Source organism: Methanoculleus sediminis, assembly GCF_001017125.1.
GTDB classification, from domain to species: domain Archaea; phylum Halobacteriota; class Methanomicrobia; order Methanomicrobiales; family Methanoculleaceae; genus Methanoculleus; species Methanoculleus sediminis.
Map to the genome: position 1 here is coordinate 145121 of NZ_JXOJ01000003.1, position 41778 is coordinate 186898.

A 41778-nucleotide genomic window follows, 5' to 3' on the forward strand; every position below is an offset into this window, starting at 1 on the left:
CATCAGGAACAGAGTTCGAGCACCGCAAGGTGCGAAGTGCGATGTTCCATCAGGAACAGAGCTCGAGCACCGCAAGGTGCGAAGTCCGGTCTCCGAGTGCTGCCAACTCCTCGTTTCCGTATTGTACGAGGCCGCATTGCTCAGTCTCGGGTGCCGAAACGAGTGAAGTACTGTCTCCCGGGGACGTGGGCATCGCAGTCCCCAGGGGCGGCAGGTGTGGCGGAGGGCCGGAGCGGCGGGGTCGTCCGCGTTCTTAACGGTAGATGCTGCTCCGGTGTCCTGCCTCGACCACAATCCGGAGCCGCTACTCCTTAGTCAAGGACAGGAGTCGTCTCTTCAGCGCCGGCAGGTCATCTTCGACCACGTTCCAGACCGCGTCCCGGTCGATTCCAAAATAGTGGTGGATAAGGATGTTCCTCATCGCGATGATTGGAGATGAGTGGATCGCCCCGGACGCACAAAGCGATCCCGAACTTTATCCGATATCCTCTTATTTCCGTCTCAAAGTCCGGAACGTATTTGTTCTTCAATAAAAGCCTGCATTTCATCTTTTCCCGGCAATTTTAGCAGATACCTGGAGACGAAGAGATTGTTGTCCATGCCTGCCAGAGCGTATTCCACCAGCGCCTGATTTTTATGGGTGCAGAGCAGGATGCCCACCGGCGGGTTATCTCCTTCAGTCATCACGTTCTCTCTATACCAGCTCACATAGGTGTTAAGTTGGCCAATGTTTTCGTGACTGAAACCATCCAGTTTCATCTCCACCAGTACATGGCATTTGAGAATACGGTGGTAAAAAACCAGGTCCACAAAAAAATGCTCGCCGCCAATGAGTATGCGTTTCTGCCGGGCTTCGAAACAGAATCCGTGGCCTAACTCGAGAAGAAATGCTTCCAACCTCTTGAGGAGTTGACTTTCCAGATGTGATTCGCTCATTACTTCTTCAGGCTTGAGTCCCAGGAATTCGAAGATGTAGGGATCACGGATAGCCAGATTAGGCTTGGCCTGCTCTGCATTCTGCTGTGCCAGCTCTGAAAGTTTCTTTTTATCGGTCGAGAGCCCGGAGCGTTCATAATATAGACTGTTGATCTGACGTTTCAACTCGCGCACCGACCAATTACCGCGAATGCACTCGACTTCATAAAAAGCGCGCCTGGTTTCGTCCTCCAGATTGATGAGCTCCGCGAGATGGGTAAAGGAGAGTCTGGAGATCAATATCTTCCCTGCAATGCGGGATTGTGGAGTCGCTGACTCCACAATCAGAGATCTGCTATCCTGGAAGTCAATCCCCGATCCAGCGAAAAGTCTCTGCCGAACCGATGCATTCAGGAACTGCGTCAATTGTGGAGGCAGTGCCCCCACAATCTGTGGATAGGTGAGATAGAACCGCCGATATCGGTACAACTCCCGCGGTCGCAACGTGATATCCCCTGAGCCGTCAGGATTTCTGCAAGCCTGTCCATCAGCCTGTCTCCATAATCCGCACGATCAATGCCGGAACGCTCGTATTCCTCAATGTAGCAACCAATGAGCCAGTTTCTGAGCGTCAGGCTGATATTGACCGCACGACTGGCCTGAGTAACCAGTTCATCATGAAAGTGGTGGATAGACCCTACCAGTCCATCAAAATTGAACAGCTGTTCTTCTGCACTCATCTGTGGTGCCTCATAATCTTAGATCATCCCCTGCAGATGTTCGTTGAATCGCATGACGGAGAAGAGTCGCTCTTACGAATCCTCCCATCCCCTCATCTGCTCATATCTGTGTAGGATTACATAATTCATTTGATTAGCCAGCCCGGAGAACCGGATAAGATATTGGCAGGATCTCCTCGATCCGGTCGCGGTCGCTCAGGATATGGGTGGTGTCAGTGGTGACGAAGCATGTGAATGAGACAAAGCCGGGTATCCTTCACAGCGGCACGGCCTCCCGGCAGATGCGGTCCCTGATGTACCAGTGCAGTCCTCCCTCGGTCACCACGTCGACCTCGCGGCCGAGCAGGTCTTTTTAGTCCTGAGCGAGAGCGATCTGGTCGAGGAGACTCCTTCCCGGCTCGAACTCGACGAGGAGGTCGAGGTCGCTCTCCGGGGTTTCCTCGTCCCGGGCCACCGACCCGAAGACCCTGACCCTGCGGGCGCCGTGTCCGGCTGCGACTCTAAGGATCTCCTCCCGCCGCTCAAGCAGATCGGCACGCAGACTCAAGCCATCCCTCTCCTGTATCGATCTTATGGACCGGGGGATATAAGAGTTCTCCTGGAACCCGGTTGGACGGGAGGACCGCCCCTACTCCCGCCACCTCGGCAGCGTCGAGAGGTACCGGGCGACCATCTCCCCCGCCTTCTCGACGGGCATCCCGAGGTTCGCGGCCATCATCGGCGCGTACCGCTCGACCGCCTGCTCCCGCGTCAGATCGGGCTCCGTGAACCCCCCGTCCCGGTAGCAGTAGGTGCAGTACCGCGTGCTCCGCGACCCGTCCGCCTCCGTCCCGGCGTCCTCGTCCCGGGCAAGGGGCATCCCGCAGCTCTCGCAGAGGGGAATCTCCCTCCCCGCCCACCGCTTCAGACACGAGAGTTGCTCCTTCGCGAACCCCTCCGCCCTTTCGGGGGGGATCGCATACATCTGCGACATCATCCCCCCGCCGATCTTCGCCATCTCGTCGATGGTGATCCCGGGGTTCGTAAAGGCCCCGTCCCGGTAGCAGTAGGTGCAGTAGTCCTTCGAGGGTGCGCCGTCCGCTTCCGTCCCGAACTGCTCCTTCGCGCTCATCGGCATCCCGCAGCTCTGGCACGCACGTATTCCGTCCGTCTTCATACAATCTCCCTTTAGCGATGAAATGCTGTAAATAAGCAAACCGACCGCTCAGAATATAACTATTTGCAAAAAAACCTCGTTAAAAGATGCGGCCGAGCCCGTGCCGCTGCCGGCGGCCCGGCCGAAGAACGAGCCGCCGCCTACTCGTCGCGGTGCGGGAACCGGATCGTCATCCTGCCGCCTGCGCCGCGTTCGAGCACCGCGTCGCGCTGGAGCGCCCGGGCGTAGCCGGCGAGGTAGGGTTCGGCCACCCGGACGTCCGCGAAGGCTTCCCGGACCGCCGTCGCCGCGCCGTCGACGGCGATAGCCACGTCCCCGTCGCCGGCTTCCGTGGACTCGCAGGGGATCCCCCACGTCAGGAGGAGCCCCTCCATCAGGGTCGGGGGATCGAGCCGTTCCTCAGCGTGGGTGACAAGCTCCGTTCCGTTTTCTTCGCCGAGCCGCCTGGCGATGGCGGCGATCCGCTCCGTGAGCCCGGCCGGAGCGTCCGCGAGGAGCTTCTGCACGAGCGATCCGGTGACGTCGTGCCGTTGCAGCGACCGTGCCACCTTGATCAGCTGCCAGTCCCGGGCAAACGAAGTACCGGTACGCATAGTTACCCTCTCATGATACCGTACGCCATCACGCAGAGGCCGAGGACCACCACGATGTGGGAGAAGATCGCCGACCAGGCGATGATGAATTCATCGGGCGTGAAGACGCTCACAAGATCGGCGAACGTGATCCCCACGACCAGCGTAAACAGCCCGTAGATGAAGAGGAGCAGGGTAGGCTGCTTCACAATCCGGTAGGCGTTGAAGATGATGCCGATGAGGAGCACTCCGAGAAGGAGCGTCACGATCGCAAGCATCTGCTGTATGGTTTCTATCTGCAATCCGTTCATGTCTGTTCCTTGACCTTCCTCACCGAGATGATCGTCTGGATATCCCTCACTCCCGGAAGACCGGAGAGGGGGACGAGCACGCTCCGTTTCAACTCGGATATGTTCTGCACCCGGACCTTGATGAAGAAGTCCCCGGGTTCGAGCACCTCGTAGAGTTCAAGGATGCTCGGGAGACCCTGCATGAACTCTTCGACCTCCGATTTCCCGTCGGGGTGAACCCTGACGTTCAGAAAAGCGACCAGAGTATGCTCGAAACACTTCTGGTTGATGACGATCGTGAACCGCTCGAGGATGCCGGCGTTCTTCAGTTTCTCGATCCGTTTAAAGACCGTCGACGGTGCGATACCCAGCATTGAGCCGAGTTCTGCCATAGACATTCGCCCGTCTCTCTGCAGTTCCCGAAGGATCGCATCGTCGATCTCGTCCATTCAATACAGTAGTTACAAGTTTTTATTTATAAAAATTCCGCATTTGTATTTATAATATGAGTGTATTATTTTTCGTTTCTGTCGGATAATGAGGGGGGTAAGGGGGTTTTGCCGGAGTTCCGCCCGGTGATGAAACGCAAGTTTTCAAGAGAATTCTGGAATGAATGATCAAAATGGTGCAGGTCTTGGGAAATATTGTTTCACGACCTGTGAAAGATTGTTCCTCCCGGGTTGACTGCCCTGACCGGCCCGGGCCCTCCCGCTGCTTCCCGGATGGCCGTGTCGATGAACTTCCTTGCCGCGCGGAACCCCTCCTCCACAGGCATCCCCCGGGCAAGGCATGCCGCGAGCGCCGCCGAGAAGCAGCATCCCGACCCGTGCACCGGGTAGGGATAGCGCTCCCCGGAGAGCCGCATCTCCCCCTCCCGGTCGACCAGGAGGTCGGTCGCCGCGCCGCCCGCGAGGTGCCCGCCCTTCACCACCACGGCACGGGCGCCGAGATCGAGGATCCGCCGGCCGGCGTCGGCCATATCCTCGACGGTCCGAACCCGCATGCCGGCGAGCACCTCCGCCTCCGGGATATTCGGGGTGACGACCGCCGCCCGCGGGATGAGCAGTCCCACGAGATCGGCAACCGCGTCCTCCGCAAGAAGCCGGTGGCCCGACGTCGAGACCATCACCGGGTCGATGACGAGCGCGGCTCCTTCCGGCAGGGCCTCCGCGACCGTGCGGATGATCGGGGCGTTCCCGAGCATCCCGGTCTTCCAGGCCCCGATGAAGAAGTCGTCGGCGACCGCTTCCATCTGCGCCCGGACCGCGTCGGGGGGGAGCATCCAGGTCCCCCGCACCTCGCGGGTGTTCTGGGCCGTCACCGCCGTAACGACCGTCAGCCCAAAGACCCCGAGCGCCGTAAACGTCTTCAGGTCCGCCTGGATGCCCGCTCCCCCTCCCGAGTCGGAACCGGCGACGGAGCAGGCGGCGATCATCTCTCCACCCGTCATCCATCAGGTGTCGTCCGGGATCCGCTTGAATCTTTGCCTCTTGTTCGCCATTTCCTTTATCTCGTTCTGCACCGACCACTCTTACAATGGATGTAGAAGAGATCAGCCGCCGGCACCTCGCCGCCGGCACCCCTGACGACGAGATCGTGCGCCTTCTCTCCCGGGATATCCTCTCGATCAAGCATCACCGCGTAACCCCCGCCTATGCCGAAGCATTCGCCCGGGCGGTCCTTGCCGAAGCGAAGAACTCGACCGGGCTCTCCGGCGACCTCTTTACGTTCGAACCCTCCGGTTCGACCATGGGCGAGTTCGGCGTCGGCTCGCGGGGCTCCGGCGACTTCTTCGCCCACCGGCAGCTCGCCCGGATCATCGGCCGGACGGAGGCCGCGGTCGGCGTCGACGAGATGGACGACGCCGGCGCCGTCCGTGCCGGAGGGGACTACATCATCACCACCGTCGACGGGATGCACTCCCGCCTCTCCGACTTCCCCTTCCTCGCCGGGTTCCACGTCACCCGGGCGACGCTCCGTGACGTCTACGTCATGGGCGCAAAACCCGTCGCGCTCCTCTCCGATATCCACGTCGCCGACGACGGCGACGTCGCCAAAATATTCGACTACACGGCAGGCGTCTCCGCCGTCGGCGAGGCGATGGGCGTCCCGCTCGTCACCGGCTCCACCCTCCGCATCGGCGGGGACATGGTGCTCGGGACCCGGATGACCGGCTGCGTCGGCGCCGTCGGCGTCGCCCGGCACCTCACCGCCCGAAAACAGATCGCCCCCGGCGACGTCCTCCTCATGACCGAAGGGGCCGGCGGCGGGACGATCGCCACCGCCGCTATCTACTCCGGGTTCCCCGACGTCGTCGAGGAGACGATCAACCTCCACTTCCTCAAAGCCTGCGAGGCGCTGCTTGCGAGCGACGTTCTTAACGGCATCCACGCCATGACCGACGTCACGAACGGCGGCCTCCGGGGCGACGCCTACGAGATGGCCGAGACCGCCGGCTGCCGGATCGTCGTCGTCGAGGACGAACTCCGCACCCTCGTCCGGCCCAAGGTCCTCGAGATGCTCGACGCCCTCGAGATCGACTACCTCGGCGTATCGCTCGACGCCCTCCTGGTCGTCGCGCCGCCCGGGGCTGCGCCGGAGATCCGGCGGGTCGTCGAGTCCGCCGGCGTCGCGATGAAAGAGGTCGGCTACGTCGAGGAAGGAGCGCCCGAGTCCGTCCTCTCGGTAGGCGGCGAGATCCGGGACTTCACCCCCCGGTTCCGGGAGTCGGCATACACCCCGGTCAAGAAGGTCGTTGACGAAGACAAACGGGACTTCGAGGAGATGAAGGCCGGGGTCGAGCGGGCGGCGGAGGCGGCGCTTGAAAAGAAGCTCCGGATCCTCTCCCGGCTCCGGTCCTCGTGAGGAGAATGGTGTATTCTCTAACACAGCATCTTTGCGACTCTTGTCAGCGGCTTTTGCCCCACCCCGCCCATGCTCTGGTTTCCTGCAGGGGCATGCCGGTCGGTTGAGAGGGTGTTTGCCCGACGCTATCGGGGAGGGCATGACGGCCGTTCCCATAGTGAGGGCTTGCCCTGCCTGAGGTTTTTTTGACGATGCGGTCATCGGGGGCAAATTTATATCTCCAGCTCCCGATAGAAGATATTGAACAGCAATGCCCGTCACACAGGATCTGATCCGGGAGAAGCGGTCCAGGATTCTCGCAATAGCCAGGCGGCACGGTGCCAGGAATCTGCGGGTCTTCGGGTCGGTCGCCCGGGACGAGGCGGGCCCGGAGAGCGATCTCGACCTTCTGGTGGAGTTGGAGCAGGGCAGGAGCCTCCTCGACCATATCGCGCTCATCCAGGACCTGGAGGAGGCCCTTGGGTGCCGGGTGGACGTGGTGACGGAAACGGCGCTCAAGGAGCGGTACAAAAAGCGGATCCTCAAAGAGGCAGTACCGTTATGAGGGACGGGATCGACCGGCTCCTCGACATCCTGGAAGCAATCGAGGGGATTGAGCGGTATACGGTCCGGGGCAGAGATGCTTTTTTGCAAGATGAACTGGTGCAGGTCTGGATGGTGCATCACCTCCAGATCATCGGGGAAGCAGCCTCACGTCTCCCCTCGAACCTGCGAAACACTTCTCCCGGGGTTCCCTGGAAACAGGTAATCGGTCTTCGAAATATCCTGGTTCACGCATACTTCCGCGTGGACCCTGAGGAGGTCTGGGCGGTCGTGGACCACGATATCCCCGCAATCAGGGCGGAAGTCGTGGCGCTCCTCTCTTTGCTCGGCGGCACAGGAGACGCCGGGTAGAACGCCGCCCCTCCTCCGATATCCGTTGACAACGGAGGGGAACAGCCCCTTCCCGTCCCCCCCTTCACGTGCCTTCGGGGTTGACGACCCTCCCCATGAAGAGGATCGTGCCTGAATCCTTCTCAGTGATGAAGAAGACAAACGGGTGGTCCGCACGGAAGACGGGTGCCACACCTCCCCCCACCATAACGCCGGTCGCCGCCGCGGCCTCGGTGCCCTCCTCGTTCACGTCGATGAACGCCTTGTGGAAGATCCCGGTGATAGAGAGGTCGTTCGTGCCGTCTATCCCCGAGAGGTCGGCATCGTCGGTAAACGCCGTGGGCATCCCCATCGCCGCAAGAGTCGAGGGGAGGCTGTAGCCTGTCTCCAGCGTGAACTTCGGGAAGACGACCCTGACGTTCTGCGAGACCAGGGACTCCCGCAGGCCTGCAAGTCTCTCCGCGTCCAGGGCCTCCTCCGCAGCCGTCAGGTTGTCTTGTTTGGGGAGAAGGACGAGCATCGCGAGTTCGGTTTCGTTCCCGTGCGCGTACGGCATCTCGAGCACCTGAAGAGTATCGGTCTCCACGTACGGGTAGACGGCGTTCCCGTGCATCATCGGGACAGTCACCGTCGCGTTCGGTGCAACCCGGAACTCCTCATCCGTTGTCTCGTTCACGTTGAACTGTCCGGTCCAGGCGCCTTTGAAGTAGATCGCGTTCGTGATCACGAGCCGGGTGAGGTCGTCGATCGAGCCGGGCGGCAGGAGGTCGCGGATTTTATCCTCCGTCTGCTCTTCCACCCACCGGTTGATCGTCTCCCGCGACCCCTCGGAATCGTTGATGAAGTCGAGGTTCGTGACGTTTGCCCCGTACCAGCGGGTAGCCGTGTCGATGTACGCCGGGAGGAACGAATAGGTCTCCTCCGCCCAGAGGGCGTTTGCGGTGCGGAGGGTGTAGTTGCCGCTCCCCCGGTTCAGGGCGGCATTGAGGTCGGCAAATCCCTCCCGCCGGAGGGTCTCGTTTGTTGGGAGGTGCAGCACCGATTCGATCTCGTCGGCGGTCGCGCCGCGAGCGCCCTCGCAGGTGATCGCGAGGGCCGACGAGATGCTGTAGGGCGAGAAGAAGAGGTTATCTCCCGCATGCGCCGGGTCGTTAGCAAGCTGCTGGTAGAGGTCGAACGCGAACCGGTTGTTCCCGGCCGCCACGCTATCGTCGGCTACGGATTCACCGGAGACTGAAGTCGTGCTCAGAGGTACGGTCCCACAGACAGCCAGTCCCGCAACAATGAGCGCCAGAACCAGGATGCCTATTCCGGGGAGTATCATTCCTTTCATCGTTCTCTCCCATGGATGACATCGGGGCGACCGGAGATCCGCGAACCGGGTAACTTCCGGGCATCCACATGGAGTCTTTCTGCAGGAAGACGATAATATCGGCGAAAGCGTTCGATCCCGGTCGAACGGGTTCAAAAACTATATCAGTCGCGTGGCTTCCCCACCCGCAGGATTGGGAGACTGCGTCGCCGCACGCCTCTTCCGCCACCGGGCGCAGGCATACGTCACGAGGACTCCCCCGATAACCACAAGCGCGATCCCGGCAACGAGCAGCTCCACGGGAGGTCCCTCCGGGACCGGGACTCCCCCTCCCGCGAGCGGGGGCACCGGCACTTCCCGGATCGGCGCGGTCAGGAAGGCCGCGAGGGCACAGACCCCTCCGGCGAGGCTTGCCAGCCCCGCAGCCAGGAGGATCCAGATCCGGGCGCCGCCGTGCGGCTGCAGGAGGGCCTGCCCCTCCGGCGTGAGCGCGTAGTACACCCAGGCGTGCCCGTCGTCCCCGGCGGCAACGAAACCGGCGTCGGCAAGCCTCTGCAGGTGGTGATGGACCGTGGATTTTGCCAGGTTGAGGTTATCCGCGAGTTCCGTGATCGTCATCCTGCGTGTGGTTAAAGTCTTTAAAATATCAAGCCGGGTTTCGGATGCGAGAACCTCGAACGTATCCTTCGTCAGGACGATATCGACCGGCTCCATAGGGGAGTAGTTCGGAAAGACGGGATATAACTATTCCGTTATCCCCACATCGCAAAAAAGAAGCCTCCTCATGCGGCCGGGTCGAGTGAGAGCAGGGGACGGCCCGTGCGTCCCCTCACAGACGTGACCTAATCCTCCGGCTTCTTCCCCGCCGCACAGACGTTGTACGCCAGGTACGGCAGGTTCTCCTCGACGAACGGCTCCACCTTCCTCGCGAGGTTGAAGACCGGGTCGGCGAGATTTAAGTGCGCAAACGAGCACCGGCCGACCGATACGTCCGTAAATCCCGCCTCGCGGAAGAGCCCCGTGATCTCGGCGTTGGTGTAGTAATGTTCGCCGAAGTACCCGACGCCCACCTTCTTGAGACCGACCTTCTCCCCCATCTGGTAGACGAGCGGCACGATGCTCGTGAAGACCGTCCTTGATAAGGTGCAGACGGCGATCCGGCCGCCGGGCTTCAAGACCCGGTAGCACTCCCGGAGCATCCCCTCCGCGTCGGGGACGTAGCTGAAGGCGAGCAGGCTTGCAAGGGCGTCGAAGGTGGCGTCCTTGAACGGGAGGACGTCGGCCGTACCGACGCAGAACCCGCTCTCCGGGCACCGCTGCCTGCCGTGCCGGACCATCCCCGGGCTGATGTCGAGCCCGAAGGCCCGGCCCCCTTCCGTGACGTAACGCTGCACGAAGAGCCCGGTTCCGCACCCGACGTCGAGAAGGAACCCGCCCTTCGGGAGTTCGCTCATCACGTGTTCGGAGATGTGCCCGTGGTAATACTTCCCGCGGCTGCCGTCGTAGCGCTCGTCGTAGATATCTGCGACCTCGTCATAATGCTGCTGTACTTTCTTCACTGAACACCTCCCGGGCGATCCGGGCAAGCAGTGCATTGATCTGCACAAAATCATTTGCGTTGTGGGAGAGCCGGAGATCCGCGTCGGCGAGCGCGACGGCAAGGGCAGGATGGTTGTACTCGCGCCTGGCCACCTGCCGGAGTTCGCCGACGACCTCCCGCGCCGAGAGCCCGTACTCGATCATCAGCGACTCGGCGATCCGGCGGGCGGCATCGAAGTTGCCGTCCCGGAGGGCGACGAACGCCGACGCGGCGACGTTCGCGGTCTCGGAGCGCGAGACCTCCGCGAGGTCGAAGTCCTTCTCCGCTCTCGCGGCGATCTGCAGGTACATGATCGCGCGCCGCAGATCCCCCTGCGCGGCGTGGACGATCAGGTCGAGATCGTCGTCCGGGACCGCGGCGCCCTCCGCGGCGAGGATCTCCTCGAGCCGGGCCCGGACGAGCTCGCTCGCGATCGGGGCGAAGAAGAGCGGCAGGCAGCGCGACGCGATGGCGGGAATGATCGCCGAGGGGCGGACGGTGACGAAGATGAACCGGCAGGTGGCGCTGTATCGCTCCATCGTCCGGCGCAGGGCCTGCTGCGCCTCGAACGTCAGGCCGTGCGCGTCCTCAAAGACCATCAGCTTGAAGTCGGCGTCGAGCGGGCGCATCGAGGCGTACCACTTCACGATCTGCTTGAAGTTGACGATCAGGCTCCGGTCTTTGCGGTAGATCATGCTGAACCGCTCGTCCGTCTCGAGCGCGCTCCTCCCCCTTCCGAGAAGGTCGGTCGCGCTGAAGACGGTCGCGTTCGCCTTCCAGTTCTCGCCGTAGAGCCGTTTTGCCAGGCACTCGACGGCCGCGGTCTTCCCGGTGCCGTGCGGGCCGGAGATGAGCATGTGGGGCACGCTGCCGGAGTCCGCAAACGCCGTCAGATGACCAACGACCTCGTCCTGTCCGATGATATCGTCGCACCCTTTCGGGCGGTAGACCTCACTCCAGAGCATGGGCCAGTCTCTCTCTCATCTCATCTATTGCCGCCCGGAGAAGATAGGTATTGTCCAGTGAGGCGACCAGTCGTTCAGCCTCGCCGGCTTCAAGGGTGGAGCACGCCGCGGTGATCGCGGGGATGGCGCGCGTCACCTCGTCGACGATCGTCAGCGTCGCCGTGCGGGCGGTCCGGGAGAGCGGGTTCAAGTCGACGGTGATGACCGTCTTGCCCATCTCCCGGAGCGCGGCGCAGCGGTCCCCGTCCTCGAGCGGCACCAGCACCACGTCGGCGTCCCCGATGCCCTGCGGGAGGCAGAGCGCCCGGTCGTGGGAGAGCGGGACGATCCGCTCCGGCGTGCCCGTGAGGACACGGACGCCGTGCTCCGTAAGGAGCCGGGTGATCCGCTCGATTCGCTCTTCCGTCCGGTGGAAGAGGTTCACCTCGGCGTCGGCGCCGCTCGCCCGCTGGAGCGCCGCGATCTCCGCCGCCGCGAGCGCCGCCGTGTTGCCGTTCACCGATATCACCGCGTGACGGGCGGCAAGAAGCATCGCCGCGGCCGTCCGCTCGGCGAGGGCGGCGCTTTCGGTCGTCCTCTCGCCGATCAGGTAGTCGAACGCCTCCCCGCGCCCGTGGGCGGCGAGCCCCTCCGGTGCGACGATCCCCTCGCGGGCGCACCGGGCCAGCCGTTCGCGGGCGACGAGGGAGCGGTAGCGTGGATGGTCTTTCGGGATCATGGTTTCGCCTCGATCAGGTATGCGCCGCGGCGGGCGACGCGGAGGGTATAGGCCTCCCCGAACAAAGAGAGCACCTGCTCCGCCCCATCGCCGCAGGCAAAGACGCCGTTCCCGAGCATCGTCATGCTGGCGGGAACCCCTGCGGCGTCGCAGGCCTCGAGCACCCGGTGCACCTCCGGCACGATGAGCCCGCTCTTCTCGGCGAACACCCGCGAAAGCCGGCAGAAGTCGGCGAGGTCGCGGGGGCAGCGGTCCGGGTAGGCGTCGGCTATCCGCGCCATCGTCGCCGGCGACGAGAGGACCGAGGCGGTCGGGAGCGGGCCGAGGCTCACGGCGTAGAACGGCTCTTCCGGATAAATCCGGGTGATATCCGCGTGGATTCCCGGCCCCTTCCGGCAGACGACCCCGCCGGACATGCTCGCGGCGACGTCCCCGAGTCCGGTGCGGTGGAGAACCTCGGCCTCGTGCGCCCGTGCGGCCACCTCGTCCGGGGAGAGGCCGAGATCGAAGAGATGGTTCACGGCCGTGAGCGTCGCAAGAAGCGCCGCCGCCGAGAGGCCGAACCCGGCGCCGATGGGGAGCCGGCACTCCGTCGTGACGCGGGCCGTGACCCCCAGCCGGTCGAGGGCGTACTCGACCGGCGGCGACCCGGCGCTCGCGTGACCCTGCCGGACCACCCGGACGCCTGTTTCGCGGGCGGGTTCAACCGTCGAGCGCACCCCTTCGCTGATGACCACGCCGGCCCCGACGCTCCCGGTATCTTCCGGCCCGATTCCTTCGACGCGCCGGAAGTAGCCGGAGATGTGTCCGGGAGAGAAGGCTACAGCAGTTCGGACCATATCGCCCTGGCGACCTCCTCTTTGCTCCCGGAGACGTCGCGCGTCCCGCCGGCGGTCATGATCCGGAACGATCCTTCGGCCGCGCCCATCGCCGGCGGGGCGTTCACGACGACAACGCTCGCGCCCCCTTCAAGCATCGCTCTCGCCCGCTCCTCCTCGTCCCAGCCCAGTTTGAACGCCACCGTCACGGGGCGGCAGGCCGCCACAACCTCATCGATGACCTTCGGGAGGGGGTCGAGCCGGACGGTCAGCGGCGAACCGCTCGGGATCTTCCCCTCCCGGCGTTCGGGGGCAAAGTCCGATATCGCGGCCGCGCTGACGTAGATGTCGACTCCGACGTCCCGGCAGACCGAAAGAACCGCTTCACGCATCTCCCCGGCGTTCGTGGCGCGGATGTTTCGCACGCAGGGGATCGACCCCGCGTGCACCACCGTCACCTCGGCCCCGAGCCGGAAGGCCTCGAGCGCAAGTTCTCTCCCCATCCGCCCGGTCGACCGGGTGGTGAGAACCCGCACGTCGTCGAGGGGCTCCGCGCACGCCCCGCTCGTGATGAGGACGCGTCTCCCCGCGAGCGGCCGGCCCGAGACCGCACGCTCGGCGTGGAGGATGATCGTATCGGTGTCGGCGATCTTCGCCTTCCCCTCCTCGATCCGGGGATCGACGACGTCGATCCCCCAGGAGCGGAGCCGTCCGAGGTTCTCCGCGACCCCGGGGTGGCGGTACATGCTCTCGTGCATCGCCGGGACGACCACCACCGGCATCCCCCGCCCGAGCGCCGTCGTGGCGAAGGTCGTGGCCGGTGTATCGTCGATCCCGCAGGCGATCTTGCCGATGGTATTCGCCGTAGCGGGGGCAACCAGCAGGAGGTCGGCCTCCCCGCCCTCCCCGCAGTAGAGGACATGCTCCACCATGCCGGTAATCCGGGTGATCACCGGCCGCCCCGTCGCGTAGGTCAGGGCATCGGGGTGGACGATCCCGGCTGCCGCCTCCGTCATCACCGCCTGCACCGTCGCGCCCCGGCGGCGCAGGGCGTGGGCGAGTTTCACCGTCTCGACGGCCGCAATGCTCCCCGTCACGGCAAGCACCACCGTCTTTCCCGAAAGCGTCTTCACGATATCGTCACATCCTGCACCATATGCCACGCGTGCGGGCCGTATTTCTTCACCCGTCGGGAGGTCACCGTCGCCGAGAACCCGGCCTCTCCCACCCGTTCCCGGATCGTCTCGCTCATGTCCCCGATGCTGTGGACGTGGAGCACGCTCCCCTCCCGGACGTGGGCGAGGGCGTCGGCGAGCATCGAAAGCGCGTCGAAATGCCCCATCAGGACCCGGTCGTAGACCCCGGAGAGGAGGTCCCGGCAGTCGCCGAGTTCTCCCGTGGCCCGGTCTGCAACGTGGTTTGCCATAATGTTACGTTGCAGGTATTCAAAGGCTATTGGGTTGATCTCCATCGCGTGAACCCGTGCGCCGCTCATGGCCGCCGGTATGGTGAAGTAGCCGATCCCGGCGAACATATCGGCGATCCGCTCGCCGGGCCGGACGAGAGCGGCTATCCTCGCCTTCTCGTTGCGGTTTCCCTGCGCGAACATCACCCTCGTCGGGTCGAGGAAGAAGGTGTAGCCCTGCTCGCGGTGCCGCACCTCGCCGGCGGTGCCGTAGAGGATCTCTACCTCCGGGATGCGCATTGCGTCGATAAACCCCTTCACCCGGACGACGCCCCGGGGACGGCAGTGCTCCACGATCGCGGCGAGTTCCTCCTCTGTCAGTGCCTCACCGTGGAGAATCGCGACATCGCCGACCAGGTGGTAGCCGCGGCCGCGGTAGGTCTCCCGCTCGGGAAGGTTCGTATCGGCAGAATAGCCCTCCCTGACCGGAACCCAGGCGATGCCGCCCTCGACGTACGGCCGGCGGGAGGTGTCCACCCACTCCGCGTCCGCGATATCGGCGAGGGCGGCCGCCGGCACCTTCCGTGCACGCATGCCAGACTCACCCGACGATGACCAGCCGGTCCTGCTCCTCGTCGCGGAGCACCCGGATCGGCTCCCCCTCTACCGGGAACGTCCAGGGAACCGCATTGAGTTCCCGCGTCCGGTAGGTCTTCGGGTCCATCAGCCCCACGAGGCCCGGCTGCGTGAAGACGACGAGCGCGGACTCGGCCTCGCGCACGTTCCCGAGAAGGCGCTCGACCTCGCCCTCGGTGAGCGTCCGGGCAACGCCGGCCGCGAGATCGAAGACCCGGAGGCGCTGCCCGTCGATATCGCGCACCTCGAAGTAATTTCCATGGGACACCACCACGTCGCCTTTCTGGTAGAACGGCAGCCGGAGAGAGTAGGTGATCCGGTAGAGCGCTTTTCCGTCCTTCTCCCCGACCAGCTTCGGGTGGGTCGTGAACCGCCCGCCGAGCGCCCCCGTGATCGCCCTCGCGATCTCCTGGCCGAGGTGCTGCGTCCCGACCGTGACATCGACGCCGTCCTTCGTCTCCTCGAGTTCCGATATGAACGAGAACCGGTCGCCCGACTGCTGGAGCGACTCCTCGGTCTGTTGCGCAAGGCTCGTGGCGACCTCCCGCTCGTAGGCGTTGATCTTTCGGCCGGTCGCCCGCACCTGGACGATCCCCTCGTAGTAGCCTCCGGAGATGCGGCTGCACCGGTCGCAGGACTCCCTCTGCCAGCGGATCTCGGTACTGCAGGTCTCCCGGACCGGAACCCCGTACAGGCTCGCCTCCACCTCGACGGTGCAGGCCGTCCTGTTCGACGCTATCTCTTCGGCGCGGACGGCGACCCGGATATCCTTCGCGTCCTCGTGGATGCTCATCGCCGATACCGCCAGCTCGGTGACGTGATCCTCACGCGGCATCTGCAGGTCGGACCAGGTCTTGCCGCGCTTCTGCGACTCGCAGACCGGACAGTAGACGGCGGTCACGAACGGCTCGCAGGTCAGCAGCCGCACGTCCGCGGCCCGGCACTCCGGGCAGAGTCCCTCCTCGCTCGGCTTCCCGCAGCGGGGGCAGATGCTCGTCTGGATGGTCATGGGTCAGATCCTGAATATCTGGGCGTGGGGGACGTCGCCGATCATGATACAGTCCTTCTCGGCGATGAGCCCCATGGCGACGGCGAGGGCTACGACGCGCTTGCCGATAATATTGACGTTCTCCGCGCCCGCGAGGGCCCCCCGGACGTCCTCTTCGCCGGCACGCTCCGTGCCGTAAAAGCCTCCGGTGATGCAGACCTCGACGTCTCCGTGCATCAGGGTGGCGTCCATGAGATCAGCGTCGCAGGCAGCCACCACTTCACCGGCGCCCGGTATGCGGTGCACTTTCAGGTACATCACATACCGTTTGACGGGAGTCGTCAAAAAGGTGCGCAGTTCCGTTAAGGAAGCGCGATATCCACGCCGTAGGTGCGCGACGGCGTCTCTCGATGGATGCGCCAGGCGTCCTCTTCGGTGATGAGCCCCTCTTCCAGGTACCGGCGCGTGAACCGCGGCACCGACTTCGGCCCGATGACCGCGCCGGGCCGGGAGTTCTCGTCCATGTAGTCGCTCTCCATCGTGAACCGCCGGCCCGACCGGGCGAGCGCGGGGATATCCTCGTGCCGCGCGATGAACGAGGGCATCAGGGGTGTGTCGGGCGTCGCGAAGTGCTTGACGACCTTCTCAACCGGGATACCGGCCCGCCGTGCCATCTCAACGACGTCGGTGCACGGCCCGCTCTCGGCGTGGAGCTGGACGGCGCAGCCGCAGTCGGCCCCGAGTTCGAGGGCGTGGAAGAGGACTGCGTTCGAGGCGGCAAGCACCTCCGGCGCGACCTCGTAGTGGGGCCGCCCGCTCTTGAGGGCGACGGCCCGCCCCTCTTCGACGTAGCGGGCGGCGAGGTCGAGCCCGGCCGTCATCACGCCGGCGGCCGCTTCAAGGCTCATCCTCTCCGCGAGCCGGCCTATCTCCGCCGGGTGGACGCCGAGGACCGGGTAGACGACGAGTCCGGTCTCCCGGACCATCTCCGCCACCCGGAGCGTCGCTTCAAAGACCTCGCGGTAGTCTTCTCCGGTGGACGGCTCGACCGAAAGCGACCAGGAGGGTTTTGAGACCAGGAAGATGTGCGTCCCCCCGCTGCGGCGAAAGTCCTTCGCGGCCTCGATCCCCCGGCCGTTTACCGGGTCGATGTGGATATGGTCGTCAGTGATCGGTATCGCGGGTGGTTTCATGGAACTCGACGATCTCCATCATGGGGTAGTCGTCCTCGAGGCGCATCCGGGCGCGGCAGACGGCCGTCCCGACCTCGGTCGTGATAGCGGCATCGAACATCTTCCCGGCAAGTTCCGAGTAGCCGAACCGGTTCGAGACCATCATATCGCGGTTCAGCCGGACGGTGATGCCGGTCACGTAGGGCTGCAGCCCGACGGCCTGCTCGATGGCGGCCTCAACGGCCGCCGCGGTCTCGCGGGCGATGGGCGTCCCGACGAACTGATGGTAGAGGGCGCCGAGTTTGATCCCGGCTTCGAAGGCCGCTTTTTCGCGGTCGGTGATCATGGTTAGTAGGTTTGTGGGTATGGGAGTAAGAAGGTGCGCCCCGCGATGGGGGAGCGCTGGTAACTGGTCTTCACGTGAGTTGATTGCGCAGGATAGTGATACAGTCTCACGCGAAGCCGCGAAGAACGGGAAATCCAGTGTAGTTACCTGTAACTCCCTTCACACCTAACGTTGCTCGAACTTCGGTCCTTCGGTTCGTCGTTCTTCACACCTGACGGTGCTCAAGCTCGTTGCGCTCGCACTTCACGTGAGCCAGCGGGAGATGGAGAGATCCAGGAGAAGAGCGTGCAGCATGAACATGTCGTTGGTAACCACACGGCATTAGATCTGGATGCCGACTTCGGTGACGAAGATCTCCCTAACATCGTTGTCCTCGAACGCCTCGTCTCCGAAGGTCTCGATGTGAAACTGTATGGCGGATCTCACCTCGCGAAGCGCCTCTTTGCAGGTGTCCCCCTCCGCGACGACGATATCCTTCAGACCCAGGGGATAGGCGACATAGCTGTCCGGGTGTTTCTCGACGATGATTTTCAAGGTCTTCATGGGCTTATCTCTCCTGCATTTGATCGGAGTAGAGGCGATCGGTCTGATATTCAACTCGTCTGGCGATATACTTTAGCCCGGTTTCTTCGCCGGCGAAGGTTGTTGATTCATCTTCTGTTTTCGGTATTGATGGTGCTTCTTCCTGTGGCCGGACTCACGCTTCCCGGCTCCAGGCTTTCCAGAAGATCACACCCGGGATCAGCATGACGACGTAGCCCCCGGCGACGTAATAGGGATACTCCACGGCAACCCCGGAAACCTCCGGAGCCGCCAGCACGAGGAGTCAGAGGAGGAAACCCGAGGCCGAGGCCGCAAGCCCCGCTCTACCCGGAAGGAGTTCCGCTTCAGGCATCGTATCGCGGGTAAACAGGTGGTAGCCGAGGATGATGAAGAGCGGCAGCATTCCGGTGTTGAGCCAGATCTGTACCATCTGCGGGAATTCGACTATGAATGCTCCCATTGCGTTCGGTTCCGCGAAGAACGCGAAGAGGATCGCCATGAGCACGGCGACCCAGAGGTAATACAGGAACACGCCGAAGAGCGCGCCCAGAACGCCCGCGATCCTGTCCGGTTTTCTCTCTATTTCTGTGGTCATTCCATGTTACCTCCATCTCCGGTGTTCGGGCGGCGCGGTTTATCTCCTCTGTGATATCCGCCGATTAACAGGCGATCGACTGCGCTACCCGGATCAATTCGTCGCGGTCAAGCGACCCACGCACCTGATACGTAGCGTTTCCGGCCGTCCAGGCGATCAGCCGTTCCGATTCGGTTTCGTAGATCCGCCCCGGATATCCCCTGATATCAACGGGTTTTGGTTCTCTGTTAACGATCTGATCTGTTGCGTAGGGGTTGTACCCGTAGTTGCTCCAGGTGATTTCGAGCAGCGTCATATCGGTAGTCCACGATGCGTTCTGCATTGTGTCGTTACGCGCGTACCACAGGGTCTCGCCGCTCGTCGTGTAGTGGCCGTAAGTCTTGTTCCAGACAGTGGCTATCAGGAGGCCGTAGAGGGTATACTCCCCGGGGATGTATGACGGCGGGGAGAAACCCGTGTATTCGGTGGGGTCCTCCCATTCCTCGATCCTGATGAAGGCTGAATCACGGAGTGAGGGTGCATTATCGGGGGAAAGTTCGGTAGTGGCGTCCATTGTGGGTGACGGCGTAACCCCTGCGGGATCGGTGGCCACGGGCTCGATGCACCCCGCGGTGAGGAGAATAAACAAGAGAATTACCATGATGTAGTGAGGCTTCACGTGATTTTTCCTCCTGTAACCTCCCCGGAGGCAAACGAGGTTCAACCTTAAGCACATGGGATGCGAACCATTCTTTCGCCTTCGGGCAGTGGGGGGTTCACCCGGCCGTGGACGGGTGGGGTGAGCCTCCGCGGTTTTGCGAACACTGTTTTGGGCATCCGCACAAAGGGATGGACCTGGACCTATATAGCATTTCTCTCACAATCAGCTACACGTCTGGGGGCTGTTCATGAAAGCGAGGCGGTGGACCCTCCCTCCAGGGGTGGAGGAGACGGGCCGTCCTCACGGCGAGGCAGGCTATGCGGGTTATGATAGCCTTCGGCAGACAATCCGAATCGCCGGGACAGGTCATTAACATCCTGCCTGGAAGCCTATCACCTGCCACCTGCGATGTGCCGTACGGGTTATCTGCAACCGACCGCCGAGCCCGTTCTTCCGAACTCCGTATGCCGCATCCTGATCACATAACATACTCGACAGAGTATACTAAGTAATCAATCGACTACTTTTTATAATCAATCAGCGACACTCTTCCTGCATGCTTGAAGCTCTCATATCCTCAGAGACGAGAGTGAAGGTACTCACGCTGTTCCTCTTAAACCCCGATAAGGAGTATTACATCCGCCAGGTCGAGAGGCTGGTCGGGAAGAACTACGCCCTTGTCCGGAAGGAACTCGCGCACCTTGAAGAGTTCGGCCTGTTGAGTTCGGAGACAAAAGGGAATCAGACATACTACACCGTCGACCAGACATTTTTCCTCTACCCCGAGTTGCAGAGACTGGTCCTTAAGACGGAAGGCGTCGCCCGGGTTCTCAAAGAGCAACTTGACGAACTCGGCGATCTCGAGTGCATATTCATCTACGGTTCGTTCGCCTCCGGAACGGCAGGCGCAAAGAGCGACATTGATCTCTTCATCGTCGGGGAGGTCGATGAGAGCCGCCTGATCCCTCTGATAAACGAGAGCGAGAGAACCCTGCAAAGGGAGATCAATTATACGCTGGTGAAGAGAGAAGAATTACGGGAACGCATCGACAGGGCCGATCCGTTCGTCACCAATGTTCTGAGCAGACCAAAAGTCATGATCCTGGGTGAGGGTTGCTGTGGTGAAACGTCTGGAGATGGAAGGGAAGATTGAGAAGATACCCATCGATCAGAGCACCGTCAGGGAAGCGATCGGTATTGCGGAACGGGATCTCCATGCCGCCGAGATGAACCTTGAGATCAGCAACGAATGGGCGTATAACATCTCCTACAACGCCGCCCTCTCGGCGGGAAGGGCACTGATCTTCTCCAGGGGTTATCGGCCGAAGGGTGGTGAAGGGCACGTTTCAGTAAAGGAGTTCCTGAAGTTCTACCTCACCCCGGATGAGGTTGCCGCCTTTGACCGGATGCGGAGGAAACGGCATGCGGCCACGTATGATCACAGTTCTGTCGTCACCCGTACCGATGCAGAAGGCGCCCTTGCCGCGGCAAGATTTCTGGTGAGCAAGATAAAAAAGATCCTTACGGATGATGGTTTTGTCTCCTAACTCCAGAAAAATTCGGCGTGTCCCCCCGAAGACAGGGTAGCCGCGACTTCCCGCCCCTCCCGCATGGTGATACCTACTCGAAAGCCGTGCCGGGAATCTAACGTGAGAGACCCGGTCTGCCCTCCGCGAGAAAATGGGCAGCCCTCTCCCCTCACCCGATCAACTTCACCAGCCCGTGCCGGGGCTCGAGCACCTCGCCGCCCCGTTTCAGCTGCTCGAGGGTGTGCTCGATCTTGTCGCGGGAGAATCCCTGCTGCAGCAGGATCTCGATAACCTCGTCGACCCGTGCCTGGCCGCCGGAGTCGCCGGAGACGTTCCGGATAGCCTCCTTGACCGACCGGATGATGTCGCGCTGCGACTTCGTGACCCCGGTCACGAGCTTGTCGATGTCGAAGCTCCCGGTCTCGGCGTCGTAGGCGACCTGCCGGAGACAGGCATCCACGATCTTCAGGATCCGGTCGGTATCCTCCGTATCGACGGTGTTCGAGAGCCGCATCCGTGCGCTCGCCTCCGCAAGCCGCACCAGCGCCTCGAGCTGCCGGGCGGTCACCGGGACGGGCTTGTTCCCGCTCGCGAGGTTCCGCAGGCGCATATAGTAGGCGATCAGCGCCTCCTTCGCCCCGTCGGAGAGGATGGGGAAGCAGGTCCGCTTCGCATAGGCGATGTACTTCCGTAAGAGTGTCGGGTCGATGTCGGGGATGACCGGCGCAAGCTCCCGCTCGATGTACTTGTCATCGACGTCGGGCAGCGGTTCGTACTCGTGCTGCTTGATCAGTTCGCCCACGCTGTGAGTCTTGATGATATGCTGCGCAATCGCCCCGTCGCGCTGTGCCTCCGGCTGGTCGGTCATCACGAAGATGAGGTCGAAACGGGAGAGGAGCGACGGCGGCATGTTGATCTGCTCGCCGATCGGGACGAACTGGTCGAACCGCCCGAGTTTCGGGTTCGCCGCGCCGAGGAGGGCGCACCGGGACTTCAGGGTCGCGGTGATGCCGGCTTTTGCGACCGAGATCGAGTTGCCGCACCAGACCGGGATGCCGCTTCGCCGGACGTAGAGGATGTGATTCGGGACCTCGAGGCAGTAGATCGTGCCCTTATACGGCCGCTTCTCGATATGCTGCTTTCCATTTGTGTTGATGTTCGGCTCGTTCTGGCCGTCGCGGATGAACGTCACCTGGAAGATGTCGTGGGTCACGGTCGATGTCCCGCCCCGGGGGTTGGATACGACCTCCCCGGCCTCCCGCAATCGATAGGTGTTCCCCGACCAGCCCTTCTTCAGCAGGAGCTCGGTGACGTCGTCGGCCAGTCTCCTCGACGAGGTGGTGTATATCGAGACCCCGGTCGTCTTGTTGACGTAACCGTCCCCGAGCATGAGCGCATCGAGGAGTATCCCGATCTGCTCCGGGGGGAGGCTCTTCGCGTAGTCGGGGACGTGCTTCTCGTGGCACTTGCCGAACGGTGCGAGGTGCTCCGCGAGTTGCTTTGCGTTGATCGAGAAGTTCTTGCCGTCATAGGAGAAGCGGAACGGCAGTCGTTCGAGGCACTGCCGGATCGTTTCGGCAGACTCCGGGTTCGTCTGCGATATGATCACGCGGTAGGGAACCCCCGTCTGGTGGTGCCGCTGAACCGACCCCTCGGAGAGGAAGTAGCCCAGGAACTCAAGCCAGTCGTCCATCCCGACCGTGATGGGCTCGGTGAGTTTCCCTTCGGCGTTCTGGTTCGCGAACTTGACGACGGGCGGTATCCAATGGGTCTCGTGTCGCTCCCCTGTCCATGCGGCGTTCTTCTTGAACCGCATCCGCTTGTGGATGGGGAGTTCGTCCATGCGGATGAGCCGGAACCCTTCCCACTCGTCGGCACGCCGGTTCAGGTTGACGTACATCCGGTGGTTCGGCGTGACCGCGAGGTCGACCTGCCGCGACTTGACATAGTACATCTCTCCGTCATACTCCGATGCCACGAAGTTGGACGGGGGTGCGTACTCGAGCCTGCCGTCGGCAGAGAGCGTCGCGACACGGTCATCCGCGGTCACGTCGCGGAAGAGCTTCCACCCGCTCTCCGTGAGGACCTCGGTCTCGTCGTCGTAGCACTGCTGCTCCATCGCCTCGTGCAGCGCGCTCCGGTCCTCCTTCTGCATCTTGTCCATCTCGTCGACGGCGGCGATCCCCATATCCGCGAGGACCAGCGCACCGGCCTCGAGCGTCCAGCGCCCGTCGCCGAACTCGTCCTTGACCGCCGTCGCCGTCAGACCGGCGGAGGTCGACGACTTGCCGCTCGTGTAGATCCCGCGGGGCGAGAGCTTCACGACATACCGGAGGATCTGACTCTTTGCGATACCCGGGTCGCCGACCAGCAGGACGTGGACGTCGCCGCGGAGGCGGGAGCCGTCCGGCATATCCTTCGCGATGCCGCCGAAGAGCTGGAGCGCGATCGCCTCCTTCACGTCGTCCGTGCCGAAGATCGTCGGCGCGATCGACCGGGCGATCTTCTTGTAGACCATGGGGTCGCGGGCGAGCGTCATGATCTTCGCCTCGTCGTCCTCGGAGATCGAGACCTCCTCGAACTCCTTCTCGGCGACCTCGATTGAGTTGCACTCGAGATAGATGTCGAAGAGCGTGCTCTTCTGGCCGTAGTTCACCCTCTGCACCGACCGCAGGATGCCGTTCACCACCACCCGGTCGCCCGGGGAGACCATGCCGGTCAGGTCGTCGGTGACGTCGATATCGAGCGTCTGGGGCTGCTCGCCGCCCCGGAGGCCTTCCGGGGACTCCTGGATCCGGAGTTTCTGGGCGTCGACGAACCGGCACCGGTTCATCACCAGATCGAGACGGGTCTTCCTCTCGCAGTTCGGGCAGAAATCGGGCTCGTCGAACCGCCCGTAGCCCTGGGGAACCGGGTCGGTGTTCTTGTTGCAGGTGCGGCACCGGAAGACCGCGCTGACGATCCTGGGGCGCACCTCGGTGGTCTTTCGGAGGATCCCCTCGATGCTGACGAAGGTGTTGATCTGGTCGGCCCGGATGTCGCGGACGTTCGTCTTCTGCGGCAGGTTCGTGAACCGGATGTTGATCAGGTCGGGTTCCTGGCCGTCCTTCAGCTTGAGGAGTTTGTTCTGGACGATCGCGTCCCGGATATCCGCGAGAACCTTTCCCGGACTTCTCAGAAGCTCGAACGCCAGTTTGTTGTTTAAGATCTTCCGGTAATCGATAAGGAGCGAACGGTTGTGGGGGTACTCGCGGGAGAGCTCGGCAAGCTCGCGCTTGTACTGCTTCTTCAGGAACTTCGTCCACTCACCGACGTTATCGGTGACTTCGACGGTTATCTCTTCGGTCACGGTAGAATCCTCAGCGGTGCCGCTCTGCGGCGAGGACGAACCGTGCAAGCAGCGCCTCCATCTGGATATCGCTGCTCGCCCCTTCCGAGAGGCGGAAATCGGTCTCGCCGAGAGCGTCGATCAGTCTCACTTTGAGCGTCCGGTCGATGTCGCGCTGGACCAGTGCCCGGTAGCACTGGTTGATCAGCTCGTTCGGGGCGATGCCCCGGACGCGGGTCAGTTCGATGAGCGCCTGCTCCGCCTCGTCGAACCTCCCCGCTATCGAGAGGTCGAGGAGTTCGTCGATCTCCTCCGGGCGGGCGGTCGCGGTGATCTCGTAGATCGTCTTCTCGTCGATATCCGCCCGGAGGATGGCGGCGCCCTGCAGGGCGTTGATCGCCTTCCTCATATCCCCCGAGGCGACGTAGACGATGGCGTCGAGCGCACCCTCCGTGACCGTGAGACCCTCGGCCGCGGCAATCCTCCGGGTCTCCTCGATGACGGCCTCCCGGTCAAGCGGCCTGAACCGGTAGATGGCGCACCGGCTCTGGATGGGGTCGATGATCTTCGAGGAGTAGTTGCACGAGAGGATGAACCGGCAGGTCCGGGCGTAGGTCTCCATCGTCCGCCGGAGAGCCGCCTGCGCGTCCGTCGTCAGCGCGTCCGCTTCGTCGAGGAAGAGGATCTTGAACGTCGCCCCGGCAAGCGGCGACGTCCGGGCGAACTCCTTGATCTGGTTTCTGACGACATCGATGCCGCGCTCGTCGGAAGCGTTCATCTCCCGGAAGTTCATCTGCCAGGAGTCGCCGAAGAACTCCCGGGCGAGCGCCACGGCGGCGGTGGTCTTCCCGATCCCCGCGCTGCCCGTAAAGAGGAGGTGCGGCAGGTTGCCGGTCTTCACGTAGGACTGGAGGCGCACCACGATGTCCTTCTGTCCGACCATCTCGTCGAGTCTTCTGGGCCGATACTTCTCTATCCAGATGGTGTGGTTGCCGTCCATTTGCATAGGTGTTGGTGCTCGTCCATCGTAAAAGGATCGTCATCCGTTCCGGTGATCCTTTTTAGAGGGGTCAACTACCCCGGCCTAAAGGCCGGGGCTTGAGACTCTATCATGTCGATAGTTCTCGTCCGGGTGGTTGACTGCACCCCTGCACCTCCAAGGTATACCTGTAGGTGCGTGCTCTGGACTCGATGTTCCGAGCACCGATAAGATCGGCATGGAGGGAGTGCCCGCAGCATTCGCAGACAAACGACCTTCCATTCCGATTATTCTTGCTGATATGGTTGCATCGAGGGCAGGTCTGGGAGGTATAGGCAGGATCGACATAGACCGTCGATATACCCTTCTCCCGCGCCTTATACTCGATGAAGGACTGAAGTTCAAAGAACGCCCAGGAATGATGGGCGTATCTCCGCTTCTTGGGGGCATCTGGCCGATCCCTGATCCCGGACAGATCCTCCAACCCGATCACATCGACCCTGTTCTGAACGGCAAAAGAAACGATCTCCTTCGAGACGCGGTGGTTCATATCAGTCATCAACCGTCTCTCCCGGCCGGAGAGGTGCTTCAGCATTTTCTTTGCCGACCGGGTGCCCTTTGACTGCAACCGTTTCCGCATAGTAGAATAGATGTTGCGGAGATCCTTGGCTTTCCCGCCACAGAAGAACCGACACTTTTTGTCGGTCGTCGAGGCAACCGCAAGGAAGTTCTGCCCCACATCCACTCCCATAAAGGTCGAAGACTCCGCGACCTCACGGGTCTCTGTCTCCCTCTCGCAACAGAGGTGGAAGTAGTATGTCCCGTCCTTGTGTTTCACCAGTTTCGACGCGCCAAACTTCCAGGTTCCGTCGAGATACCGCTCCATGTGGGGGTACCGGAAGAACCGGTACTTCTTTCTCCCTTCGAGGGTCGTAAGACCGATCTTGTCTCCATCAAGGGAGAAGTCTCGCCCAAAGGAGAAGGTCATGGAGGTGGGGGCGTAGGTGATCTGCTGCCACCCGGTCTTTTTCGCCCGAACCTGTGCCTGGAGTGTCCGGTAGGTTCCCGTGACCTGCCGGACGACATTGCAGGACATCTGGGACTTGAGACCGATCTGTCCCCGAAGAGCGGGATAGACAATCTTCTGGAGGGCAGCAGAACCCTTGGGTTTCCCGAAGTTGTACACGATCGCAGAGACGTAGTTCATCCCCTCGGTGTAGGTCCGTACCGTCCGGTCGAGAAGATCGGGGTCGGAACAGTCCATCTTGAGGATGACGGTCTTTGTGGTGAGCACAGGTATCTATTTCACTCAAAAGTGTATAAAGTTAGATCAGTGAATCGCAATTCCCGCTCGGCCTGAAGATCGGGAACTCCTTGCGGAATCAGCTGAAGACGAAAAGATAGGTACAGGGTTTCACGTAAATGCCGGGCCGGGAGATCCGGCCGGATCTCCCTTCCCGGCATATCCGCACCCCCTTCCTCGAACGGACGGATTTATGGAACCTGCAGAACGGGTATTTGCGCAGGACTTTGCCGCCGCGCGGCACACGGCGGACTCCGGCGACGGCCGGAACGGCTCGTACGTGGTGACGCCGGGGGCCGCCTGGTGCCGCCGCCTCTTCATCGTCGGCGCCCTTACCGAGAAGAGGGGGAGCGGCGACGTCATGCAGGCCCGGCTTGCCGATCCCACCGGCGCGTTCCAGGTCTCGGTCGGCTGGCAGAGCCCGGACGCGGCCGAGACGCTCGGCCACATCGAACCGCCCGCGTTCGTCGCCGTCACCGGCCGGGCGACGCTCGCCGGAACCGGTGAGCGAGCGTGCGCGACGGTGGAGGCCGAGGCGCTCAGTGTGGTGAACCGCACCGCCCGCGACCTCTGGGTGCTCTCGACCGCCGGCGCGACCATCGACCGGCTCGAAGCCCTCCTGGACGGCGGGGGCGAACGCGCCGCGGCCGCCCGCCGCCTCTACGGAACCACGGACGAGGATATCCGTGGGATGGCCGCGATGGTGCGCACAGCCCTTGCAACCGTCCGCCCGGAGATCGCCGTCGGCGAGATCGCGCCCCTCGTCGCCCGCGACCTCCTTCTTTCCGCCCTCGAGGGAGAGGGAGGCGCCCGGGGCGTCGAATTCGAAGACGCCGTCGCCATCGGGGTGCGGTCGGGCCTCTCCGCCCGGGAAGCACGTGCCTCGCTCGAGGAACTCCTCGCCGCAGGGGAATGCTACCAGCCCGCATCGGGCATGATAAAACTGATCTGACACGATAATGCACCTTCATTTCATCGAGAACGGCCCTGCCCTTCTGGTCGAGAGCGACCGGCGGGTGCTGGTCGTCGCCGACCTGCACATGGGCATCGAATCGGGCCTCGAACGTCACGGCGTCCACATCGCGAGCCGGAGCGCCGCCCGGACCGACCGGGTGATCGCCTGCATCGAAGAGACGCAGCCCGACCTCCTCCTCCTCCTCGGGGACGTCAAGCACAACGTCCCGGTAACGAGCAGGCAGGAGTACCGGGAACTCCCCGGCGTCCTCCGGTCGTTTAGGGACCGCGTGCCGATAGCCGTCGCCCCGGGCAACCACGACGGGGGCATCGGGCGGTTCCTCGAGCCCGGCGAACTCCTGCCCGCCGAGGGCACGCTCATCGACGGCGTCGGCTACCTCCACGGCCACACCCGTCCCGCCCCCGAACTCCCCGGCCACCTCGTCGTCCTCGGCCACCACCACCCGGTCGTCTCGCTCGTGGATACCGTCGGGTGCGCCGCACGCGCCCGGCCGGCCTATCTCTACTCGACGGTCGAGGAGCCGTCCGGGGAGCGCACCCGGCTCCTCTTCGTCCCGGCCTTCAACGAGTTCGCGGGCGGGATCGACGTCGGGCGGCTGCAACAGAGCGGGCTCGGCCCCCTCTCCCGGTGCATAGACAAAGAAACTGCGGAGGTGTTCTTAGCAGATGGCACGTACGTCGGCTCGCCGGCCACGCTCTGCCCCGCAGACGACCGCTGACCTCCTCGACCCGCGGGTGCGGGAGGTCGTCGGGAGGCGCGGATTCACCGGGTTCTCGGAGGCGCAGGAGCAGGCCATCCCCCGGCTCCTTTCGGGGGAGAACCTTGTCCTGGTGGCGCCGACCGGTACGGGAAAGACCGAGAGCGCGATGCTCCCGGTCTTCGACCGGCTCCTCGAGACCGTCGGCGCGGGGTTCAAGGCGCTCTACATCACCCCGCTCCGGTCCCTGAACCGGGATATCCTCAACCGGATGGAGTGGTGGTGCCGCGAACTCGGTCTCTCGGTCGGCGTCCGGCACGGGGACACCCCGCAGAACGAGCGGCGCAAACAGGCGCTGAACGCTCCCGACCTGCTTATCACCACCCCCGAGTCGCTGCAGGCGCTCTTCATGGGCAAGCGCCTCCGCGAGCACCTGAAGAACGTAAGATACGTCGTCATCGACGAGATCCACGAACTCGCCGACAGCAAGCGGGGAGCGCAGCTCGCGGTGGCGCTCGAACGCCTTGCCGAATACGCCGGGGAGTTCCAGCGGATCGGCCTCTCGGCGACCGTCGGGAACCCCGGCGACATCGGCCGGTTCCTCTGCGGAGCCCGGCAGTTCTCGCTCGTCGAGGTGCCGGTCGCGAGCAGCCTCGATATCGGCGTCCGGTTCGCCGGGGAGGAGTTCGGCGCCCAGGTGCGTGCCGTCGGAAAGTGCCTGGATTCTCCCGGCTCCACCCTTGTCTTCGTCAACACCCGGGTGACCGCCGAGGCGCTCGGCCACAATCTCTACTCCCGCGGGGACGTCGAGGTCCACCACGGCTCGCTCTCGCGTGACGTCAGGGTCGATGCCGAGGAGCGGTTCAGGAAGGGCGAGGTCCGAACGCTGATTGCCACGTCCTCGATGGAACTCGGTATCGATATCGGGCACATCGAGCACGTCGTCCAGTTCGGCTCCCCCCGGCAGGTCTCGCGCCTGGTGCAGCGGGTCGGCCGGGCCGGCCACCGTCTCGACGCCGTATCGCGAGGAACCGTCCTCGCGACGGGGTTTGACGACCTCCTTGAGTCGCTCGTGATCGCACGGAGGGCAAAGGCGAACGAGTGCGAGCGGATCTTCCCGCCCGCCGGCGCCGCCGACGTCCTCGCGAACCAGGTTGCGGCGATCGCGGTCGAGTACGGCGAGCTCGAGATCTCCCGCGTCCGGGAGATGATCGAGCGGTCGAACGTCTTTACCGGTTCCGGGTCGCTCCTCGACGACGTCTGCCGCCAGATGGCCGAGCACCGGCTGATCCGGCTTGACGGGACCCGGATCATCCGGACCGGCCGGGCGCGGCGCTATCTCATCGAGAACCTCTCGATGATCCACGACGAGCGGAAGATGGAGATCTTCGATATGGTCTCGCGCCGCACGGTCGGGACGCTCGACGAATCGTTCGTCCTCGGGTGGATGCACACCGGCGCGGTCTTCATCACCAAGGGCCAGCTCTGGCGCGTGCTCGAGATCGAGGGCACGCGGATCACGGTCGAGCCGGCCACCCGGGCGAAAGGCGAGGTTCCGTCGTGGGAAGGAGAACAGATCCCGGTGCCGTTCGCCGTCGCCCGGGAGGTCGGGGCGCTCCGGCGGACCCGGGCGTTCGACCGCTACTCGGACGCCCCCGGTGCTATCGCCTACGCGGAGCGGTTCATCGCCCGGATGGACGAAGGAAATTACCCGGTCCCCTCGGACCGCCTCGTCACCCTCGAGAACGCGGACGAGGGTGTGGTCTGCAACGTCTGCGGCGGGCACAAGGCGAACGAGGCGCTGGCCCGGGCGCTCTCGGTCCTCCTCTCCGCCCGCTACGGGACGAGCGTCGGGATCGAGGTCGGGGCCTACCGGTTCCTCCTCCGCCTGCCCGACAACGTCCGCTCACTCGAGGTGCAGGAGACCCTCGCGGCGCTCGAGCCCGAACACCTCCCCGGAATCCTGAAACTCGCCCTGAAACGAACGGCGCTCTTCAAGTGGAAACTCGTGCAGGTGGCCAAGAAGTTCGGCGCCATCGACGCGGATGCCGACTACGAGCGGTTCAGCATCCACCGGCTCATCGATCTCTTCGACGGGACGGTCATCGCGGCCGAGGCCTACCGCGAGCTCTTCAGCATCTCCATGGACGTGGACGCGGCGCAGGAGATCCTCTCGGCGGTCCATGACGGCCGCATCGCCGTCGCCACGGGACGGTTAAGCCCGCTCGGGAGCGACGTGCTCTCGTCCTCGCGGGACATGATCCCGCCGCCGATGGTCGACCAGGCGGTGATCGGGACGCTCGCGCGCCGCCTCGAGAAGGAGGACGTCGTCCTCTTCTGCATGAACTGCCGGAAGTGGAAGAGCCGGACGGTCGTCGAGCGCGTCCCCGATAAGCCGCAGTGCCCCCTCTGCAGCGCCCGGCTCATCGCGGCGCTGAAACCCTGGGACGAAGACCTCATCCCGGCGGTGAAGAAGAAGAACAAGTCCGAGGAGGAACGGGCTATCGAGGTCCGGTTCCTCCGGAACGCAAACATCGTCCTCTCCAGCGGGAAGAAAGCGGTGACCGCCCTCGCGGCCAAGGGCGTCGGCCCGGATGTGGCCTCACGGATCCTCGCGACCCTGACCGAGGGGGACGCCTTCTACCGGGAGATTTTGAAGGCCGAGCGGAACTACGTGAAGACGCATCGGTATTGGTAAAATGGAAGTTACGGTGTTCGGCCAATTGTGTCATACCAGATATTTGCCCGACTTGGATATGGTTTCCTCCGAAGAAAAGATACGGTTCGGATCATAAACCAAAACTACCTTGAGTGTGACCGGGGCAGAAATACTGGGACTTTGGACAAAACCCGTACGCTGGACCGTGGGAGTATCGCCACGGGGGGAGGGGACAGGGAGGGGGGGCGAGCCCCCCTCCCCGTCAGCCCCACCCCCTAATGGCGATATCCCCTAGAAATCCGCGCATGGGAGTTGCGGTGATTCGAGGATGAACTTCTGCGCACCCCGATCATAGAGCGCTTTGAGTAGATTGATACCATAACCTCGTCGGGCCAGCTACTACCCCAACAGCATACACCGGCAGGACGCCCTGACAGCCCGACCACGCCCGGTCAAAAATAATGGGGCCGGAGGCCCCCATTCTCCGCTGGAATAAAAATACGGGAAAACAGTTTCACATTATCGTTTCGAGCCGCTGCTCCAGGAAATCAAGCCCTCTCTTGATATCCTCGATGTTCTTCCCGCCGGTCAGGATGATCTTGCCGGAACTGAAGAGAAGGGCGACGATCTTCGGATCGTCGATCCGGTAGACGAGACCCGGGAACTGCTCGGGTTCATACTCGATGTTCTCGAGGTTGAGGGTGATGACCACCTTGTTTAAGTTGATGTACTTGCCCATGTCGTACGAACAGACGATGTTCGTGACCGCGACCTGCGGCTCGTCGTAGGTATCGACCCCGGCATCGCGGAGCGACTGCATGATGATATCGAGGCCGTCATGCAGGTCCTGGTTGTTCCTGATACCGGTGAGCACCACTTTTCCCGAGGAAAATATCAGGGATGCGATCTTGGGTTTCTCGATGCGGTAGACCGCTCCGGGGAACCTCTTCGTATTCAGTTCGCAGTTTTTTATTTTATCAGATACGTTTTCGAGGTCGATCGCGTCGGCAATCACCCCGGAGGCAACGATGTTCTCAATTTTCAGTGACTCGTATCCCTTCTCATCCATCGATATGAGTATCGTTTTTTAAACCATAATACTAATGGGTAATCTTTATGCCCATTCCGGATACGGAACGCGTTTCAGCTTCGTGAATGCTTTAAACCATAAACGCGCAACTTTTAAGGGATCGCGTTATGGCAGATGAAGAGCAAAAACCACCGTCTTACGAGGACCTATGCGCCAATTTCAAGATAGACGTTCCTGAATACTATAACTTCGGCTTCGACGTGATCGACGCATGGGCGAAGAAAGACCGGAACAAACTGGCGATGATCTGGGTCGATCAGAACGGAAACGAGAAGAAATATACGTTCTTCGACCTCATGCGCCTCTCGAACCAGGCCGTCAACATCTGCCTGAAATACGGTATCAAGAAGGGCGACCGGGTCATGCTGATGCTCCCCCGGACACCCGAATGGTGGATCTTCACCATCGCCCTGATCAAGCTCGGCGCGGTCTACTGCCCCGCGACGACGATGCTGACCCCCAAAGACCTGAAATACCGCATCCAGGCGGCCGACATCAGGATGATCATCACCATGGCCGAGCATGCGGACAAGGTCGAGGAGATCCGCGAAGAGTGCCCCACGCTCGCGGTCCGGCTCATGATCGACGGCGTGCGGGACGGGTGGGTCAGTTACCCCGTCGAGCTCGACTACCCCGCGCCCTGCTCGCACAAACTGGTCAACCTCCCCGGCATGCACCGGACGAAATCGACCGACCCGCTGCTGATCTTCTTCACCTCCGGCACCACCGGCGAGCCGAAGATGGTGGTCCATTCTCACGCCTACCCGCTCGGGCACATCGTCACCGCGCAGCTGTGGCACGACCTGCACCCGAACGACCTGCATCTCACGATCTCCGATACCGGCTGGGGAAAGAGCGCGTGGGGAAAACTCTACGGCCAGTGGATCGTCGGCGCCTGCATCTTTGTCTACGACATCCGTGGCCGGTTCCACGCCACCGAGATCCTCCCCCTGCTGGAGAAGTACGGGGTCACGACGTTCTGCTGCCCCCCGACCATCTACCGGATGCTCATCCTCGCCGACCTCGACAAGTTCGATCTCGCCGACCTGCGGCACTGCTGCAGCGCCGGCGAAGCCCTCAACCCCGAGGTGATCCGGGCATGGCAGGAGGGAACCGGACAGACCATCTACGAGGGCTACGGCCAGACCGAGACGGTGCTCTGTATCGGGACGCTTCCCGGCATGAAGACCAAACCCGGCTCGATGGGGAGGCCCATGCCGGGCTGGCGGATCGAACTCCTCGATGACGACGGCAACCCGGTAGGCGTCGGGGAGGAAGGGCGGATCGCGATCAGGGTCGAGCCCCGGCCTGTCGGGCTCTTCTCCGGTTACCTCAACAACGGCGAAGAGAACCACAAGGTCTTCTCGAACGGGTTCTACTTCACCGGCGACAAGGCCTACATGGACGAGGACGGCTACTTCTGGTTCATCGGGCGCGACGACGACGTCATCAAGTCGTCCGGCTACCGGATCGGGCCGTTCGAGGTCGAGAGCGCCCTCATGGAGCACCCGGCCGTTCAGGAGGCGGCGGTCGTCGGATCGCCCGACGTGCTCCGCGGGCTGGTCGTCAAGGCCTTCATCGTCTTAAAGCCCGGGTACCGGCCCACGGAGTCGCTGGTCAAAGACATCCAGAAACAGGTCAAGCGCGTGACGGCGCCCTACAAATACCCCCGCCTCATCGAGTTCGTGGAGTCGCTCCCGAAGACCATCTCCGGCAAGATCAAGCGGCACGAACTGCGTGAACTGGAGATGAAGCGGTTTATGGACAACAACTCCCACGACTCTCCCGGCATCGGAGAGGGCGGAGAGTAATTACATTTATTTTGTTGGAGATACTACAGTATTAGGCGCGAGGAACGCCGGGACACGCCAACGGCGGAGGTTCGCCACACATTCGCGCGAGAGTTGCCAAGCCAGGTCAAAGGCGCCAGGTTCAGGGCCTGGTCTCGTAGGAGTTCGCCGGTTCGAATCCGGCCTCTCGCATGCGCTTTTTCAGGATCATTTCAATCACGGGGTGCGTTCGGCGCCCGGCCGCTCAATAAACGATTCCATCGTCCGGTTTCGGCTCGTCCTCTTCCCGCTTCCTTATGACGATGATATCGTCCGCACCCCAGCAGAACCTGTCTGCAGGGTTCGGTTTCTTTCTCCTCTCTTCCGTCATTTCTGGTATACCTCTCCTCCATGGGTTCAGGTGTCCACGTTGAGGCGTTAGACGCTCCTCCGTTATATTCTCATGGAAACCGCCCCGGCGACAGGGAAGACGGCCCGGACGGCGCCGCAACCCTGCCCCGGGGCAGACTCGAGCCCTTTTAGTCCTCCTGCGCCGACCCCTGACCGAGCGGTACGATACACGTCCGGCATCGTACCGGGGAAAGGCTACCGTTATGGATACGCGCACATTCACCGTAAAACCGGTCGGCATCGTGCATGCCGACGACGAATCGTTCTCGATCGAGATTGCCGGGCCGTTCCGGCCCGCGCTCCGGGAACTGGGGGGATTCGGCCATATCGTCGTGCTCTGGTGGGGCGACCGGGTCGATACGCCGGAGCGCCGGAACGAGACGGTCTGCAAAAAGCCCTACACGAGGAGCCCGGAGACGATCGGGATCTTTGCCACACGGTCCCCCGTCCGGCCGAACCCGATCGCGCTCTCGGTGGCTCCGGTAATCGGCATCGATAGCGTGTCGGGCATCGTCAGGATCGCGTACATCGATGCCGACGACGGCACGCCGGTGCTGGACATCAAGCCCTACCTCCCGGCCACCGAGCGGGTTCGGGATGTGAACGTGCCCGCATGGTCCTCCCGCTGGCCGCAATGGTACGAAGACAACCAGGGATTCGACTGGGCGGCGGAGTTCACCTCCGAGGAATGAGCGGTACCGGGGAATCGCGACCGGTCCTGCAATGCAAAAAAAAGCAGGGTTATTTGACCCTGCCGAACTCCTGGCTCACATCTGCTGCGGACTGGAAGGTCTTGTCCTGGAACATCTCGAGAACCTGGATCACCGCGTCGGGTGCATTGTTCTTCCTGGCGTGGCTGATCAGATCCTGCTTGCCGGCAGGATAGTCCATACCGCTGAGATACTTCTGGAACGCTGATGCACTCAGTTCCTGGACGGAAGCAGCCCGTGCTGCAGAGGCCATCCCGCCTTTAACTGAAGGTCTCTCTTCTGCCATAACTCTCACCACCTTTTTTGCCTGCATCCCGCCTTGCGAGACACACGGCCGCCACCATAGCTCTGGTTGAATAAAAAGGTTGCCGTCGTTTAAGGCGAAAATACCTGTAATCCGGCGATAGAATATTTCGGACAGGAGGTGGTGACGGCTCCGCCGGGCGGGCAGGCCACCCATTCTCCCGCAGGATCGTGCGGGAGATAACTCCCTGATGACGGAGGCGGCGTGTCGGGACCGGGTGCGGTCGCTTGCGGCGGAACGGCTGCAAAGACAGGAACCGGTAACGGAACCGTCCATACCGGACAATCAGAGGTGAGGTTCGCATGAACCCCGACTCTTCAAAAATGTGGGATATTCGGAATACTGTTCTTCGGGGTCTGTCTAGTACCGCCGGAAGTCGCTTCTCGGTCTCGGGGGCCGTGCCTCGTCGATCTTCATGGTACGGCCTTCGAATACGGTGTTGTTCAGGGCTTCCTTTGCTGCCTCAGCCTCTTCGGGGCTGGACATCTCGACAAACCCGAAGCCTTTGCGCTCGATGACTCTGACGTCGTTCACCGTCCCGTACTGGCTGAATAATTCTTTCAGTTGTTCCTCATTTACCGAGTAGGTGAGGTTACCGACGTACAGCTTGTTGCTTTCCATTCAAAGATCCTCTTCACACATGTACGCTCAAACCTTAATTATCCTTCGGAAGAAAAACCGGAGAGCGGTTTGGAGTCGGCTCCCCCGGTGCGGGAGCACACCCGCTTGCCGGGGTCGTGCCCGGCAGGGTTGCGGGGTTCCGGAGACCGGATTGCGTCGGGCGGGTTCCCGGTGCCGATCTCCCTGCACCGCCCGGAGCACCCCGCGCATTCCAGTCTCCTCCCGGAGGATCACGGTTGTGCGGATCTTTCCGGGAACAGATACTTTAATGGTGGCTTGGATCATTGATATACACCTCTAGTAAGTATTCGGGCGGACCGCACCGCCGCCTATTACGGAGTTGATTAACTGACGAATACACGAGGAACACAGAACAATAGCGAAGAGATCGTACGAGTACGATTACCTAAGAAGAGAAATCGGGAGATCTTCGGCCGGGCCGACCTGATGCTCGGGGCAAACCACATCCGCGTCCGCTGCGAGGACGGCGTCACGCGCACGGGAAGGATCAAGGGCAAGATCAAGAAGCGGCTCTGGATACGCGAAGGCGACCTTCTTATCGTCGTTCCCTGGAGTTTCCAGGACGAGAAGTGCGATATCATCTACCGGTACATCAAGCCCCAGGTAGACTGGCTCAAGAAGCACAACTATCTCAGCCAGTAACTTCCGCATTTTGCGCGCCGGGGTTGAGGCTTCGTCGCCTGCCTCCGGCAGGGCCCCGCACCAGATCGGGGTGAACTCAATCCGGATTTTGTTCTTTTCGGGAATCTGTAGCGATAGCGGTTGTAATATCCGCCGCGCTATCGGTATGCACCAGTACGAACGTTCTGCTCACCGACGCCGTTACGCTTGCCGCTATCTGCATGGTGAGCATGATGAGACGCAGGGCATCCTGGATCGTTCCCCCTTCCCACATCCCCTGGATGCACTGGTTGGCAATCCTCTTCGTGATATCGTTTCCCAGCACCACGAAGTTGCTCGCCTGCCCCTTTTGCATTACCCGCAGCCGGGAATCGACGATCTCGGCGATCACGTAACTCCCCTTCGTAGCGTAGAGCCTCTTCCTCGAAGTCTTCGCCCCCTCCGTCTCGGTCACCTCGCCGACGAGCACCCCGTCCCGCTGCGAGACCTTGGCTTTATCGTCCCTGACCCGGATCGTCACCCCAATCTCGCCTGCCCGTTGTGCGAGGTCGCTGTCGGAGGCGATCGAACCGTCGTAGAGTTCGCGCTCCAGGTCTTCGATGGAGGCATCGTCCCCTCCGAATGCGATCTCCCGCATATCCCCCGCCATCACGGCGCCCTGTTTTCCGATGAAAGCAATCACAAGCGTCATACCATGAACCCTCAACCCCCGGCACGGGGCACGAAGTTGCGCTCATCCCAACTCTTCCGTACCCGTATCAATCTGTCGATGCCCCTCCGGATAGCCGCTTCATGCCGGGCCTGCTGCAGTCCGAAATCCACCCCCCGGGTAAGATGCCGGGCACACCTGCGCGTGAAAAACATTCACAAATCGCAGCAGGCGTATGAACGATTTTCATGCGCACATATATACCGAACTTCAAGGACGCCGTGATCTTCGGGGATTTCCGGATATTATGTTTAAAGGTGCATAAAAATACCTGAAATCGTTTATTGACTATTTAGATCAATTAGAATTTGATATTTTACCCTGACATCAATTTTTAGTAAAGAATAACTTCATATACTAAAGTGAGAAAATATTCTCTCATGGCTGAATCTTTCTCGCAAGAAATCGGGGTATTCCAGGACGGCCTCACCATCCAGATCCCCATGTTCTACAAACTCATGGCGAGCATGCTCACCGTTGCGGTCATCCCCATCTTCCTGCTGGGGATCGTCTCGATGGGGGACACCGTGAGCGTCGTCGCCACGCTCGGCCTGCAGAACAGCATCATCGTCATGACCCTGCTCACGGTCTTCGTGGTCTTTATGTGGAGTTTCTTCCTTGCGAAGAGCATCACGGACCCGGTCGAGCAACTCTCGAAAGCCGCGACCAACGCAAGCCAGGGCGATCTCACAAACGTCGAGATCACGGTGACGAGCAACGATGAGATCGGCGAACTCGCAGTCGCGTTCAACCGCCTGATCAACTCCTACAAGATCCTCGACACCCTTGCCAAGGACGACGCCGAGTAAGGGAAACGGGCGGTGAGGACGCTTGTTTTCAACACATTGGATACGGTCGGGCAGGGTTGCGAATGACGGATAAATTGCCGGAGGGGAAGGCCCTCGGGGAGATGCAGGCACCGCTCCCGTGGATCTTCTCCCACACGACCCGTTTTTCCGGGGCGGTGCGGATCACGATGCAGGATGGAGAGGGGTTCGTGCTGGTGCAGAAGGGAGAGCCTCTCGCCGCACAGTTCATGCACCCGCTGAAATCCCTGAGCGGGCCGTCGGCGTTGAAGTACTTCGGCAGCCAGCCGCTCCTCGACTTCGGCCTCTTCCGGTACGAGCCCCAGGAGATGCGGGAGGCCCTCGCCTTATCGGCAGAGATGCAGGCTCTCCTGCAGCCCGGCAACGGCTCTCCCACGGCCGGACGACCCGCGGAGAACGACCCGCACGGCGATAGCGTGACCGAAACCAGACACGAAGACGCTGTGCCCCACGACGCATCTATCCCAAAGGAACCCGATTCGTTCAGGACGTTGCTCCGGCATCCCGGGGTGACCGCAATTGCCTGTTTTGCCGACGGTCTCTGCACTTCATCGGTCGGGGAGATCGATGCCGAATATACCGTCGCCTTTGCCGAGGACCTGCTCCGGTGGGCAATCCGCCTGCAGTCGGTTGCGCCGTCGAACGGGGCATTCGTACAGATGACGCTCTTTTATCGCGGTGGAAACGTCGTCATCGCTCCCTATGGCGATGAGTATCTCTGTATCTTTACCCGGCCGGAGGTGCAGTTCGGCCAGGTGCGGCGGATGATCAGGGAGATGCAGGGCGGGATATGAAAATATCCCATAACGATCCCCTGGAATACCCATCCGTTTCACTGGACCGTCCTGCCTGAACCGGCAGTATTTTGCTGCGGACGGCGGCAAAACAACCATTTTATAATAGTTGCTCCATTCACCCGCCCCTCATGGAGGGAGACGGATGACGGCAGGGGAGAGCGTGAGCGCGAGCGGCGCAGGTGTCCGGCGGCATGGTCGTCCCACAAACAGGCAAAGCCCAATCGGCCGCGCGGAATCGAACGGCATGCCGGTCGAGGGCGCCTCCGCGCGACAATAGATGCAAGAGGCGACCGGTGACACGGACGGTCCGGAGGGTGGCGATATGACCGGAAAGAAGAACCTGACAAAACGCGGTCTTGCATCGGCGGATGAAGCGACCCGGCAGCGAGTCGCGAGAATCGGCGGGATGGCGCCGCACACCGAACGGGGACTCCAGGCTGCAAACGTTGAGACCCGCCAGCGGGTCGCGAGTGCCGGGGGCAGGGCACCGCACGGAGCAAGAGGCCTTCAGGCCGCCGACGAAGAGACACGGAAGCGTGTTGCACGGGCCGGTGGAAGATCCCCACACGTTGAGCGGGGCACCGGCGAGGATCGAAGGAGAGGGGTCCGTAAGGGCAACCGCTCCGTAGCCGGCAGGGAGGCGGCCCCATAGAGAACTCCCCCGTTTCACGTGCTCACGGGGAGAAGAGATCGTCTGCTCCCTTCCCCTGCACCTGCGATTTCCAGGCCGGCAATTGTCGGGATTTCGCCGTTGCCGGGTAGCGGGCATATGCCGCTCCCGCGCCCTTCAGGAGCGACGGGTAGTACCGGGCGACGTATTCCTTCACCATCCGGCGGGACGAGAACCGGGGGCCGTTGCTCTTGATCGACTCCTTCATCATCTTCACCCAGCCGTGAGGGATATCGTCGATGGAGCGATCGTAGTAGAGCGGGACGACCTCGTTCTCCAGGAGGCCGTAGATCGCCGCGGCGTCGATGCCGTCCCTCGCCTCGCAGTCGGCCGCCGTTTCCCCGAACGCCCAGCCGTTTCTGCCGTTGTAGCCCTCGATCCACCAGCCGTCCAGGATGGAGAGGTTCAGCACCCCGTTGAGCGATGCTTTCATCCCGCTCGTGCCGCTCGCCTCCATCGGGGGCAGGGGGTTGTTCAACCAGATGTCGACGCCGTGCACCAGGTACTGGGCCACCTGATCGTTGTAGTCCTCGATGAACGCGACCCGTCCGCCAAATCCCGGGTCCTGCGTGTAGCGGTAGATCTGCTGGAGCACCTGCTTTCCTTCGTTATCGGACGGGTGGGCCTTGCCGGCGAAGATGATCTGGACGGGCTGCCAGGGGTTGTTTAAGATGCGTTTCAGCCGCTCCAGGTCCTCGAAGATGAGATATGCACGCTTGTAGGTCGAGAACCGCCGGGCAAACCCGATCGTCAGGACGGAGGGGTTGAGGAACGCGCCTTCGACCGCGGAGCTCGACGCCCCTCCGGTTCGCGTCGTCCACCGGAGCCGCTCGCGTTCCCGGAGCCGGTTGATAAGTTTCGCCTTCAGCCAGAGATGCAGTTGCCAGAGTTCGGCGTCCGGGATCTCGTCGACGAGTTCCCATACCACCGGGTCGTCGTGCTCCGAGAGCCAGTCAGGCGAGGTCGGGCCGATATGCCGGTCGTAGAGCGCCTTCATCCGGGTGTTCAGCCAGGTCGGCACGTGGACGCCGTTCGTGACGTAGTCGATGGGCACCGTCGCTTCCGCGGGCCCGGGCCAGAGGCATTTCCACATATCGCAGGCGACGGCCCCGTTTGCACGCGAGACCCCGTTGTGATGCGCCGACGCGCGCAGGGCGAACGCGGTCATGTTGAACCCCGAGGCGGGGCTCTCCGGGTGAACCCCGAGCTGCAGGAACCGGATCCGGTCGATGCCGAGCGCCGCGTAGTAGGGTGCGAAGTAGCGGTCGATGAGGTCGACGGAGAAGACGTCGTGCCCTGCAGGAACGGGCGTATGCGTGGTGAAGACGGAGGTTGCCCGCACCTCCTCGAGCGCTTCCTCGAACTCCATCCCCCGCTCGACCCGCTCGCGGATCCGCTCGAGCAGCGCGAACGCCGGGTGGCCTTCGTTCAGGTGCACCGCCGCGTACTCGATGCCGAGGGCGTGGAGCACCTTCCTCCCGCCGATGCCGAGGACAATCTCCTGCCGGAGCCGCTGCTCCCGGTCGCCGGCATAGAGCCGGGACGATATCCCCCGGTTCTCGGGGTCGTTGCAGGGGATATCCGTATCCAGGAGATAGAGCGGGATCCTGCCGACCTGCACTTTCCGGACGGCGACGTAGATGGGCGGGTCGATGTGCGGGACCCGGACCACGAGGTCTTCGCCGTCGGCATCGAGCACCGGGGTGACGGGCGCCGCATCGCGGTCGAGGGGTTCGGTGACGTCCTCCTGCCAGCCGTCGTGGTCGATCTGCTGGTGCAGGTAACCCTGCGAGTAGAGGAACCCGACGGCGACCATCGGGAGGCCGAGGTCGCTTGCTTCTTTCAGGTGGTCTCCGGCGAGGAACCCGAGCCCCCCCGCATAGATGGGGAGCGAGTGGTGAAGCCCGTACTCCGCCGAGAAGTAGGCGACCGTCAATGGAGGCCGGTCGGCGTACTCCTCGGAGAACCAGGTTCCGGCGGCGCTCATGTACTTCCTGAACCGGTGCATGACGATGTCGTAGCGGTGGCAGTAGGCGGGATCCGCCGCCGCCCGGTTCAGGAACTCGACCGGGATCTCGCGCAGCATCCTGACCGGGTTATGGACGCTTGCTTTCCAGGCCTGGTGGTTCAGTTGCTTGAAGAGTATCCGGGCTTCCGCGTTCCAGCTCCACCAGAGGTTGTATGCGAGGTCGACGAGCCCGGAGATCCGCTCCGGGACGTGATCGAATTGATTGGGTATGGAATGTTCCATGAATCCTGTCCCCCGATTGATGATGTACTGTCCCTGTTTATTATTATATATGTTTGCATATTTTCGCAAAACATTGGGGAAATAAAAAATAAAAGTTAATATGGTGCTTATTGAGAGGCGTCAGGGTCTTGGGCGGGTGCCCCCGGTAAATGGTGTGGCGGGCGTCTGCGGGATGGATGAAGGGAAGGGTAGAGAAGGAGGGGGCGGGGGTGCAAGGTGCTCGGTTACTTCCTGTTGTGATTCCTGTCATGGAGTGAGTGGGGGACAGGGAGAGAGAGTGGGGCTTCAACTTCTGCAGGTCGCTTCGCTCGGGGTAGAGACTGGAGGAACGGCTGGAGATGCAACAAACCCAGTACAGTGGACCGTGGGAGTATCGCC

Annotated in this window: 47 protein-coding genes and 1 tRNA gene; 15 read left to right on the forward strand and 33 right to left on the reverse strand. The window is 62.3% G+C overall.

From position 1 onward, the window contains the following. Positions 1 to 304: 304 nt before the first annotated feature. From SZ63_RS08270 to thiD, 9 genes are all read right to left on the reverse strand, one after another. A complete protein-coding gene (locus SZ63_RS08270; protein ID WP_338151818.1) occupies positions 305 to 445 on the reverse strand; it encodes a HepT-like ribonuclease domain-containing protein in 141 nt (46 codons plus the stop codon). Positions 446 to 501: 56 nt separating this feature from the next. After that, complete coding sequence (locus SZ63_RS08275) at positions 502 to 1362, reverse strand: PDDEXK nuclease domain-containing protein (protein WP_241481290.1); 861 nt, start codon at positions 1360 to 1362, stop codon at positions 502 to 504. Beyond that, on the reverse strand, positions 1338 to 1655 hold the full coding sequence (locus tag SZ63_RS13190) for a DUF1016 N-terminal domain-containing protein (protein ID WP_241481291.1): 318 nt from the start codon (positions 1653 to 1655) through the stop codon (positions 1338 to 1340). Before SZ63_RS13190 ends, SZ63_RS08275 begins: the two co-directional genes overlap by 25 nt. Positions 1656 to 2007: 352 nt before the next feature. Beyond that, the gene (locus tag SZ63_RS08280) at positions 2008 to 2202 is read right to left on the reverse strand and encodes a nucleotidyltransferase family protein (RefSeq protein ID WP_241481292.1); all 195 of its coding nucleotides are present in this window, start codon (positions 2200 to 2202) and stop codon (positions 2008 to 2010) included. Positions 2203 to 2283: 81 nt separating this feature from the next. Continuing rightward, the gene (locus tag SZ63_RS12460) at positions 2284 to 2811 is read right to left on the reverse strand and encodes a zinc ribbon domain-containing protein (RefSeq protein ID WP_052959114.1); all 528 of its coding nucleotides are present in this window, start codon (positions 2809 to 2811) and stop codon (positions 2284 to 2286) included. Between the two features lie 140 nt (positions 2812 to 2951). Further along, positions 2952 to 3404, reverse strand: coding sequence for a hypothetical protein (locus SZ63_RS08290; RefSeq protein WP_048184117.1), 453 nt, complete (start codon positions 3402 to 3404; stop codon positions 2952 to 2954). Between the two features lie 2 nt (positions 3405 to 3406). Continuing rightward, the gene (locus SZ63_RS08295) at positions 3407 to 3694 is read right to left on the reverse strand and encodes a hypothetical protein (protein ID WP_048184120.1); all 288 of its coding nucleotides are present in this window, start codon (positions 3692 to 3694) and stop codon (positions 3407 to 3409) included. Then, the gene (locus SZ63_RS08300; RefSeq protein ID WP_048114171.1) at positions 3691 to 4122 is read right to left on the reverse strand and encodes an Lrp/AsnC family transcriptional regulator; all 432 of its coding nucleotides are present in this window, start codon (positions 4120 to 4122) and stop codon (positions 3691 to 3693) included. The genes SZ63_RS08295 and SZ63_RS08300 overlap by 4 nt, the downstream gene beginning before the upstream one ends. A gap of 200 nt (positions 4123 to 4322) precedes the next feature. Beyond that, on the reverse strand, positions 4323 to 5123 hold the full coding sequence (gene thiD, locus SZ63_RS08305) for a bifunctional hydroxymethylpyrimidine kinase/phosphomethylpyrimidine kinase (protein WP_241481293.1): 801 nt from the start codon (positions 5121 to 5123) through the stop codon (positions 4323 to 4325). Positions 5124 to 5209: 86 nt separating this feature from the next. Between thiD and SZ63_RS08310 the strand changes: the two genes are divergently transcribed. The 3 genes from SZ63_RS08310 (at position 5210) to SZ63_RS08320 (ending at position 7432) form a co-directional block, all read left to right on the forward strand. Next, positions 5210 to 6538 carry an AIR synthase-related protein gene (locus SZ63_RS08310; protein ID WP_048184124.1) on the forward strand — a complete coding sequence of 443 codons (1329 nt, stop codon included), beginning with the start codon at positions 5210 to 5212 and terminating at the stop codon, positions 6536 to 6538. A gap of 250 nt (positions 6539 to 6788) precedes the next feature. After that, positions 6789 to 7082, forward strand: a complete 294-nt coding sequence (locus tag SZ63_RS08315) for a nucleotidyltransferase family protein (RefSeq protein ID WP_011844070.1) — start codon at positions 6789 to 6791, stop codon at positions 7080 to 7082. Beyond that, positions 7079 to 7432, forward strand: coding sequence for a HepT-like ribonuclease domain-containing protein (locus SZ63_RS08320; RefSeq protein ID WP_048184127.1), 354 nt, complete (start codon positions 7079 to 7081; stop codon positions 7430 to 7432). Before SZ63_RS08315 ends, SZ63_RS08320 begins: the two co-directional genes overlap by 4 nt. Positions 7433 to 7496: 64 nt before the next feature. Here SZ63_RS08320 and SZ63_RS08325 read toward each other — a convergent pair whose 3' ends face one another. The 15 genes from SZ63_RS08325 to SZ63_RS08395 all read right to left on the reverse strand — a co-directional run bounded on the left by SZ63_RS08325 (position 7497) and on the right by SZ63_RS08395 (position 19146). Further along, positions 7497 to 8744, reverse strand: a complete 1248-nt coding sequence (locus SZ63_RS08325; protein ID WP_048184129.1) for a serpin family protein — start codon at positions 8742 to 8744, stop codon at positions 7497 to 7499. Positions 8745 to 8882: 138 nt separating this feature from the next. Next, complete coding sequence (locus tag SZ63_RS08330) at positions 8883 to 9437, reverse strand: ArsR/SmtB family transcription factor (RefSeq protein WP_048184131.1); 555 nt, start codon at positions 9435 to 9437, stop codon at positions 8883 to 8885. A gap of 128 nt (positions 9438 to 9565) precedes the next feature. After that, positions 9566 to 10282, reverse strand: a complete 717-nt coding sequence (locus SZ63_RS08335) for a class I SAM-dependent methyltransferase (protein ID WP_048184132.1) — start codon at positions 10280 to 10282, stop codon at positions 9566 to 9568. Continuing rightward, positions 10257 to 11267 carry an AAA family ATPase gene (locus tag SZ63_RS08340; protein WP_048184134.1) on the reverse strand — a complete coding sequence of 337 codons (1011 nt, stop codon included), beginning with the start codon at positions 11265 to 11267 and terminating at the stop codon, positions 10257 to 10259. Before SZ63_RS08340 ends, SZ63_RS08335 begins: the two co-directional genes overlap by 26 nt. Beyond that, entirely contained in the window at positions 11254 to 11985 is a 732-nt protein-coding gene (locus SZ63_RS08345) for a 4-phosphopantoate--beta-alanine ligase (protein ID WP_048184136.1), read from the reverse strand. The genes SZ63_RS08340 and SZ63_RS08345 overlap by 14 nt, the downstream gene beginning before the upstream one ends. Then, complete coding sequence (locus SZ63_RS08350) at positions 11982 to 12824, reverse strand: pantoate kinase (protein WP_048184138.1); 843 nt, start codon at positions 12822 to 12824, stop codon at positions 11982 to 11984. Before SZ63_RS08350 ends, SZ63_RS08345 begins: the two co-directional genes overlap by 4 nt. Then, complete coding sequence (gene coaBC / locus SZ63_RS08355; RefSeq protein WP_048184140.1) at positions 12806 to 13936, reverse strand: bifunctional phosphopantothenoylcysteine decarboxylase/phosphopantothenate--cysteine ligase CoaBC; 1131 nt, start codon at positions 13934 to 13936, stop codon at positions 12806 to 12808. The genes SZ63_RS08350 and coaBC overlap by 19 nt, the downstream gene beginning before the upstream one ends. Then, positions 13933 to 14802, reverse strand: coding sequence for a class I SAM-dependent methyltransferase (locus SZ63_RS08360; RefSeq protein WP_048184142.1), 870 nt, complete (start codon positions 14800 to 14802; stop codon positions 13933 to 13935). Before SZ63_RS08360 ends, coaBC begins: the two co-directional genes overlap by 4 nt. 7 nt (positions 14803 to 14809) lie before the next feature. Next, complete coding sequence (locus tag SZ63_RS08365) at positions 14810 to 15853, reverse strand: 60S ribosomal export protein NMD3 (RefSeq protein WP_048184144.1); 1044 nt, start codon at positions 15851 to 15853, stop codon at positions 14810 to 14812. 3 nt (positions 15854 to 15856) lie between these two features. Further along, positions 15857 to 16150 carry a DUF424 domain-containing protein gene (locus SZ63_RS08370; RefSeq protein ID WP_048184146.1) on the reverse strand — a complete coding sequence of 98 codons (294 nt, stop codon included), beginning with the start codon at positions 16148 to 16150 and terminating at the stop codon, positions 15857 to 15859. A 44-nt stretch (positions 16151 to 16194) separates the two neighbouring features. Next, the gene (locus SZ63_RS08375; protein ID WP_048184148.1) at positions 16195 to 17025 is read right to left on the reverse strand and encodes a TatD family hydrolase; all 831 of its coding nucleotides are present in this window, start codon (positions 17023 to 17025) and stop codon (positions 16195 to 16197) included. After that, the gene (locus SZ63_RS08380) at positions 16997 to 17350 is read right to left on the reverse strand and encodes a dihydroneopterin aldolase family protein (RefSeq protein WP_048184150.1); all 354 of its coding nucleotides are present in this window, start codon (positions 17348 to 17350) and stop codon (positions 16997 to 16999) included. Before SZ63_RS08380 ends, SZ63_RS08375 begins: the two co-directional genes overlap by 29 nt. Positions 17351 to 17671: 321 nt before the next feature. After that, positions 17672 to 17893, reverse strand: a complete 222-nt coding sequence (locus tag SZ63_RS08385; RefSeq protein WP_011844084.1) for a type II toxin-antitoxin system HicB family antitoxin — start codon at positions 17891 to 17893, stop codon at positions 17672 to 17674. 283 nt (positions 17894 to 18176) lie between these two features. Beyond that, positions 18177 to 18488 carry a hypothetical protein gene (locus SZ63_RS08390; protein ID WP_241481294.1) on the reverse strand — a complete coding sequence of 104 codons (312 nt, stop codon included), beginning with the start codon at positions 18486 to 18488 and terminating at the stop codon, positions 18177 to 18179. Positions 18489 to 18552: 64 nt separating this feature from the next. Then, positions 18553 to 19146 (reverse strand): DUF4367 domain-containing protein, encoded by a 594-nt coding sequence (locus SZ63_RS08395; protein ID WP_048184152.1) that lies wholly within the window; start codon positions 19144 to 19146, stop codon positions 18553 to 18555. Positions 19147 to 19684: 538 nt separating this feature from the next. Between SZ63_RS08395 and SZ63_RS08400 the strand changes: the two genes are divergently transcribed. Together SZ63_RS08400 and SZ63_RS08405 are read left to right on the forward strand one after the other, a co-directional pair. Then, a complete protein-coding gene (locus tag SZ63_RS08400; RefSeq protein WP_082122719.1) occupies positions 19685 to 20281 on the forward strand; it encodes a nucleotidyltransferase domain-containing protein in 597 nt (198 codons plus the stop codon). Then, positions 20265 to 20675 carry a HEPN domain-containing protein gene (locus tag SZ63_RS08405; protein ID WP_048184158.1) on the forward strand — a complete coding sequence of 137 codons (411 nt, stop codon included), beginning with the start codon at positions 20265 to 20267 and terminating at the stop codon, positions 20673 to 20675. The genes SZ63_RS08400 and SZ63_RS08405 overlap by 17 nt, the downstream gene beginning before the upstream one ends. Before the next feature lie 151 nt (positions 20676 to 20826). On the opposite strand, the gene SZ63_RS08410 is transcribed toward SZ63_RS08405, so the two are convergent. From SZ63_RS08410 to SZ63_RS08420, 3 genes are all read right to left on the reverse strand, one after another. Beyond that, on the reverse strand, positions 20827 to 24006 hold the full coding sequence (locus SZ63_RS08410) for an LAGLIDADG family homing endonuclease (protein WP_048184263.1): 3180 nt from the start codon (positions 24004 to 24006) through the stop codon (positions 20827 to 20829). A gap of 10 nt (positions 24007 to 24016) precedes the next feature. Continuing rightward, positions 24017 to 24985 (reverse strand): replication factor C small subunit, encoded by a 969-nt coding sequence (locus SZ63_RS08415; protein WP_048184160.1) that lies wholly within the window; start codon positions 24983 to 24985, stop codon positions 24017 to 24019. Positions 24986 to 25094: 109 nt separating this feature from the next. Then, complete coding sequence (locus SZ63_RS08420) at positions 25095 to 26258, reverse strand: RNA-guided endonuclease InsQ/TnpB family protein (RefSeq protein ID WP_048184161.1); 1164 nt, start codon at positions 26256 to 26258, stop codon at positions 25095 to 25097. Positions 26259 to 26460: 202 nt separating this feature from the next. Between SZ63_RS08420 and SZ63_RS08425 the strand changes: the two genes are divergently transcribed. Genes SZ63_RS08425 through SZ63_RS08435 form a run of 3 tightly spaced genes read left to right on the forward strand, consistent with a single transcriptional unit; the run spans position 26461 to position 30638 of the window. Further along, a complete protein-coding gene (locus SZ63_RS08425; RefSeq protein ID WP_048184162.1) occupies positions 26461 to 27219 on the forward strand; it encodes a hypothetical protein in 759 nt (252 codons plus the stop codon). A gap of 7 nt (positions 27220 to 27226) precedes the next feature. Further along, positions 27227 to 27961, forward strand: coding sequence for a metallophosphoesterase (locus SZ63_RS08430; protein WP_048184164.1), 735 nt, complete (start codon positions 27227 to 27229; stop codon positions 27959 to 27961). Continuing rightward, entirely contained in the window at positions 27909 to 30638 is a 2730-nt protein-coding gene (locus SZ63_RS08435) for a DEAD/DEAH box helicase (RefSeq protein ID WP_048184165.1), read from the forward strand. The genes SZ63_RS08430 and SZ63_RS08435 overlap by 53 nt, the downstream gene beginning before the upstream one ends. Positions 30639 to 31113: 475 nt before the next feature. On the opposite strand, the gene SZ63_RS08440 is transcribed toward SZ63_RS08435, so the two are convergent. Next, positions 31114 to 31668, reverse strand: a complete 555-nt coding sequence (locus SZ63_RS08440) for a TATA-box-binding protein (protein ID WP_048184168.1) — start codon at positions 31666 to 31668, stop codon at positions 31114 to 31116. A gap of 128 nt (positions 31669 to 31796) precedes the next feature. On the opposite strand from SZ63_RS08440, the gene SZ63_RS08445 reads away from it, so the two are divergent. Both SZ63_RS08445 and SZ63_RS08450 read left to right on the forward strand, forming a co-directional pair. Beyond that, positions 31797 to 33500, forward strand: coding sequence for an AMP-binding protein (locus SZ63_RS08445; RefSeq protein ID WP_048184170.1), 1704 nt, complete (start codon positions 31797 to 31799; stop codon positions 33498 to 33500). Positions 33501 to 33586: 86 nt separating this feature from the next. Beyond that, a tRNA-Leu gene (locus SZ63_RS08450) sits at positions 33587 to 33671 on the forward strand. Between the two features lie 52 nt (positions 33672 to 33723). Here SZ63_RS08450 and SZ63_RS13250 read toward each other — a convergent pair. Continuing rightward, positions 33724 to 33849 (reverse strand): hypothetical protein, encoded by a 126-nt coding sequence (locus SZ63_RS13250; RefSeq protein WP_277619447.1) that lies wholly within the window; start codon positions 33847 to 33849, stop codon positions 33724 to 33726. Between the two features lie 223 nt (positions 33850 to 34072). On the opposite strand from SZ63_RS13250, the gene SZ63_RS08455 reads away from it, so the two are divergent. Further along, positions 34073 to 34561: an SAM-dependent methyltransferase gene (locus SZ63_RS08455; protein ID WP_048184172.1), complete on the forward strand. Its 489-nt coding sequence runs from the start codon at positions 34073 to 34075 to the stop codon at positions 34559 to 34561. Between the two features lie 49 nt (positions 34562 to 34610). Here SZ63_RS08455 and SZ63_RS08460 read toward each other — a convergent pair whose 3' ends face one another. Then, positions 34611 to 34865 (reverse strand): DUF2795 domain-containing protein, encoded by a 255-nt coding sequence (locus SZ63_RS08460; protein WP_174435775.1) that lies wholly within the window; start codon positions 34863 to 34865, stop codon positions 34611 to 34613. Positions 34866 to 35243: 378 nt separating this feature from the next. Then, positions 35244 to 35504, reverse strand: a complete 261-nt coding sequence (locus SZ63_RS08465; RefSeq protein ID WP_048184174.1) for an RNA recognition motif domain-containing protein — start codon at positions 35502 to 35504, stop codon at positions 35244 to 35246. Positions 35505 to 35852: 348 nt separating this feature from the next. Here SZ63_RS08465 and eif1A point away from each other — a divergent pair, with 348 nt between their 5' ends. After that, positions 35853 to 36167, forward strand: a complete 315-nt coding sequence (eif1A, locus tag SZ63_RS08470) for a translation initiation factor eIF-1A (RefSeq protein WP_082122720.1) — start codon at positions 35853 to 35855, stop codon at positions 36165 to 36167. A gap of 76 nt (positions 36168 to 36243) precedes the next feature. Here eif1A and SZ63_RS08475 read toward each other — a convergent pair whose 3' ends face one another. Continuing rightward, a complete protein-coding gene (locus tag SZ63_RS08475) occupies positions 36244 to 36837 on the reverse strand; it encodes an MJ0548 connectase family domain-containing protein (RefSeq protein ID WP_048184178.1) in 594 nt (197 codons plus the stop codon). A 398-nt stretch (positions 36838 to 37235) separates the two neighbouring features. Between SZ63_RS08475 and SZ63_RS08480 the strand changes: the two genes are divergently transcribed. The 3 genes from SZ63_RS08480 to SZ63_RS08490 all read left to right on the forward strand — a co-directional run bounded on the left by SZ63_RS08480 (position 37236) and on the right by SZ63_RS08490 (position 39131). After that, positions 37236 to 37664, forward strand: a complete 429-nt coding sequence (locus SZ63_RS08480; protein ID WP_048184180.1) for a HAMP domain-containing protein — start codon at positions 37236 to 37238, stop codon at positions 37662 to 37664. Between the two features lie 62 nt (positions 37665 to 37726). Further along, positions 37727 to 38476 carry a roadblock/LC7 domain-containing protein gene (locus tag SZ63_RS08485; RefSeq protein WP_048184182.1) on the forward strand — a complete coding sequence of 250 codons (750 nt, stop codon included), beginning with the start codon at positions 37727 to 37729 and terminating at the stop codon, positions 38474 to 38476. Between the two features lie 325 nt (positions 38477 to 38801). After that, positions 38802 to 39131, forward strand: coding sequence for a hypothetical protein (locus SZ63_RS08490; RefSeq protein ID WP_048184184.1), 330 nt, complete (start codon positions 38802 to 38804; stop codon positions 39129 to 39131). 22 nt (positions 39132 to 39153) lie between these two features. Here SZ63_RS08490 and glgP read toward each other — a convergent pair whose 3' ends face one another. Continuing rightward, positions 39154 to 41400, reverse strand: a complete 2247-nt coding sequence (glgP, locus tag SZ63_RS08495; RefSeq protein ID WP_048184186.1) for an alpha-glucan family phosphorylase — start codon at positions 41398 to 41400, stop codon at positions 39154 to 39156. Between the last annotated feature and the right edge of the window lie 378 nt (positions 41401 to 41778).

Coding starts and splice junctions, on each gene's coding strand:
- SZ63_RS13190 (WP_241481291.1), bottom strand. CDS start 1,655: ATGAGTGCAGAAGAACAGCTGTTCAATTTTGATGGACTGGTAGGGTCT.
- SZ63_RS12460 (WP_052959114.1), bottom strand. CDS start 2,811: ATGAAGACGGACGGAATACGTGCGTGCCAGAGCTGCGGGATGCCGATG.
- SZ63_RS08290 (WP_048184117.1), bottom strand. CDS start 3,404: ATGCGTACCGGTACTTCGTTTGCCCGGGACTGGCAGCTGATCAAGGTG.
- SZ63_RS08295 (WP_048184120.1), bottom strand. CDS start 3,694: ATGAACGGATTGCAGATAGAAACCATACAGCAGATGCTTGCGATCGTG.
- SZ63_RS08300 (WP_048114171.1), bottom strand. CDS start 4,122: ATGGACGAGATCGACGATGCGATCCTTCGGGAACTGCAGAGAGACGGG.
- thiD (WP_241481293.1), bottom strand. CDS start 5,123: ATGACGGGTGGAGAGATGATCGCCGCCTGCTCCGTCGCCGGTTCCGAC.
- SZ63_RS08310 (WP_048184124.1), top strand. CDS start 5,210: ATGGATGTAGAAGAGATCAGCCGCCGGCACCTCGCCGCCGGCACCCCT.
- SZ63_RS08315 (WP_011844070.1), top strand. CDS start 6,789: ATGCCCGTCACACAGGATCTGATCCGGGAGAAGCGGTCCAGGATTCTC.
- SZ63_RS08320 (WP_048184127.1), top strand. CDS start 7,079: ATGAGGGACGGGATCGACCGGCTCCTCGACATCCTGGAAGCAATCGAG.
- SZ63_RS08325 (WP_048184129.1), bottom strand. CDS start 8,744: ATGAAAGGAATGATACTCCCCGGAATAGGCATCCTGGTTCTGGCGCTC.
- SZ63_RS08330 (WP_048184131.1), bottom strand. CDS start 9,437: ATGGAGCCGGTCGATATCGTCCTGACGAAGGATACGTTCGAGGTTCTC.
- SZ63_RS08340 (WP_048184134.1), bottom strand. CDS start 11,267: ATGCTCTGGAGTGAGGTCTACCGCCCGAAAGGGTGCGACGATATCATC.
- SZ63_RS08345 (WP_048184136.1), bottom strand. CDS start 11,985: ATGATCCCGAAAGACCATCCACGCTACCGCTCCCTCGTCGCCCGCGAA.
- SZ63_RS08350 (WP_048184138.1), bottom strand. CDS start 12,824: ATGGTCCGAACTGCTGTAGCCTTCTCTCCCGGACACATCTCCGGCTAC.
- SZ63_RS08360 (WP_048184142.1), bottom strand. CDS start 14,802: ATGCGTGCACGGAAGGTGCCGGCGGCCGCCCTCGCCGATATCGCGGAC.
- SZ63_RS08365 (WP_048184144.1), bottom strand. CDS start 15,853: ATGACCATCCAGACGAGCATCTGCCCCCGCTGCGGGAAGCCGAGCGAG.
- SZ63_RS08370 (WP_048184146.1), bottom strand. CDS start 16,150: ATGTACCTGAAAGTGCACCGCATACCGGGCGCCGGTGAAGTGGTGGCT.
- SZ63_RS08375 (WP_048184148.1), bottom strand. CDS start 17,025: ATGAAACCACCCGCGATACCGATCACTGACGACCATATCCACATCGAC.
- SZ63_RS08380 (WP_048184150.1), bottom strand. CDS start 17,350: ATGATCACCGACCGCGAAAAAGCGGCCTTCGAAGCCGGGATCAAACTC.
- SZ63_RS08385 (WP_011844084.1), bottom strand. CDS start 17,893: ATGAAGACCTTGAAAATCATCGTCGAGAAACACCCGGACAGCTATGTC.
- SZ63_RS08390 (WP_241481294.1), bottom strand. CDS start 18,488: ATGACCACAGAAATAGAGAGAAAACCGGACAGGATCGCGGGCGTTCTG.
- SZ63_RS08400 (WP_082122719.1), top strand. CDS start 19,685: ATGCTTGAAGCTCTCATATCCTCAGAGACGAGAGTGAAGGTACTCACG.
- SZ63_RS08405 (WP_048184158.1), top strand. CDS start 20,265: ATGGAAGGGAAGATTGAGAAGATACCCATCGATCAGAGCACCGTCAGG.
- SZ63_RS08415 (WP_048184160.1), bottom strand. CDS start 24,985: ATGGACGGCAACCACACCATCTGGATAGAGAAGTATCGGCCCAGAAGA.
- SZ63_RS08425 (WP_048184162.1), top strand. CDS start 26,461: ATGGAACCTGCAGAACGGGTATTTGCGCAGGACTTTGCCGCCGCGCGG.
- SZ63_RS08430 (WP_048184164.1), top strand. CDS start 27,227: ATGCACCTTCATTTCATCGAGAACGGCCCTGCCCTTCTGGTCGAGAGC.
- SZ63_RS08435 (WP_048184165.1), top strand. CDS start 27,909: ATGGCACGTACGTCGGCTCGCCGGCCACGCTCTGCCCCGCAGACGACC.
- SZ63_RS08440 (WP_048184168.1), bottom strand. CDS start 31,668: ATGGATGAGAAGGGATACGAGTCACTGAAAATTGAGAACATCGTTGCC.
- SZ63_RS08445 (WP_048184170.1), top strand. CDS start 31,797: ATGGCAGATGAAGAGCAAAAACCACCGTCTTACGAGGACCTATGCGCC.
- SZ63_RS13250 (WP_277619447.1), bottom strand. CDS start 33,849: ATGACGGAAGAGAGGAGAAAGAAACCGAACCCTGCAGACAGGTTCTGC.
- SZ63_RS08455 (WP_048184172.1), top strand. CDS start 34,073: ATGGATACGCGCACATTCACCGTAAAACCGGTCGGCATCGTGCATGCC.
- SZ63_RS08460 (WP_174435775.1), bottom strand. CDS start 34,865: ATGGCAGAAGAGAGACCTTCAGTTAAAGGCGGGATGGCCTCTGCAGCA.
- SZ63_RS08465 (WP_048184174.1), bottom strand. CDS start 35,504: ATGGAAAGCAACAAGCTGTACGTCGGTAACCTCACCTACTCGGTAAAT.
- SZ63_RS08475 (WP_048184178.1), bottom strand. CDS start 36,837: ATGACGCTTGTGATTGCTTTCATCGGAAAACAGGGCGCCGTGATGGCG.
- SZ63_RS08480 (WP_048184180.1), top strand. CDS start 37,236: ATGGCTGAATCTTTCTCGCAAGAAATCGGGGTATTCCAGGACGGCCTC.
- SZ63_RS08485 (WP_048184182.1), top strand. CDS start 37,727: ATGACGGATAAATTGCCGGAGGGGAAGGCCCTCGGGGAGATGCAGGCA.
- SZ63_RS08490 (WP_048184184.1), top strand. CDS start 38,802: ATGACCGGAAAGAAGAACCTGACAAAACGCGGTCTTGCATCGGCGGAT.
- glgP (WP_048184186.1), bottom strand. CDS start 41,400: ATGGAACATTCCATACCCAATCAATTCGATCACGTCCCGGAGCGGATC.